At 41.3% G+C, this 57671-nt stretch carries 47 protein-coding genes, 1 other RNA gene and 1 CRISPR repeat array (1 of these 49 running past the window's edge); of the genes, 12 read left to right on the top strand and 36 right to left on the bottom strand.

Going from position 1 to position 57671, the window contains the following annotated elements:
* Positions 1 to 606: 606 nt before the first annotated feature.
* The 15 genes from L1D46_RS01330 to L1D46_RS01400 form a co-directional block, all read right to left on the bottom strand.
* Positions 607 to 792: a hypothetical protein gene (locus tag L1D46_RS01330; RefSeq protein WP_239976600.1), complete on the bottom strand. Its 186-nt coding sequence runs from the start codon at positions 790 to 792 to the stop codon at positions 607 to 609.
* Between the two features lie 186 nt (positions 793 to 978).
* Positions 979 to 1123: direct repeats of the CRISPR family, unit length 23 nt; unit sequence CAGCTGCCTATGCGGCAGGTCAC.
* Between the two features lie 122 nt (positions 1124 to 1245).
* On the bottom strand, positions 1246 to 1839 hold the full coding sequence (cas6f, locus tag L1D46_RS01335) for a type I-F CRISPR-associated endoribonuclease Cas6/Csy4 (RefSeq protein ID WP_239976601.1): 594 nt from the start codon (positions 1837 to 1839) through the stop codon (positions 1246 to 1248).
* Positions 1836 to 2858, bottom strand: coding sequence for a type I-F CRISPR-associated protein Csy3 (gene csy3, locus L1D46_RS01340; RefSeq protein ID WP_239976602.1), 1023 nt, complete (start codon positions 2856 to 2858; stop codon positions 1836 to 1838). The genes cas6f and csy3 overlap by 4 nt, the downstream gene beginning before the upstream one ends.
* Positions 2858 to 4909, bottom strand: a complete 2052-nt coding sequence (locus tag L1D46_RS01345; RefSeq protein ID WP_239976603.1) for a type I-F CRISPR-associated protein Csy2 — start codon at positions 4907 to 4909, stop codon at positions 2858 to 2860. Before L1D46_RS01345 ends, csy3 begins: the two co-directional genes overlap by 1 nt.
* Before the next feature lie 3 nt (positions 4910 to 4912).
* Positions 4913 to 6091, bottom strand: a complete 1179-nt coding sequence (locus tag L1D46_RS01350) for a TniQ family protein (RefSeq protein WP_239976604.1) — start codon at positions 6089 to 6091, stop codon at positions 4913 to 4915.
* Between the two features lie 99 nt (positions 6092 to 6190).
* Positions 6191 to 7963: an ATP-binding protein gene (locus L1D46_RS01355; RefSeq protein ID WP_239976605.1), complete on the bottom strand. Its 1773-nt coding sequence runs from the start codon at positions 7961 to 7963 to the stop codon at positions 6191 to 6193.
* Positions 7960 to 9186: an SIR2 family protein gene (locus L1D46_RS01360; RefSeq protein WP_239976606.1), complete on the bottom strand. Its 1227-nt coding sequence runs from the start codon at positions 9184 to 9186 to the stop codon at positions 7960 to 7962. The genes L1D46_RS01355 and L1D46_RS01360 overlap by 4 nt, the downstream gene beginning before the upstream one ends.
* 101 nt (positions 9187 to 9287) lie before the next feature.
* Positions 9288 to 9593, bottom strand: coding sequence for a helix-turn-helix transcriptional regulator (locus tag L1D46_RS01365; RefSeq protein ID WP_010606796.1), 306 nt, complete (start codon positions 9591 to 9593; stop codon positions 9288 to 9290).
* Between the two features lie 202 nt (positions 9594 to 9795).
* Positions 9796 to 11646, bottom strand: coding sequence for a UvrD-helicase domain-containing protein (locus tag L1D46_RS01370; RefSeq protein WP_239976608.1), 1851 nt, complete (start codon positions 11644 to 11646; stop codon positions 9796 to 9798).
* Complete coding sequence (locus L1D46_RS01375; RefSeq protein WP_239976609.1) at positions 11636 to 13930, bottom strand: AAA family ATPase; 2295 nt, start codon at positions 13928 to 13930, stop codon at positions 11636 to 11638. Before L1D46_RS01375 ends, L1D46_RS01370 begins: the two co-directional genes overlap by 11 nt.
* A 91-nt stretch (positions 13931 to 14021) precedes the next feature.
* Positions 14022 to 15035, bottom strand: coding sequence for a TniB family NTP-binding protein (locus tag L1D46_RS01380; protein WP_239976611.1), 1014 nt, complete (start codon positions 15033 to 15035; stop codon positions 14022 to 14024).
* Between the two features lie 2 nt (positions 15036 to 15037).
* Positions 15038 to 16876, bottom strand: coding sequence for a Mu transposase C-terminal domain-containing protein (locus tag L1D46_RS01385; protein ID WP_239976612.1), 1839 nt, complete (start codon positions 16874 to 16876; stop codon positions 15038 to 15040).
* Positions 16869 to 17423: a TnsA endonuclease N-terminal domain-containing protein gene (locus L1D46_RS01390; RefSeq protein WP_275668387.1), complete on the bottom strand. Its 555-nt coding sequence runs from the start codon at positions 17421 to 17423 to the stop codon at positions 16869 to 16871. Before L1D46_RS01390 ends, L1D46_RS01385 begins: the two co-directional genes overlap by 8 nt.
* 203 nt (positions 17424 to 17626) lie before the next feature.
* Positions 17627 to 17723: signal recognition particle sRNA small type (gene ffs, locus L1D46_RS01395), an RNA gene on the bottom strand.
* Between the two features lie 136 nt (positions 17724 to 17859).
* Positions 17860 to 18729: a DUF3014 domain-containing protein gene (locus L1D46_RS01400; RefSeq protein WP_178927203.1), complete on the bottom strand. Its 870-nt coding sequence runs from the start codon at positions 18727 to 18729 to the stop codon at positions 17860 to 17862.
* Positions 18730 to 18863: 134 nt separating this feature from the next.
* Here L1D46_RS01400 and L1D46_RS01405 point away from each other — a divergent pair, with 134 nt between their 5' ends.
* On the top strand, positions 18864 to 20009 hold the full coding sequence (locus L1D46_RS01405; protein ID WP_130051036.1) for a patatin-like phospholipase family protein: 1146 nt from the start codon (positions 18864 to 18866) through the stop codon (positions 20007 to 20009).
* Here L1D46_RS01405 and L1D46_RS01410 read toward each other — a convergent pair whose 3' ends face one another.
* Positions 20010 to 21983: a monovalent cation:proton antiporter family protein gene (locus tag L1D46_RS01410; protein WP_167658367.1), complete on the bottom strand. Its 1974-nt coding sequence runs from the start codon at positions 21981 to 21983 to the stop codon at positions 20010 to 20012.
* Between the two features lie 139 nt (positions 21984 to 22122).
* Here L1D46_RS01410 and L1D46_RS01415 point away from each other — a divergent pair, with 139 nt between their 5' ends.
* Entirely contained in the window at positions 22123 to 23019 is an 897-nt protein-coding gene (locus tag L1D46_RS01415) for a GGDEF domain-containing protein (protein WP_167658368.1), read from the top strand.
* Positions 23020 to 23044: 25 nt separating this feature from the next.
* On the opposite strand, the gene L1D46_RS01420 is transcribed toward L1D46_RS01415, so the two are convergent.
* From L1D46_RS01420 to lpxB, 6 genes are all read right to left on the bottom strand, one after another.
* Complete coding sequence (locus tag L1D46_RS01420) at positions 23045 to 23389, bottom strand: hypothetical protein (RefSeq protein ID WP_130051033.1); 345 nt, start codon at positions 23387 to 23389, stop codon at positions 23045 to 23047.
* A complete protein-coding gene (gene tilS, locus L1D46_RS01425; protein WP_239976614.1) occupies positions 23382 to 24692 on the bottom strand; it encodes a tRNA lysidine(34) synthetase TilS in 1311 nt (436 codons plus the stop codon). Before tilS ends, L1D46_RS01420 begins: the two co-directional genes overlap by 8 nt.
* Before the next feature lie 90 nt (positions 24693 to 24782).
* On the bottom strand, positions 24783 to 25739 hold the full coding sequence (accA, locus tag L1D46_RS01430; protein ID WP_130051031.1) for an acetyl-CoA carboxylase carboxyl transferase subunit alpha: 957 nt from the start codon (positions 25737 to 25739) through the stop codon (positions 24783 to 24785).
* Between the two features lie 16 nt (positions 25740 to 25755).
* On the bottom strand, positions 25756 to 29247 hold the full coding sequence (gene dnaE / locus L1D46_RS01435; RefSeq protein WP_130051030.1) for a DNA polymerase III subunit alpha: 3492 nt from the start codon (positions 29245 to 29247) through the stop codon (positions 25756 to 25758).
* Entirely contained in the window at positions 29247 to 29852 is a 606-nt protein-coding gene (rnhB, locus tag L1D46_RS01440; protein ID WP_130051029.1) for a ribonuclease HII, read from the bottom strand. Before rnhB ends, dnaE begins: the two co-directional genes overlap by 1 nt.
* Positions 29842 to 30999 (bottom strand): lipid-A-disaccharide synthase, encoded by a 1158-nt coding sequence (gene lpxB / locus L1D46_RS01445; protein ID WP_178927204.1) that lies wholly within the window; start codon positions 30997 to 30999, stop codon positions 29842 to 29844. The genes rnhB and lpxB overlap by 11 nt, the downstream gene beginning before the upstream one ends.
* Positions 31000 to 31426: 427 nt before the next feature.
* On the opposite strand from lpxB, the gene L1D46_RS01450 reads away from it, so the two are divergent.
* Genes L1D46_RS01450 through cydC form a run of 5 tightly spaced genes read left to right on the top strand, consistent with a single transcriptional unit; the run spans position 31427 to position 37796 of the window.
* Positions 31427 to 33013: a cytochrome ubiquinol oxidase subunit I gene (locus L1D46_RS01450; protein WP_130051027.1), complete on the top strand. Its 1587-nt coding sequence runs from the start codon at positions 31427 to 31429 to the stop codon at positions 33011 to 33013.
* The gene (gene cydB / locus L1D46_RS01455) at positions 33010 to 34149 is read left to right on the top strand and encodes a cytochrome d ubiquinol oxidase subunit II (RefSeq protein ID WP_130051026.1); all 1140 of its coding nucleotides are present in this window, start codon (positions 33010 to 33012) and stop codon (positions 34147 to 34149) included. The genes L1D46_RS01450 and cydB overlap by 4 nt, the downstream gene beginning before the upstream one ends.
* Before the next feature lie 12 nt (positions 34150 to 34161).
* A complete protein-coding gene (gene cydX / locus L1D46_RS01460; protein WP_036969707.1) occupies positions 34162 to 34314 on the top strand; it encodes a cytochrome bd-I oxidase subunit CydX in 153 nt (50 codons plus the stop codon).
* A complete protein-coding gene (cydD, locus tag L1D46_RS01465) occupies positions 34304 to 36064 on the top strand; it encodes a thiol reductant ABC exporter subunit CydD (protein WP_239976615.1) in 1761 nt (586 codons plus the stop codon). Before cydX ends, cydD begins: the two co-directional genes overlap by 11 nt.
* Entirely contained in the window at positions 36057 to 37796 is a 1740-nt protein-coding gene (cydC, locus tag L1D46_RS01470; RefSeq protein ID WP_239976616.1) for a thiol reductant ABC exporter subunit CydC, read from the top strand. The genes cydD and cydC overlap by 8 nt, the downstream gene beginning before the upstream one ends.
* Here cydC and L1D46_RS01475 read toward each other — a convergent pair.
* The 14 genes from L1D46_RS01475 to rpsB all read right to left on the bottom strand — a co-directional run bounded on the left by L1D46_RS01475 (position 37793) and on the right by rpsB (position 51304).
* Positions 37793 to 38161 (bottom strand): septal ring lytic transglycosylase RlpA family protein, encoded by a 369-nt coding sequence (locus L1D46_RS01475; protein ID WP_167658374.1) that lies wholly within the window; start codon positions 38159 to 38161, stop codon positions 37793 to 37795. The two genes, cydC and L1D46_RS01475, sit on opposite strands and share 4 nt — an antisense overlap.
* Before the next feature lie 268 nt (positions 38162 to 38429).
* Complete coding sequence (gene lpxA, locus L1D46_RS01480) at positions 38430 to 39200, bottom strand: acyl-ACP--UDP-N-acetylglucosamine O-acyltransferase (protein ID WP_054553112.1); 771 nt, start codon at positions 39198 to 39200, stop codon at positions 38430 to 38432.
* Positions 39201 to 39202: 2 nt separating this feature from the next.
* Positions 39203 to 39655: a 3-hydroxyacyl-ACP dehydratase FabZ gene (gene fabZ / locus L1D46_RS01485; RefSeq protein ID WP_188727312.1), complete on the bottom strand. Its 453-nt coding sequence runs from the start codon at positions 39653 to 39655 to the stop codon at positions 39203 to 39205.
* A 10-nt stretch (positions 39656 to 39665) separates the two neighbouring features.
* Positions 39666 to 40706 carry a UDP-3-O-(3-hydroxymyristoyl)glucosamine N-acyltransferase gene (gene lpxD / locus L1D46_RS01490; protein ID WP_130051022.1) on the bottom strand — a complete coding sequence of 347 codons (1041 nt, stop codon included), beginning with the start codon at positions 40704 to 40706 and terminating at the stop codon, positions 39666 to 39668.
* Between the two features lie 9 nt (positions 40707 to 40715).
* The gene (locus L1D46_RS01495; protein ID WP_130051021.1) at positions 40716 to 41234 is read right to left on the bottom strand and encodes an OmpH family outer membrane protein; all 519 of its coding nucleotides are present in this window, start codon (positions 41232 to 41234) and stop codon (positions 40716 to 40718) included.
* Positions 41235 to 41246: 12 nt separating this feature from the next.
* On the bottom strand, positions 41247 to 43718 hold the full coding sequence (gene bamA / locus L1D46_RS01500; protein WP_130051020.1) for an outer membrane protein assembly factor BamA: 2472 nt from the start codon (positions 43716 to 43718) through the stop codon (positions 41247 to 41249).
* Between the two features lie 106 nt (positions 43719 to 43824).
* The gene (rseP, locus tag L1D46_RS01505; protein WP_239976617.1) at positions 43825 to 45177 is read right to left on the bottom strand and encodes a sigma E protease regulator RseP; all 1353 of its coding nucleotides are present in this window, start codon (positions 45175 to 45177) and stop codon (positions 43825 to 43827) included.
* Position 45178: 1 nt separating this feature from the next.
* The gene (gene ispC, locus L1D46_RS01510; protein ID WP_239976618.1) at positions 45179 to 46378 is read right to left on the bottom strand and encodes a 1-deoxy-D-xylulose-5-phosphate reductoisomerase; all 1200 of its coding nucleotides are present in this window, start codon (positions 46376 to 46378) and stop codon (positions 45179 to 45181) included.
* Positions 46375 to 47241, bottom strand: a complete 867-nt coding sequence (locus tag L1D46_RS01515) for a phosphatidate cytidylyltransferase (RefSeq protein WP_130051017.1) — start codon at positions 47239 to 47241, stop codon at positions 46375 to 46377. The genes ispC and L1D46_RS01515 overlap by 4 nt, the downstream gene beginning before the upstream one ends.
* 22 nt (positions 47242 to 47263) lie before the next feature.
* Positions 47264 to 48043, bottom strand: coding sequence for an isoprenyl transferase (locus tag L1D46_RS01520; protein ID WP_239976620.1), 780 nt, complete (start codon positions 48041 to 48043; stop codon positions 47264 to 47266).
* Between the two features lie 104 nt (positions 48044 to 48147).
* Positions 48148 to 48705, bottom strand: a complete 558-nt coding sequence (gene frr / locus L1D46_RS01525; protein WP_054553121.1) for a ribosome recycling factor — start codon at positions 48703 to 48705, stop codon at positions 48148 to 48150.
* 14 nt (positions 48706 to 48719) lie between these two features.
* Entirely contained in the window at positions 48720 to 49469 is a 750-nt protein-coding gene (pyrH, locus tag L1D46_RS01530) for a UMP kinase (protein WP_130051015.1), read from the bottom strand.
* A gap of 151 nt (positions 49470 to 49620) precedes the next feature.
* The gene (gene tsf, locus L1D46_RS01535) at positions 49621 to 50472 is read right to left on the bottom strand and encodes a translation elongation factor Ts (RefSeq protein ID WP_130051014.1); all 852 of its coding nucleotides are present in this window, start codon (positions 50470 to 50472) and stop codon (positions 49621 to 49623) included.
* Between the two features lie 103 nt (positions 50473 to 50575).
* Positions 50576 to 51304: a 30S ribosomal protein S2 gene (rpsB, locus tag L1D46_RS01540; RefSeq protein ID WP_054562046.1), complete on the bottom strand. Its 729-nt coding sequence runs from the start codon at positions 51302 to 51304 to the stop codon at positions 50576 to 50578.
* Between the two features lie 247 nt (positions 51305 to 51551).
* Between rpsB and map the strand changes: the two genes are divergently transcribed.
* The 5 genes from map to L1D46_RS01565 form a co-directional block, all read left to right on the top strand.
* A complete protein-coding gene (gene map / locus L1D46_RS01545; RefSeq protein WP_256854704.1) occupies positions 51552 to 52361 on the top strand; it encodes a type I methionyl aminopeptidase in 810 nt (269 codons plus the stop codon).
* A 12-nt stretch (positions 52362 to 52373) separates the two neighbouring features.
* Positions 52374 to 54992, top strand: coding sequence for a [protein-PII] uridylyltransferase (glnD, locus tag L1D46_RS01550; RefSeq protein WP_130051012.1), 2619 nt, complete (start codon positions 52374 to 52376; stop codon positions 54990 to 54992).
* Between the two features lie 9 nt (positions 54993 to 55001).
* Positions 55002 to 55829, top strand: a complete 828-nt coding sequence (gene dapD / locus L1D46_RS01555; protein ID WP_167658377.1) for a 2,3,4,5-tetrahydropyridine-2,6-dicarboxylate N-succinyltransferase — start codon at positions 55002 to 55004, stop codon at positions 55827 to 55829.
* 153 nt (positions 55830 to 55982) lie between these two features.
* Positions 55983 to 56381, top strand: a complete 399-nt coding sequence (locus tag L1D46_RS01560; protein WP_130051010.1) for a hypothetical protein — start codon at positions 55983 to 55985, stop codon at positions 56379 to 56381.
* A 199-nt stretch (positions 56382 to 56580) separates the two neighbouring features.
* Positions 56581 to 57671, top strand: the 5' portion of a protein-coding gene (locus L1D46_RS01565; RefSeq protein ID WP_239976622.1) for an efflux RND transporter permease subunit. The gene runs 2020 nt beyond the window's last position; the window shows 1091 of its 3111 coding nt (coding positions 1-1091); the start codon lies at positions 56581 to 56583; its stop codon lies off the right edge, out of view.

Genomic DNA, 57671 nt, shown 5'->3' on the forward strand with positions numbered 1-57671 from the left:
GCATTAATGAACTTGTATAGTCATATATAAATTTATACATATCTAATAACCCCAAATACCCCGTTTTAGTTTTCCAGCTCCGAGTATCTTTAAGCTCATTTTAATAGTCTCAATTGGCCTTCTAAAGTTAAATAACCTTTTTGCTTCTTCAAGGAGAGTTTTTTAACCTCGTTCCACTCATTAGCTATACTTTTTTACCTATCATTATGTTGCATTAGATAGAAATCCATAATTGTTCTATGGAAGCTAGCGCCGGTATATTCTGTCATATTAAGAACAGTTAATGTATTGCTTACTCACATAGCCAATCAAATATTCAAATAAAACGCTTTTGAAAAATACTTTTGGAAGTGTATTTTGGAACCAGCTAACAGTGAATATGAAATAAACTGAGATATTGAATCACTGTTTTCTATTGAATACTCGAAACTTTTGATATTTCTTATTTCATCTTTTGCGCAGAACCCCATGAAAGATTCAAATATACTAGAAGAAGCTCAATTACTTGCACTCAACTCATTCAAGTAACTGATAACTTAGATGACTTCAACTTCAATCTGGGGGAGAAATTTGGAGAATAGATAGATCAAGAAAAGCATATTTGTCTTAAATATCGATAATATTGCTAGAAGAAAACATTTTAAACACATCAAGTTGCGAACTTTGGTGTAATTGTGTCAGTACTTCTACAACAGGTTCGGTATCTAAACCACGCTCAGTGAGTTCTAAGGTTTTTTCAATAAAGCTACCTTGAGCAGCAGAATCTAAAACAATTGCTTTTAAGTTGACCACTTGTATATACCGTCCTTTGTTCGTTTTATATTCATACAAAATACTGTTGAGGAACTATGTTAAAAATCATACACTTTTTTTTGTCTATATGAACCAAAAAGCCCCAGTAAATTCTGGGGCTTTTGAATTGGCCTCTGCCTTTTCGGCAGTAATATGTCATATGATGTGGTTGTTTACTTCCTGGCCTAATTTCAGCTGCCTATGCGGCAGGTCACCAAATTCTCCCTCACGAAGACGAGTTGTATTTCCAGCTGCCTATGCGGCAGGTCACGCACATCTTCTCTATGAAGTCTTTTATTAACCATTTCCAGCTGCCTATGCGGCAGGTCACTATTAAAGTTAGCTTAAAAACTTATAAATTCCATGCAATTAAACCTACTTTTAGCAAATAACCTTTGTTTTACCAGCAGCTCTTAACTCTTTGATATACAGCATTCCAAAAGCGATCGATATTTAAAAGGCAAGTAAGGGAACACTACCTTTGTGCTCTTCGTTTGTTGCAAAGCCATAGCTGTTGTATGTGTTTTTTATTGAGTCTGTTGATTCTAATCTCAGGTGCAACACAAAGTCATTGTGATTGCTCTTGCTGGCGATAGGAATTTTGTGAAATGCGCTAATTTCTGTATCGTTCGGCACGTACTGCGGAGTATATTCTTCACCGCGAGCTTCGGCTCTGCGTTTTGCGCGTGCCATTCGACGACGTTTTCCTCCCATAGATAACTTATCCAGACTGTGGTCACGGATAATCTGTACTTCAGGAATATCAACTGGTACTGACTTTATGGCAGATATTTCAAACAGCTTATCGTGGGTCATCATTTCAAAGTAGTTTTGATGACTTAGGTTTTTAAGTGCGACTTTATCTTCACTTACAAAAGCTATCTGATTGCCTAAGTGTTTGTCGGTCCATTTGGGGAAGCTTACGCCAATGTGGTTGCAGCTTCGTTCGTTCATAAAACCATGCAAAATGCCAATGCAGCGGCCTGCTAATAGGGTTACATCACAATTTGTTGGTAGGTAAGTAATGGTGAAATATGCTCGGCTCATTCTTTGGTCCTTTGGAATAACCCGCCTTTGATTAAAACGGCTGCTATATAGTGAATATGGCTGGCTTGCTCTTGGTTTTTTAAGCCGTTTTGCTCCATTCCTTTTACGTATAGCGCCACTTTTTGTAGCAGTGAATAAAAGTCTAATCGGTTACTCGGCGCGCGTCTGGCAATCACGTTTTTGTAGTCGGCTCCGTATTCGTGAATTCTTAACCGCTTGTTTGCGTCTTCATTGTACCAATCATCAATCATTTGAATGGCAGCCCCTATCTTTTGAGAATGAAAGCAGGCTGCGTCTTTACCCGTTACTTGGGTATAAGCGTAAGCTCTTGCTACATCATCGTTTTCTGCGAATGATTGGCTTGGATAAATCTCTTGCCCAAAGTAGGTGTCGAGCTTGGCGGTTACTTCTAAAAAGCAAAAACTGTAAGGGTCTTCTAACCCTGTTTGGATCACTTCTGTGAGGGTATGCAGTGCATCTTCAGCTTCGCGCCATTTGCCATCCCAGCGTAAACGGTTTGCTTTGGTAATACTGATAGGGTCAAATCCTTCGCCAATTATCTCTAAATCTACATTGGGTGATGTTTTGTTTCGCCATAGCCACTCGCACATGAGAATATTTTTGGAGTAGCGCTTTGCCAACTCCCCAAAGCCACCATGCTGCTTATAGGTGTTCATAAACCGCGCTAGCCAGTAACTTACTTTTGGCTCACCACATACATTTGGTTCTAGGCTGTTTGCTTCTACTCTGAGTGAAAACCGGCAATAGAGTTTTTGCACTGTGGGTGGCACATAGCAAAGCTCTATGGTGTGCGGATTACCAAAGGCTAAGTCTTGCGGAGCAAGCTCTTTAGGAGTGGCTTCATTTTTGTAGGCTTCGGCGAACCCTGACTTTTGACCACGGATCTTTTGTCGTTCAATTTGTAATGGTTCAAAATCGCTTTCGGGTGTTTTATAAAAGAACACCGCCTTACCTGGCGAGAGTGAGCGGGTGTATGAGAGCTGGCGCGGGAGTTTCATTAGTCGTACTCAAACTTGGCTTTTTTCATAAGCATAGATGCTTTTTTGCAATGCATAGCCCAAAATCCATGATTAAAAAAATGCCGAGCGCCAGATAGCCGGACCGTGACTGCATCTACACATTCAAGCAACCCAATAACAGGCTCAACATAGCAATGTAACTGGGTGATTGAGCCTTGCCTTGGCTTTGGTTCTTCAAGGGCTAAGTAACCCAATGCAGCAGGCCGCATAGTAGGTCGCAGTGTTAACTGCTCAGCCAGTTCTTCAAAACAGCTCACTTCAACCGAGGTTGGATATAACCACGAACCACCTTTTGGCAAAGAGCGAATACGCTCAAATAATGCCAGTGGTTTTGCATAAACTTGGCACCAATCAACTTGATCATATAACGAGGGCGGATGAAGCGCACCACCCGCATAGCCCGATGGAAATGCTGCTTTTAGCAGGTTTTCAGACAAGTCGTTAGCAACAGCTTGATTATCAGTTTGCACTCTAAATACCAAATCAAAACATATATCGCACTTGGGTATTTGCATAATTGCCGAACGCAGAGGAACAAGCTTTTGACCGTCTTTTTTGAGTTTGTTGGGCTCAGGCAACTGCTTATTGTTGTGCAATTGATACGAGCGAACATACGCAGCAACACCAATCACATGTACGCCACCGCCTAACAACTTTTGCAGCTTGCGTTGAAATTGATGCCCCAAACCTTCAAGCGCGGTGATTGACGGCATACCCATTAGGTAAGGGTTCGGCATTGCCTCGGCGTTGTAGACTCGCAAATTCTGGCAATGCACGTACTGAATATGCTCCGCCTCAAATTCATCTTCTTGGTTATTTTGATGCGATAGCACATAGCTAAGTTGCGCTTTTAAGATAGACATTAGCTCTGGGTGATAAGCGTAACGCTTTAAGTATTTAAGCCCACTCATTTGCTTATTTAGATCTTGGCTTAAAACAAGCTCTAATTGCTTGTATTCCTGCATGACTAAAAGCTTTACTGGCTCAAAGTTTGAGTCATTTACCGCTTCGTTTTGCGCTAGTTTGATAAGCTTTTCTAACCATCCATAAAGTGCTGTTCGTAACGCCTTCGTTGCCGCAATACGTGCCAAACGCTTTTGCCTAAGCGTATTAAATGGCTTTGACTTTGATAGCACCAGTAATGCCTCACTCACTGTTTTGCTATTTAATGCCGCCACATTAAAAAGCCGTTGCTCGTCTTGGCTGAAGTAGTCGTTAACGGTTGTCGCACTGTAAGTTTTGGCGAAATACTTAAGCACGTTCACTCTGCCGCCCAGTGCGCTAGGCAATTCTCCCACATTTGCAGGGCGATTGTGCTCAATGATCCCGCGTTTAAGCAAACCGCTGCGCGTTGCCATTTGCAGCGCAGCTAAAACGGCATGGCTCACAACGGGCGATACACTCAAATAGTCTTGCTCTATTGGAATAAGTAACTGAGGGGTGTAATTACTAATTTGCTCGGGCAAGTCTTCACTGGGGAGCTGTGCAGCTATTTGCTCACACACAGCAATCACATCTCTTTTTAGTAACCCTAGCGCTCTAAACTGCGATACCCAAAAATCCTCTTGCTTTGCAAGCAGCTGTGCCAAGCACACGTATTCACCACGCCACACAAAGCCTGTTAAAAACAACTTAGCATGATTGATTTTAGCGCTGTCGTGCGACCAGCCAAATTGCGTTGGGTAACTGCTACTACTGACTACCCTAAGCCCATCATCAATCACTTGAGCCAATAACCTTTGGTGGCTAACTCGAATATCAGGGTACTTTAAATTATGGGTGTGATACCACTTCACTTCATCAATACAGGTTTTAAGGTGTTGCTCATCACACAACGCGACTTTGGCAGCACTCACGCTTGTTAAACCTTTTATGTCTTTTCGCTTGTAAGTGAGGTTAATTAAAATCACCAACGCTTGAGGCTCACTCCCTGTTATATCCACATGTTCAGAGTATAGTGCAAATGCGGCTCGTAGCGTTTGGGTAAGCTCTTTGCTTGGCGTATTTTGTAGTAGTGTGTGCAGTTCCATTGATCACCATGGTGGTACAAATTGTTGTTGGTTATTAGGCATGTTCGGTGCAAAAGACTGCTGTAGTTCAATAACCTGCCTGAGATAAAACACGCTATCGCTCGGCTTTAAAAACGTATTCTTTTTAGGTGGTTGAGCTGCTGCTAAAAAGCCCTCTTCATACAACCTAAATACTTGCTCGGTACTTGTGCCAAGAATGACTGCGGCATCAAGCATAGAGAGTAGTAGATCACCTAGGTTTGGGTGTTTTTTCTTTGGGTTTTGCTCAACGAGCTTGGTTAAAAATGTAATGATGGCCAACTGCACCGTGTTGTAGCCTTGCGAGCCAGCGCAGGCCAGTTTGCTGTCTTTAAGTAAGCTGCCGAATACATCATTAAATGGTGTGTGGTTAAACGGCCTAAGCTGTTTTACTTTAGCAAGTTCAGCGGTGTTACTTAGTTCATCTTCAAACCCACTGGGCCAGTTAGAAAAGTAGCTCACAAACAGCTCGCTAAACTCATCGTCATCATAGCTGATAGCTCGCCACTGACTAAACCAAGCCAGAAGCCCGACAAGTTTTGCAACGGCGTTGCTTGCAAGGACATTAGCCAATTTTAAGTCGGCTTGGTTTGCTTTTGGCCCTTGCTTGATTACAGCACCACACTCGCACTCTAGAAACGCCTCAGACGCTCTGTAATCAATTTCAGCATCACATTGCCCACATATTCTAGTTAACTGCTGATTATGCTTATGACAAGCTTTATAGGCTCTTAAATGCCAAAGGTAAGGTATGTGCGCATCTTGATTTAAACATTCCGTGCAAACAGGAATCCCAGACTTACGAAGCAACTGGCGAGGCACCAATAACCCACCACGAGAAACCGCCGTAATAGCACCAAACTGTGTATTACTTCGGAGCCAACATAAGTTAAGCAGCTCAGACGCTTCAACCCCTGCTAACTGAGCAACCAAACGCAGCGCCCGAACTCGAAAATTACTCGATTGCGATGCCTTATACACATCAACCGGTTGCAACTCGTTTGGAAAAGCTCCCTCAAGCTCGTGATCTTGCGTTACCAGCCAATCCCACAAAATATCGGCCATATCAGCAAAACCAAGATAACCATTATCTTGAGACAAGCGAAGCAAATAGCTTTCAATGGTTTCATCTGGGTAAGGAGTTGTTTGAGAAAGGAATTGCATTTAAAACCTAAACTAAGGAAAACTTAGTTTAGGTTTAGATTAGCTTTTGCTGCCAGTCAAACTTTACTTAGCCAAATTTATACAATTAACCTAAGTAGCTCAACTCCATAACTCTCCAATATTAACATCATCACTGTCGGGCCTATGGCCATCGGCAACCTCATTAAATTGAACAACCATAGGAATGTCGAACGAGGTACCCGTTAAAACAGCACAACCTTTGGCTAGGTTAGGGATCATCTGCCGCGACAGTTCATCTAAAGAGCTAATTGTGTTTTCAAGTAACTTAAGATCTCTATCGTTGACTAGTCTATGAATAAAGAAATTATGTAATTGAGACATTATTGTTGGCGAAATATCAGCGGGTCTTTGACTAGATAAAGTCAAAAAAAAGCCAAACTTACGCCCTTCCTTTATTATTTCTTCGAATAGCTCCAGCCTGTAGTCTTTCCAACTTTCGCTTTCTCTGGTTGACTGCATAGATAATATATTATGAGCTTCATCAATTATCATATGTAAGGTTTGCTGAGGAGGACTCTGATTGATCACTTGCTGCTTGTGAAAACCGTAGTAAAACTTTGCCAGCAAAAGGGGAAGGACTTTTTTAACTTCTTGATTTGATTTACGAAGAGATATAACAGAGAGCAGCTTTTCACTGGGCAATACTTCGTCAATATTAAAAACCCTATCTAACGCAACCAATGAAGCCTCTACTCTTTTGAGTAATGGCTGAATATGTTCAAATTGCACGTAACCACTAACTAGGTCTGCTAATAGTTGAACGTTAATCCTTAATCTCAATTCGTTAAATGGTGATAGTTCAGTAAGGCTAATAGCATCAACATGGGGCCTACAACGAGTGTTGTATGCCACATCTTGATCTCCTCCACTTAAGTAGTCAGAAGTCCCAGGAAAATAAAGCTTCTGTTGTACACTATGCCAACCAATTTGAGACACTACGAGCATTAAACCTTGAGATTCAGTAATTTTTGAGATTTCGCTTATTAGATCTACAAACTCTTTTTTCTGGGCTGTACTTGTCAGTGCGAAGTGAAGAGTTGACTTTACATAGTTCTCTAAACTATTTGGTTGACCAATATACTTTTTCCGGCCTGATACTAACCGCTTGAGAAATGGTTTTTGAGTATTCTCAGTCGCTTTAAACAAAATGCCAAATAGCTCTTCATCCCAAAATGCATCGCTAGTCAATGGAAATTTATCTCCATCATCGCTACGAGTATCAAGCTGATATACCTGTTTATATTTGCGGTCAGATACCAACTGGTTATTGGTATATTCACCATTAAAGTCAATCACTACGAAATGACTTTTACCTATAATTTGGCCTAGCTTGTTGTTAAAAAGAGTTGTGTAAAGATTTGTGAGTGTATTTGACTTGCCACTTCCAGTGTTCCCAAAAATACCTAAGTGCGTGTTAAATAGTTTTTCCCATGGTAATGACACCGGAAGTTCTTCAGTGAGCGTTTCTCCGACTATGAAATTATCATCAGGTTTACCAAAAATCTCTTTTACTTGAGTATCACTCATCAAATAAGCAATATCTCGAATCATGGGTAGGTGCTTAATTCCTTCAAAAAAGGTATCCGATTGAAAATACCCTATCGGAATTAGCTCAACTTTTCGGATATATTGATTGCTTTCTTCATCTTTGTACCTCTCATCCAAATATTCACCTTGAACGCGAGCAACAATATCTTTAAACCCTCTTCGAATTAGCAAAAACTCTTGAATTGAAACACCATTAAACTTAACTCCATTGTAGAAAAGAGTTTCTTTATTCGACTCTTCGTATAACTCAATAACAATGTTCGTTCCTTTTATGGAGATGACTTCTCCAATTGCTATGCTCATTGTTCACCACCATATGGGGCGACTTCTGAAGAAAGAAACGAAGGAGGTGTAGGCTCTATTGAATCTTGTCTAACTGACTTACGGTCATAATTATCAAGTGTGAACTTGGCGTCATTAAAATGCTTAAAATCAAGGTCACCTTCTTCAGAGCAGATGTAACCCACATTCGAGTAATCCTTGAACTTATCTTGCATACTTATTAATTCATCATTGTTGAAACATGATACATACATTGTTAAAGATGGGTTGGACAATGCTCGTCGAATTAAGCTCAGAAGATGTTCGTCGGCAAATGAAAAACCAAATGTAATCAAGACTGAGTTGGGCCGCTCTAACTCGTAGCTTAGATGTCTAAGAATTTGATAATATGCCTCTTCAAATAAGGTTTCGTGAAACTTCCATTTTGTTGGATTAACTATAGGGATGCTGGTGTATTTATCCCAAAAATAGTCAAGCCTTAAGTTAGAAAAATCGCATGACCTCAAAAAGTCTTCTATGTCAGATAAAGACTTAGTTGAATCATATAATAGGCCTTTAAATGCTCTAATAATATCAAGCTCGTTTTGCTCAAAAATAATAATGTAACTGCTTTGACCATAGTTAAGGTTTATTTCGTTATCACTTTGCCCTTGCTCCCAATGAACAGAACCGTGTGCGTGAAGTAAATTAACTTGCGGCAATAGTGTATCGTGACGGTCAAAAGCCCCTTTGTTAACAACTCGATGGTTAAAGTTGCTCGTATGAAAAGTGCGCTTTTGAAAACCAACGCTACCATCGTTAACAATAAATTTGGCTGCACGTTCCGATAACAACTCTTCAGTTGCAGTTTCAAAACAATTGTCATAGTTAGTCGTGAATATATTCGCTCTTCTCTCAGAGGGTTTCTGTCTATTTAGGACATTGATTAAGTTCGATAAAAAACGTTTATACTCGTGAACTACACTTTCTTGTTCAGGTGTTCTATTCGGATTTGGAGGGATACTTGAAAATACCTTTGGCAGCCCATCTCTAATACACTCTTGATAATAAAGCATAAAAAGCAACTTTGTGGCTTGTTCGTTCGACTCGTACTTTTTAGCCAAAGTTTCAAAGGTATATTTATTACCGATCTCATCTTTCGCTTCAAGAGCTAAAGTTGGAAGAAAACCATAAGACGCCCCAGCGCCAATGAGAAAGTTAAGGTTTTGCTCATATATATCGAGTAGCTTAAACTCACTTGCCATATTCAATTCCCTCTTGTGACTTTAATTCGAATAGCTAAATTAGATTATTTGAAATATACATTGCAAAAGCAGGCGAATTATCAAGCTAAAACAAAGCTTCTTTATTTCTCATTTTCAGTTAGCTGAATTAGAAGCTCTTTTTGTTTGTCTTTATCCAGTTTACCAAGAGCACGTATAAGCTCTGCTAAAGTATTGTCTTCACAATAGAAATAAGCAACTGGTACACCCAACTCATCAGCAATACGCTTCATCGTGGTAAAATCTGGTGCATGCTTTCCTTTTTCATACTGGTTCATTCGTGCGCTGGCCGTGTTGGGTTCCATACCTAAAGCAATACCTAACTGCTGTTGCGTGTAACCAGCTGCTTTGCGGGCTTCTTTTAGGCGTAAGGGCGTTGGTGATTCCATGAGTACCTTAGCTACTAACTTCAATAGCTAAGATTCTCTTAGTATAGCGCCCACTTTGGTACTAAGGAATACTTAGTTCATCTGAATCCACAACTCTAGACATATATGAAAAGGCTCCAAGGTGCCCACTTGTAAGCCTTCTTAATAATTGGAGCTTCCAACTCTAGGATATAATTGTGAAAAAGCGATTGTCACAATTAAACTATATGAGAACAACTTCGTCCTTTTTAAACCATGATTGCAATGCGGTCGCTTCTACTGCCTTGGGGTTTTTAGTATATGCAACTATTGCCAAGCTCTTTTCCGCGCGACTACAAATCACGTAAAATAATCGTCTAGTTCTCAAAGGGGCTGAGTCTTTCCCATCCGCTTCATTTTTTAAGTCATTCGCACTTAGCGGCTCTGCACCCAATAACTTTTCATAGTTAAAGAGAAAACCACCTGCACTTTCATCGTCTAAAATAGCCATTACTCTCTCAAATTCTAGGCCCTTTACACCTTGATGAGTAGCAAAGCTCGACTCTTCACTAATGTAGTTTGAATAACTCTTAACCGCCCTCATTTTTGCTTGAAGAGCATTTCCCCATGCAACATAGGATTTCTCCAAATCTTCTTGCTCTTTTTCAGTAAAATTGCGTATGTCTGCTTCAAGATAGACTTTTAGCTTGTCGGGGGTATCTAATAGCTCACTTTTGTCAAAAACATCAATTACATCACGCAAGCTTAAGTCTTCATGTTTCAATCTCAATTTAAACTCTTCAATCCGTTCATCGGCACTAATTATAAAATCCATTAAATTCTGATTTGATCCACAAAACATTTTAGAACCTAACTTTACAAATCTAGCTATTTCGAAATGGTCATCTTTTATAATCGCTTCAAATAATGGTAAGACTAGATTAACTATGAATTGTAACTCTTGGCTGGTTCCGTTTAGCACTGAATCCTTTAAGTCTGCATTTTTAGCCAAAGGGACAAAAAACTCAGCAAAGCCATCTCTATCTGCAGCCATTGCATGCTCAAGAGTCAGACACTTCACATTATGAATGTTTCCCCAATCATCATCGCCAGTAACCTTTCGCATAGATTCTCTAATGCTTGATTCAATATCGAACTTATCTTTTCGTTCAGCATCCACGATAAACAGCCTTACCAATCCATCTGTGGCATTATCTTTTGGTTCTTGCTGCACCTTATCCACATCAAACCTTATAGCATTAATAAGTGTTACAATTCTTTTAGGGCACCTATAGTTTATTAACTTTGCAGGCTGCTCCCAGTCATCTGGTAAACTTGAATCTAGATCCTCTTTCCCCCCGCCATAAATGCGCTGCATCATGTCACCAAACAAACCCAGAGCAAACTTCCTCTTGTAATTTTTCTGAACAATGATAAGTGCATTCATTAAGTGTTTATCTGTATCCTGACTCTCGTCAATCAACAAAACTGGGAATCGATTCGTTAGTAGCTTGTGCATTAACGGGCTATTTGCAATGAACTCGGATGCTATTGCAATAACCTCAGTATGGTTTAATGCGTCTCTTTCAGGTTTTCCCGATGTGGGGCTGTATGTGAATTCAGTAATACTATCTAGTACTTTTAAACGGTTTATCTTGCTGTCTCTGCTTTTAGCATTTTGAACTGCCGTTTTGCCATTAGGATCACGTGCTTTTCCAATTTTCTCATCGAGCTCTCTAATTTGAACCGTTAATCTATTTTTAAGGAACTCTCTAATATCCTGAGTAAACGGCTTGATCAAATCCCAAGCAAAACTGTGTATGGTTGATACTTTAAAGGCAGGGTCGAATTGAAGTCGATGTTTAATTTCATCACATGCGGCATTCGTATAAGTTATAACCGCAATTTTCGCACCTATGTCGATATAACGGTGTAAATCATTTTGTTTAACATGCTCTAGAACATTCACCAAAGTTCTCGTTTTTCCCGACCCTGCACCAGCAAACAGCAAAAAACTTGTGGGTGAATCTAAGTTAAGATAACGATATATTTCCTTGTCGACGTCTTCAAAGTGCAGAGGGAAGTTATTGTCCACTGAGCGTTTCCTCGATTACTAGCTGTTCAGTTACGAAATCTCTACTCGCCTTATGTAGTTCATTTTGAAGCCACTCCAGCCCCTCTAAAACATATTGAGGTATTAATAACTCGCTAGGATCAATATCATAAATAATATCCAGAGCCATTTGAGCTTTCCCTTTATTGTCTAGAGCTTTATACATAGCTTCTGCACATTTCTCTAAAGTATCCATCTCACAGGCATCTTTCATTTTCTTCATCATACCCGTAGGCTTTGTTAGCTTCTTTAGTAACTCTATATTAGTAAGGGCAAGCGAATCTTCAAATGTATAAGGAATCGCTTTTCCTTCTTGCTTATGGTTATATTTGACTTCAATATCATATTGATATGCAGCTCTTGCATTCCCTAGTACTTTGCTTTCGGAGCCTAGATCAAGAATTTCGTCCAAAGATTCCGTATTGAGATTGAACCACTGCTTCAGCGTACTACTTCCTGAGCGTTGACCTTTTCCTCGTTGTGGCTGAGTAGAGCTATTATTTGACTCTGGATCCGTTGCATCTGTATCAGTTATCACCAGTGTCGGCAGGCCTAGAGCATCAATCAAAGGCTTTAACCTTTGAGCATGTGCACCACCGACTTCAAGAATGGAGATATAACTTCTGTTTAAGCCAAACTGTCCATCAAATTTATGACGAATAAAATGTGGTAGTAACATCCTTTCAGCTGCACCTTCGACCAAAATAACTCCATTAGCAAAAAACAAATCACAATGTGTTGTTTTAAGGTAACGAGTTACAAATTTTGCAGTTAGTTCACTATCATTATCTCGTTTCCTTGGATTGCCAAATACATTTGAAAACCCTATCACTTCAGCCCTTGGTGACCTGTTAAGCTCAGTCGAAGGGTGACGCTTGAAATATCTAAGTTTTTCAAAGCCAACTTCATGTGCAATGTAACTGGAGTGGCTGCTGACAACTAACTGGGTATTAAATGGTGCTAAAACTCCTTTTTGTAGTACCTCAAAAGCTTTGCGAATAAACACTTGTTGGACCTGTGCATGCAAATGTGCTTCTGGCTCCTCTATGAGTACTAAGTGTAGTGGTTCTTTGGCAATATCATCCTCAGTTCTGCGCTTTTCCGCTTTTCCTTTTCTCATCCAATTATCTCTGAACCCAATAAGTTTAAAGATCATATAAATGAGATTTTTATAACCAAGTCCATTGTAGCTTTCTGGCAGAGCTAGCTCTCTAATTTGATCTTTGTCCGATTTCTGGATATCAAATATAACGGTTGCATTGTGAGCAAGGTGCTCAACTGGACCAGTGTTACTAGAAAGAAATATATCAGGGTCATTAAAACCAGGGTAACCAAGTCCTTTAAGCTCACCTAGAGCATCATTGAATGCCTCATTTAATTTACTATCAAAGATAGTCTTTGCATTGTCTATAGCTTCTAAGGCTTCGATATCTTCTTTCTCAGGATAATCTGATGGATTTAGATGTCTGCTGTAATACTGGTTTAGTTGAGATGATAGGCTGCTAGGCCCCTTTAAATTGTTACTAGCATGAGGATCTGAAAACCCCCGCTGAGCTTCAATCACATTAACATTGAATAAGCCATGAAATGGATACGCATTCAAAGGTACTTGATCCTCCGAAAGCTTTTGAGGAATTAGATTTTCTTCTGCAACTGTTGGGTCCAACAGATAAGCTTTAACGTCAAAATAAGAGTTCATCTTCTTATCAAGGTATTCCCTCATATCCCTAGGCCAAAGTTCTAACTTCTTAACTCCCTCTTTTGGCTTTAACTCCTCAGTTACTAATAATGCAGCATTATATTCTTGCAAGAAATCATGCATTAAGCTTTCTATTGATTTTGGTTGATAAATCAACCTTACTCCCAAGAGTCCTCCCCTCCACTTCAAAGTAGGCACCAAGTGGCTTACTCTGTGAATTTCATCAACATCCACTTTCAGCCATATATCTAGGCTTGGGCAAAATGGCTGCCACTCATGTAGAGAATTGCCAGAAACGTTATCAGGATCAGACCAAGATTTTGCATATCCGTTCAGAGTCGACCAATTACACAAAGTAAAGTCCGTCGTTGCAAATCGCCTTTGACTACCTATTTCACTACTTTCCTTGCTTTTTACTCTTTGGTCCAGAAAACCAATTAAGGCATCAATAGCAGATGTCTTGCCGCTGTTATTCGCCCCTACAAATATAGTTTCATCATTACCAAGATAAATACGAGTAGACTTTAACTTTCGGTAATTCTGAATATCTATGAATTCAATTTTCATCTTTAATTCCCTGATAACAATTTGCAGACTGCTGCCACTATCAAGCTATAATGCCTTAAAAGAAACCTTTTATAAACATGACATTTACAAGTCACTTCTTCAACAACTGCACCAACGGCACTTTCATACAAAACTGGGTATCAATAAATGGGTCTTCATCTTGAGGCCCATCGGGTTTAAACGTGGAATACTGTTCCACCTCACATCCTTCAATTTCATTAACATTCATCTCAAATACATTGTCGAGTTCTGGCCGCCATGCCTTAAACGCAGAACTTAAACATTGCTTGTTTAGTGTTACAGCATCGCTTATTAGCGCTTCAGTAAGTGCTGAGTCTAAGAAGTTTTTCAGCTTTCGAAGGCAGCCATTTGAAATGGCAAAAAGTGATAATGCAATTTCCAAATCCTCAAAGCGGGGTTTGTCTGAAAATGGCAATCGATTTGCAAACCCCTTAAGAACACGAATAAATAGTTGAAGCTCTTTTTTTTCTGATATTTTAAAGTAAGGAATAAAGCGGCGAATAAAAATACGTGATGACCACTGAGGCTCATCGGCTATTTGATCTATCCAAGGCATACCGACTAATACAATGGAGATCCCCGCTTTTTCATTAATGTATTTAAACTGATTTGCAATGTCTCGGCGCTTTTTACCTAGGTTGTTTTCAACAAGCTCTTGAAACTCATCAATAATAATTAGCTCCGTACCTGAGCGTTTTAGTTGCTCAACTAAACTTTCAGCCAACGCGATTTCATTGCCATGTTTAAGTCGTTTGCTAGATTTAGCTCCAAACTGTCCTAGGTCGTGCAGCAACTGCTTTAAGGTGGATTCAATTGATGGGTTACTCGGTATTCGGCTTAGCAGTACGGGGACTTTGCGCCGGCCATCAGCAAAGTGTGGTGGGTTGTTTTCGTAATAATGTTTAATCAATGCAGATTTACCACAGCCAGTATCACCACTTAACATCATGCATGGCTTTTCACCCGCAAGGTCGTGATGCAAACGCAGTTTGTCGAAATCATTTATGATGGTCTTTGGTATGGTGTATTCAATAAACACCGCTTTGAATTGATTGAGTTTTGCCTTTTTAGCCTCGGTCAGCATAACTAAAACGCCTCAAGATCTGAGACAAAATCATCCCAGTTATCGTCGTCTTTTGGCTGATCCGTTTTTATCTCTTCTTTGTTTTTAGGGGGTATGGCTGGAGCTGCAATTGAGGTAAGGTTTTCATTGTTAATATTTTTAGCTCTTGCAATTGCTTTCACCCCTTTAACTTTCGCTTTCCTGAGGGCTTGAGAGACTTCTTTTACTTCCTCTTCAATGCGCTCGTTAATGTAGAGCCTAGCCTTAGCTAAACTTACTTCATCAACTTTTTCATAAGTATTTTCTCTCAAAAGGCGAACATTTATCTTATGCATATCAAGTGAAAGACCTTTAATTTGTTCTTGCTTAGGACTCACACTTGGCACAGTAATATAGCCATCTTCACCTTTTATAAATACATAAATTTCAGAGAGATCGTTTGGATTTATTTTGATAGTTACTTTTCTTGATTCATTTCGTGCCATTAGCTTTCGCAGGCTAGAAAGCTCATCACTATCATACCTAATGTGTTCATATGTAATACCACCCTTGCGTATGGTGCGCTCAGTGGTAATACCTAGAACGACGTCTAAATCTTCTATTTCTTGAGCATCCAACGTATACACTGGCGTTTTCTCATTCCCTTCTTGCCACAATTCATATGGTATATAGCGGTAACGTGAATCTGGTTCCTTATGATAAACGTCTATAACCCACTTATGAAACTGATGAACATATGTACTAAATCTTACATGAGCATATTTCTTTGGATCATAATCATGTTTTTCGGCTATGTTTGAGAAGGTTTTTCCTGGGATATCACCATTGTACTTATTGTTGATCGTCTTAAATGCACCTTCTACAAAAGGTTTATGCCAAGGACGTTCTATTTTGTTAAATTGGATATTTGTAACTACCTGACGGCAAGCAGAGTCTAACGATTCACACCAAAACTCGCAGGCGTTATCAACCACTAAAGTACCTATCTTTCCATGACACGGCCAATCACCTGTTATATCAGAATACCTACTTACGATAGACTCCTTTGGTATCATTGCTTGCCGTATAGCCTGCATTACAGCGATATAGCCTGGACTTTTAAAACCAGTATGAAATCCAATAATGCACCGGCTATATACATCCATCAGTAATGTTAGATTGGCCCGACCCAAAGGCACGAGTGTTTCATCATCAAGCAAAATTACATCCAATGGAGTGTGATCAATTTCCACTCTTTCTAAAGGTCTTAGAGGTAAGGTGTGGCTATCAACTTTGGCAAACTCAATATCAGCAAGTCGTTTGCCATATCTATCCACCATCAGATCATATTGAGGTAAGCTGTCTATTCGGTTTTTGAATGCTTTGTAAGACAAAGCTTTTAAAGGCGTGGAGATAACCGAATCGTTCTCCAATGTTATGAGGTCTTTGTAATACCTATACACCGCCGCAACAGATAGGCGCTCTTTTGTGCGATAGCGATTCAGAGCCATCTCAAAAAATTTGTCTGTCTCTGTAAGTGTATTTCTATTGCCCTTGCGGTCGTGCCTCGGGACGAGCGAAAGTATGTTTCCGCCTGATTCTACATATAGCTTGTGCCACCTTGCTAACGTTCGCCATGAAGGAACCTTTTCCCCTTCAAAGCTTGGGATATCTTTTAACAAAGAAGTTAAGTTTTTCTCCGTCCATCCTCCAATCAATCGTTTTGAAATCCATTGCAAATATTTAGTTCGAGCAACTGCGGTTTGTTGGATGTTTTTAGGATATGTAGCTAAATCTCGATTAATTGACTTCGGCTCAATGGGCTTAAATAGTGCAGGCTCATTAGTAAACTCATCTTCAAAACCAAAGTCATCTTTATTCATCACGCCATACCAGTGAATCTAAGCTGAGCTTAGAAGAAAGATCTGAGCTAATTTTACCAAGAGTTAACAGCCTACAAATTGAAGAAAAGATATCACCCACGGTTACTTTGATAAGTTGGGTAAGTTCACCAACACGAAGTTTTTTATAACGAGTAAGTAGATTAAGAATAGTAAGTTGTAACTCTGTAAGTGCTTGATACCCTGCATACTGATGTAATAGCTTAAGATTATCCAGCATGGGTTCAATACAAATCTGTGCATCTGTCACTAAGACAAGATCAATTCCGAGATCTTCTCTAGCTGTTTTGCGTTTTTGAGTGAATCGAGCAATAAAGTCTGAGCTTTCCGTTTTATATTTAGGTTTAATTTCAATCAGCTGCTGTTTATTTGATGTATTGGTGAGCAGAAAGTCGGGGGTATACCTGTTGCTTTTCCCTTCAAATTCATACATGAAACCCAGGGGCTGCGCTTCAAAACATTTTATTTTAGGGGAATATTCAAAATGAAAGCATGCATCATACTCGAGTGAGCTTTCGACTAAACACATACAATTGTTCTTTGCGCTGGCAAATTTGTATAAGTTTTTTACTCTGGAATGTTTGAGCTTCCGCCTAATCATTATTAGATCCAACGAGTTGTGCTCATTAATAATTAGACTATGACAGGTTATTATGCAAATTTTGACAGGTTTGAAGGGCTAATATGACAACTTACACTTCAAACAACACCAAGTAGGATTTTGGGTGGCAGTCTTACCAGCCGCATCTCGGCACACACGTCACACGCTGTGGCTGCTCCCTTCCGGGCCTGACCAGGTTCACCTGCTAGTGTTGCGAGAGGACCAATAAGACTACCATTGAGGGCCTTGTTTGGCGCGGGAGGGATTATCTCTACTTTTAGCCTGTTATTCAAGGGGTATTCGAAAAAGAAAGTGCGATTGCATACTTGGTATACAATCGCACTGTATTTAGGGGGGTAATTACTTACTTTTCAAGTTCAGCTTTTATGTTGCGTAAAGCTGCTTTCACTTTTTTCATATTTTCTGGCCCCATGCGCAGCAATTGTTTTTGCGCATCAGGAAGATTTTCCCATTCAGAGTATGCGTATTGATAAGTGACTGAGTTACGAACTAGTGGCATATCACCTTTTGGTTCTGGCGTATCTAGAAGCACATCAATAGCTTCTTCTAAAGTCCCAGTAAATGCATCACCTTCGTAGCCAATTTCTGCATAAGCTTCGTTGATAAGAGGTTTATATTCATCATACATACGAATCACTTGCGCAGCACTTAAGCTTGTAAAGAGTTTCACATAAGGCGTATAGCGCTCATAGCTATTTGGATCAATTGTTAAAATATCACCTTCTATGACTTTGAACGACTCCTTAGGGCGCTCAACAGGAGCATGACTTAATGCTACTTTACCTTTTGCAATGTTATCAACATACACAACACCACGACGAATAAGATCATCAGTCACCATTAAACTCATCACTTGGTCACTTAGTAATTCATCCATGCGAGCAACAACAACTTCATCACTTTCATTTAAGGTTGGTAATGGCTTAACTTCAGGAACTGGCTCAGGAGTGCGCTCTGGAGCTGTATCTACTACAACAGGCTCTGGTTCAGGGTTTGTAACTTCAGGTTCTGACTCTGCTTCTGGTTCTTGATATTCCACAACAGGTACTTCTTCAGTAACAATGTCTTCAACAACTTGAACTGGTTTATCTTCAGGCTTTAATAAAATAAACGCTGCTACACCAGCGATAAGGATAAGAATAACAACCGCAAAAATGAGGTTATTATTTGATGAACCTTTTTGTACTTCAGGTTCTGACGAATGCTCCGACATAGACACTCCCTTAAAAATAAAACAGATAAAAATACGAAAAAACCATTTAGCCTTGAGCTAATCTTTGCTTCTTCTAGCTTAAAGACTTACAGTTGATAAATAAAGTAAAGACGCACAACTATTTAAATGCAACCATGAGCAGTAAGTTAAAAAAAACACAACACTCTAAAATCGCTTTATTACTAACAGGTGGTGGCGCACGAGCGGCTTATCAAGTCGGTGTACTTAAAGCGATAACGCAAAGCATGCCTCGAACAGCACCGCTGCCCTTTACTATTATTAATGGGACATCAGCTGGCGCAATTAATTCCGCAGCATTAGCTTGTTATGCATCTTGTGCTCACTTAGCATGTAAAAAACTTGAATGGGTTTGGAAGAACTTTTCTACTTCTCAAGTATATAAAAGTGACTTTTTAAGTGTGTTTTTGCATATTACTCGCAACATGCTGACAAGCTTTCAATCTGAACATATAAACCACCCACCAGCGAGCTTATTAAACAATAAGCCACTTAGAAAACTACTGCACGAAATACTCGATTTATCGCGTATTGAACGAAACCTACATAAAAACTATTTAGATGCAGTTTCAATTACGGCTTCAAGTTATACCACTGGCGACTCTGTAGCGTTTTTTCAGTCACTGACACAAAATCCTTGGCGCAGAGCAAAGCGTGAAGGCCAAGCAACCCGCATTAATGTTGAGCACTTAATGGCATCAAGTGCCATTCCTATGGTGTTCCCAAGTGTAAATGTTTATAACCACTATTTTGGTGACGGCTCTATTCACCAACTCTCGCCGCTTAGCCCGTCAATACATTTAGGTGCTGAGAAAATCTTTATTATTGGTGTTGATGAGCCAAAAGAGTTGCACCCACCGGGTTATCAACCCCATTACCCAGGTCTTTCTAATATTGCTGGTCACTTACTCGACAGTGTGTTCACAGACACGTTACAGTCTGATTTAGAGCGCTTACAACGTATCAATCGCACTTTGAGCCTATTGCCTGCCCGCGACAAGCACCAGGAACTAAAACAAATCGAAACATGCGTCATCAATCCATCGCAAAACTTCAATGCGATTGCTGCTCAGTTTTATGATGATATGCCCATGGCAATCAAATTACTACTGCGCATGATAGGTGTGAAAAAGCGTTCTCAATCAAGTTTAACCAGCTACTTGCTCTTTGAGAAACGCTATACCCAAAAGCTAATTGAAATTGGCTACCAAGATGGTCTCAATAAACTACCAGAAATTCGCAAATTCTTAGAGTTGGAGTAGCTACTCCATACCATCGAGTAAAAAGCGCTCTACCCGCTCTACTCGCCGAGGTTTACCTTGGAGCACTAAAATATCGCCGGCCAGTAAAATAGTTTGTGGTGAAGGAGCGTCAATTTCGCGGTCTTGTCGGCGCAGTGCTCTAACCGACACGCGGCGCTGCTCAAGCTTTAGCTCGCTAATTTTCTGATTTACCGCATAAGCATGCTCAGGCAACGCAATAACATGCAGATACTCAAGTCTGTCTGAGCTCGCCTCTTCACCATCAAGTTTATCACCAGTGAAAAAACCATGTAGAAACTTATAGCGATTACGCCTTTCTTTACTAACACGGCGAATAATTCGCGTCATCGGCACGCCAGACATATAAAGCACATGTGACACCAACATTAAGCTTGCTTCCAGCGTCTCTGGCACAACTTCAGTAACACCAAGCTCTTTAAGGGTTTCAAGTTCTGTATCATCACGCATCCTTACAAGTATTTTAACATCAGGCGCAATTTGTTTAATGGCATCTACAACTATTTGAGTTTGCTCAAAATCTGTAAAAGTAATGATCACTAGTCTTGCACGCTCTACACCCGCTGATTTTAAAATATCTTTTTGATTTACATGGCCAAATATAACAGGCTCGCCAGCTGCTTTAGCTTCTTGCAGCAAGATAGGGTTACTTTCTACCGCTACATACTCAATAGCTTCAGGTTTTAAAAAACGTGCAACAGTTTGGCCTACGCGAGAAAAGCCACAGATCACCACATGATTTTGATACAAAGGACTGCTGGTCGCAGGCTGTTGCCAGTACTGACCTGTGTGGCTCAAAAGACCCAGTTTTTTAAGAATAAGGGGTGTTTTATCAATGAGGTAAGGCGTTAACGCCATTGAAAGCACGCCAACTGCAATTAAAAATGAAGCTTGCTCTGAGCTTATTAATAAATGCTGCGAAGCAAGCGCTATTAATACAAAACCGAACTCCCCCATTTGCCAAAGCATTATACCTGCCGATACAGCATCTTGCTTACGTTCACCCATCACTTGAGCAGAAATCGCGAGCACTGCAATTTTAAACAGTAACAAGCCAATTAATACGGTGATGATCCAGTACCAGCTATTTAGCACATAAAGCACATCTAACTGCATACCTACAGTAACAAAAAATAGCCCCATTAAAATATCGCGAAAAGGCCTAATATCGGCTTCTAATTGGTGTCGATAATGACTTTCACCCAACATCATACCAGCTAAGAAAGCCCCTAACGCCATTGATAAGCCAAATAAGTAAGTTAGACCTGCGGCAAATAAGGCAACCAGTAAGGTCGTTAGCATAAATAGCTCATCGGTTCTTACTAGCGCTATTTCGCTAAACACTTTAGGTAAAATCCACTTACCTATACCAAACAACAAAATACACACCAAGGCACCTTTGGTGAGAGCAAAAGCAAGTGCGCCAACAATTTCTTCAGAGCCACTTTGAGCTAGTAAAGGATAAACAATGAGCAGAGGAACAACAGCAATATCTTGAAATAGCAACACCCCGATTGCCAGCTGACCGCGGCGCTGATTTAAATCTCCTGATTCTTTAAGCAACTTAACCACCACCGCCGTTGAAGACAGTGCCATCAAACTGGCAATAGTAAAACTATTTAAAAGGCTGTGCTCCAACAATAGTAAAACCAGCATAAACACAATACTGGTTACCACCACCTGCAAGGATCCAAGGCCAAATACAATGTTGCGCATCGCCATTAAACGCGGCAATGAAAACTCAAGCCCTAAACTAAACAATAAGAACACAATGCCTAGCTCAGCAACAAAATGCATTTCATGGCTTTGCGCCATCCAGCCTATACCATGACTACCCGCCAACAAGCCTGTAGCAAGATAAGCAAGAATAGGTGGTAAACCAATTCGTTTGAAGAACCAAACAAATAATACGGCAGCGACGAGCAAGCCAAACACTTGAATCAGCACATTTTGCAAGCAATAAACTCCTTTCTACTTGATGATAAAGCTGTACCCTCCTTTAAATATAGCAACCATCTGTTTTTCAGCCAGTTTAAAAATGTGGCACAAATCTCGCTAAGTATGAGTATCTAAACACTCCGGGGGGAGAATTATCATGGAAAATGTCCATATTTTGACGCAGCGGGTGTCTGCGCGAGGCGAGTTTCTGCCGTTTTCGGCAGAGCATTACCGAATAAATGAAACGAATAATCCACAAGACTTGGTCGCGAGGTTACAAACCACGTTATCAATCGAAGAAATTTTGACTATTTTTGCCGAGCACGCAAAACAATTAATCAATTTATCTGGGTTACAGTTTCAATCTGCGCTCGGAGTGTCACAAAGTGCTGGAAGCGATACCAGTCAAACACCCTACTCTTTTGATTTAGATATCGAAAGTGAACGATTAGGGCAATTAATTTACTTTAGCCAATTTCCTATGGGCAAGGCAATTGAAGCTAAACTAAAAATGCTTCATGCAGTCCTTGTTTATCCGTTACGTAACGCACTTATGTACACCCGCGTATTACGCTTGGCTACTAAAGATGCACTTACTGGCTTAAACAACCGTAGTCAATTTAATGACAGCTTGGCACAAAAATTAGAGCGTTGCCGCCGACAACATCGTCCGTTTAGTTTAATGCTGCTTGATTTAGATAACTTTAAACAAGTTAACGATACCTATGGTCATAAAATTGGCGACGATGTTTTACAAGAATTTGCTGAAGTTTTGCGTTGCAGCGTGCGTGGAACAGACTCAATTTTTCGCTTTGGCGGAGACGAATTCGCGTTATTAATTGATGACCCCGAATTTACAACCAATAAAGTGGTTGCAGAACGCATTATGAAACTAGTAGAAGATTCCAGCTTAATGAAAAAATATAGTGTTTCTTCTAGTATTGGTTATACACTCGCCAATAACCAAGACTGCGAAAATGAAGTATTCGCACGTGCTGATAAAGGCCTTTATAAGGCAAAAGCAGCAGGCAGAAATTGCGCACGAGCTTACTAATCAAGTAAAAGCCTAGCATCCCCCGCTAGGCTTTTTTGTTTATAAATTTATAACCAAGTAGTACTAACCAAAAACCAGCAAAGAAGCCAGTTAATAAGTAAAGCAAGGCAGCCATGTTGGTAAGGGGCGATACCATCACTAAAGCCAATGGCGTAAGCACGCCTAAAATAAAGAAAATACCGCCTTTACCTGACCAATAGCCTAGCAGCAATATTGAACAAACTATGCCGCCAGCTAGCGCATAAAAAAGTGTGTTTAAAGTCAGTTCTGTATAGGCAAAACCAGCAATAACAGCCACTAACACAGATAACACAAAGCCTAGTGGTGCTTTATTAACTAGCGATAAACCTACATGTGGTTGTTCACTCATAGGGTGTCTCCCAGATAATTCCATCTTCAACACTGTGCTGCTCACTAACAAAGTAGCCAACAACTTGCACAAGTTGATCATTATAAAAAATAAGTGGTGTCTGCGCACGAAGCCAAGGGGCAACTTTGGCATCTTTAAACCAATGTTTTAAGGTATTTGAGCCAGGTTTATGCAAAGGCTTTATGCGCGCTTGTGGTTTATTAAATTCAACCCTTACTCGCTCATCTTTTTGAGGTTTCCTAGCACCTTTGCCCGCTTTGACAATTAATTTGCGGCCATCTGTAAGTTCAACGCTCTGCAAAGCAATATCCATTGCCTGTGGTATTGCTTGCTCCGTCACAAAGTACAAATATTGCTGATGACGACGAACATCGCCGCTTTGCAAACAGATTTTCAACTGCGCATCGGCTTTTGCCGTTAAGCCTTGCTCGATAATTTGCTGCAGTTGATTTTCAGAAGGTAACTGATACGTAAACTGATTAAGCCACACACGCACTAGGTTAGCTTGTCTGGGCTTACTAAAATCAGCAATTGCCGCACAACTTAAGCCTTTATTCTTATTTTGACATTTTGCAAGATCGTTTTGGGTATACTCATCAAGTAACGATTGCTGTTGCTGTAACAGTCGAATACTACGCGCTGCACTTTTTTCAAAGCCTTGAAAGCGTTCAGTTAAAGTAGGCATTACCTGATGACGTAAAAAATTACGGTCAAAGCGTTCATCAACATTTGAGTCATCGGTGATGTGGGTAATGGCAAACTCATCGGCAAACTGCTCTATTTGCTCACGAGTAATATCTATCAGTGGCCTAAAGCAAACTCGCCCAGAAGCTAATAATCGCTTTTGTTGCATCGATGCCAAGCCCTGTAAGCCAGAGCCGCGTTTAAGCCGTAATAAGAAAGTTTCAAGTTGGTCATTTAAGTGCTGACCAAGCAGAATTACACTACCAACCAAACAGTGCTCATCGAGAGCTTGGTATCTTGCCTCTCGCGCTTGTGCTTCGAGTGAAGTGCGCGAGCGTTCAATAATTTCAACCTGCAACGCTTTAAATGTCACACCTAGCTCTTCGCATAGCGATTTACAAAATACTTGCCACTCATAAGCATGTTCACTCAAACCATGATTAACATACACGGCTTCAAGTTCAAGTTCAGGATGCTGTTTTCGAGCTAAGCTCATTAGATGTAATAACACGACAGAGTCAACACCACCTGATAAGGCGACACTAAAGTAGCGTTGCTGAGCGTTCAGCAAAGGCTGTAATTGTGCTAAAAAATGGTGATATAAACCTGATGTTTGCATTAATAACCAATGAGTATATAAGCGCCTGAGTTATCGGCATTATAAAACAAAAAAAGCCGCAAAAGCGGCTTTTTTCATTTATTTGCTGTGTTAGCAATAACCAAACGACATTAAACGCTTGTAACGCTGATCAAGCATTTCATCAAGTGAAAGGCCCTGTAACTCAGCAAGATCACGCTTAAGTTGGTTTTTAAGGTTACGAGCCATGGCATCATAATTGCGATGTGCGCCACCTAGCGGCTCATCAATTACGTTGTTGATTAAATCAAGCTCTTTAACACGTGCAGCAGTTACACCCATTGCTTCTGCAGCTAACGGTGCCTTGTCTGCGCTTTTCCATAAGATTGATGCACAACCTTCTGGTGAAATAACTGAGTAAGTGCTGTATTGCAACATGTTAACGCGGTCACCCACACCAATTGCTAATGCACCACCAGAACCACCTTCACCGATCACAGTACAGATGGTTGGTACTTTTAATGCAGCCATTACTTTAAGGTTACGAGCAATAGCTTCACTTTGACCACGCTCTTCTGCACCAACACCTGGGTATGCACCTGGCGTGTCGATGAATGTCATGATTGGCATTTTGAAACGCTCAGCCATTTCCATTAAGCGTAGTGCTTTACGGTAACCTTCTGGCTTTGGCATACCAAAGTTGCGTTTAATTTTTTCTGCAGTATCACGACCTTTTTGTTGGCCAATAACCATCACTGGTTGACCATCAAAACGTGCAACACCGCCTAAAATAGCTGGGTCGTTAGCAAAAGTACGGTCGCCTGCTAGTTCGTCAAATTCCGTGAAAATACGCTCGATGTAATCACGAGTATAAGGACGCAACGGATGACGGGCTAACTGAGAAACCTGCCAAGCACCTAATTCAGAGAAAATTTTCTCTTTCATTTCAGCACTTTTCTCTTTTAATCGACTGACTTCCTCTTCTAATCCAAGGTCTAATTCGCCAGCGCGGCTTACATTTTGTAATTCTTCAATTTTTGCTTCTAATTCTGCAATTGGAAGCTCAAAATCAAGATAATTGAGGCTCATGCTCTAAACTACCTAATTAATTAAATTCTAGTTCTACATCTTGCGCCGCCATAAGCGATAACTTGTGAATTAAGTCATCGCTCGGCGTAACACACCATTCGGTTCCTAAAGTAATCTCAGCCAACGCATCCGGACGTTGATAGAATACTTTAATAGGACAAGTACCAAACTTATAAGGTTCCAGTACTTTTTGTAAATTATCGAAGAAGTTCGCCTCGATCTGCACCATATTTAAGGTCATTTTAATCGCTTTTATACGTTTTTCTCGCGCCTCAGCGATGGTGCATATGTCTCTAGCGGTCATTGTAATGCCACCGGAGAAGTTATCAAAGCTGACCTGTCCTGATATTACCAAGATATTGTTTACTTGCAGCAAATCTTGGTACATTTCAAACTGTTCTGGGAATAAGCGTACATCAATACGGGCACTCTTGTCATCTAAAGTTACAAGACCCCAACGATTTCCCTTTTTGTTTATCAGGGTTCGGGCAGAAATCACTAAGCCTGCAGCTGTGGACTGCACATCGCGATTAGTTGGCTGTAAATCGACTAGTCTTCCCGTTGTATAGTGTTTTAACTCTTTACGATACTGATTAATTGGGTGGCCAGTTAAATACAGGCCTAAGGTTTCTTTCTCACCATCAAGCCACTCATTGTCGGTTAAATCAGTTGCTTTAATGAATGCTTGTTCAACTTCATCTGGCTCTGTCGCAAGTAAACCAAATAAATCTGCCTGCCCTAGTGACTCAGCCTTATGATGCTGATCGGCTGCTCGCATTGCATCTTTTAAACTAGCCAATAAGGTAGCACGACCAGGCTGTGTTTTATCTGGGCCGAGTTGATCGAGTGCTCCGGCATAAATAAGCTTTTCAACAACACGCTTATTTAAACGCTTTAAGTCAACACGGGCACAAAAATCAAATAAGTCTTTAAACGGACCACCTTCGCTACGAGCTTCTAAAATAGCTTCAACAGGCGCCTCACCGACCCCTTTAATCGCACCGATACCGTAGACAATTTCACCTTGTAGATTAACCGTAAACTTGTACTCACCGGCATTTACATCTGGTGGAAGCAAGGTCAGTTTCATGTTTTCACATTCATCTACCAAGGTAACAATTTTATCGGTGTTATCCATATCCGCCGACATTACCGCAGCCATAAACTCTGCTGGGTAGTGGGTTTTCATCCACAGTGTTTGGTACGATACTAAGGCATAAGCAGCTGAGTGAGATTTGTTAAAACCATAACCTGCGAACTTCTCTACCAAGTCGAAGATTTTCATTGCAAGTTCGCCGTCAACTCCGTTATTAACAGCTCCTTCTTCGAAGGTTGAACGTTGCTTTGCCATCTCCTCTGGCTTTTTCTTACCCATAGCACGACGCAACATATCAGCGCCACCTAGCGTATAACCTGCTAGAACCTGCGCAATCTGCATTACTTGTTCTTGGTATAGAATGATACCGTAGGTTGGCTCTAATATTGGCTGCAGACTTTCATGTTGCCATTGAACATCTGGGTAGGATATTTCTTCTCGACCATGCTTACGGTCGATAAAGTTATCTACCATGCCTGATTGCAATGGACCTGGGCGGAATAGTGCTACCAGTGCGATCATATCTTCGAAACAGTCGGGTTTCAGACGGCGAATCAAATCTTTCATACCACGAGATTCTAGCTGGAATACCGCGGTGGTTTCGGCGCGTAGCAGTAACTCAATACTTGGCTTATCATCAAGAGGAATAGCGTTGATATCAACCGGCTCTTTCCCCTCTCGGGCTAAGCGCTCATTAGTCATATCAAGCGCCCACTGCAAGATAGTTAACGTTCTTAGACCTAAGAAGTCGAACTTAACTAAACCTGCCGTCTCAACATCGTTTTTATCAAATTGCGTTACTGGGAATTTACCTTCATCATCACAATAAAGGGCCGCAAAGTCAGTGATAGTAGTTGGAGATATTACAACACCACCAGCGTGTTTACCGGCATTACGTGTACACCCTTCAAGGATGCGACACATATCGATAAGTTCTTTTACCTCTTCATCACCGTCGTAGGCTTCTTGTAAACGTGGCTCAACATCAAAGGCTTTAGCTAAGGTCATACCCGGATCGCCCGGTACTAATTTCGAAATACGATCAACAAAGCCGTAAGGGTGACCTAATACACGGCCTACGTCCCGAATAACCGCTTTTGCGGCCATGGTACCAAAAGTGATGATCTGAGATACCGCGTCACGACCATAAAGCGCCGCTACGTGATCGATTACCTCATCGCGTCGGTCCATACAGAAGTCGACGTCAAAGTCGGGCATTGAGATACGCTCAGGGTTCAAGAAACGTTCGAATAGTAAGTCAAATTCTAACGGATCAAGGTCGGTAATCTTTAGTGCATAAGCAACTAGCGAACCCGCACCAGAACCACGCCCTGGTCCTACCGGAATATTGTTATCTTTACTCCACTGGATGAACTCCATTACGATCAAGAAGTAACCAGGGAACCCCATTTGGTTGATTACCTCGAGCTCTATTTTTAGACGCTCATCATACTCAACACGTTTTTCTTTACGCTCTTGCTCATCGGGGAATAAAAACTGTAAACGCTCTTCAAGACCATCTTCAGAAACCTTTACCAAGAAGTCGTCAATTTTCAGCGATCCAGTTGGATAATCTGGTAAGAAGTAAGTCCCTAGCTGCACGGTCACATTACAGCGCTTGGCAATTTCAACGGTGTTTTCTAACGCTTCTGGAATATCGCTAAATAGCTCAGCCATTTGCTCCGCTGTTTTAAGATATTGCTGCTCAGAAAAGCGTTTTGGTCTACGTTTATCTTCTAATGTGTAACCGTCATGGATTGCAACTCGGATTTCGTGGGCTTCAAAGTTTTCTGGTTTTAAAAACACTACTTCGTTAGTTGCCACCACGGGTAACTGCTCTTTTGCGGCAAGCTCAACAGCTAGGTGTAAATAGTCTTCTTCTAAAGCACGCTCAGTACGAATAAGCTCAATGTAATAATGATCGCTAAAATGCTGCTTATAAAAGCTAACTACCGATTCAATGAGCCCAGGGTTACCTTTTAATAGGGCTTTACCTAAGTCACCATCTTTCGCACCAGATAATAAGATTAGGCCATTTTTGTGCTCCACCAGCCATTCACGGTCAACCACAGGGCGATGAAATAAATGTCCGCGCTGATATGCTTTAGAGATCAATAAAGTAAGGTTTTTATAGCCTTCGTTATCTTTCGCTAAGATGGTAATACGACTAGGTTCGTCTTCAAATTCAGGGCTTCTTAACCAAAAATCAGCGCCGACAATTGGCTTAATACCGGCACCATGGGCAGCACCATAAAAACGCACCAAACCACATAAGTTCATCTGATCGGTAATAGCCAATGCAGGCATTTGCAGCTCTTCTGCTTTAGCTACAATCGGCTTAGTTTTAGCTAGACCATCCACCATTGAGAAATCTGAGTGAACACGTAAGTGAACAAATTGCGGCGCTGGCATTACAGTTGCTCTCCTTTTAACGCCAAAATGCGCTGAACAGGTTTAAAGCTTTTACGATGTTCTGCAATTGCACCGTATTGTTCGAGTGCCGCAAAGTGCGCTTTAGTCGGATAGCCTTTGTGGCCTGCAAAGCCATAATCAGGATAACGCTTATCAAGCTCAATCATTTCATCATCACGGGCAACTTTAGCTAAAATAGAAGCAGCTGAAATCTCTTCGACCAAGCTATCGCCTTTTACTACCGCCTGTGCTGGAACTGTCAGTTGGCTTGGCACACGGTTGCCATCAATAAAAACAAACTCAGGTTTAACACTTAAGCCTTCAACTGCGCGACTCATTGCTAGCATAGTGGCGTGCAATATATTTAATTCGTCAATTTCACTTGGGCTACAGCGACCAATGGCATAACACAGCGCTTTTTCTTTTATTTCTGCAGCCAATAATTGACGTTTTTTGTCTGATAACTTTTTAGAATCGGTTAAACCTGCAATAGGCTTATTTGGGTCGAGTATCACCGCAGCGGTAACAACATCACCGACCAATGGACCACGGCCAACTTCATCTACACCAGCAATATAATTAACATTCGGTCGTTCAATTTGCATTTAGTAACTCCGCGACTGCTGCTGCAGCTTGTTCATTGGCATTTAATCTTATGTCTTTATGGATGGCTAAAAAGCGCGCTTTTAGTTCACTGTTATCCGTATTCAACATAGGTGTTAGCGCAGCTGATAAGTTATCAACATTACACTCTGCTTGTAGGTATTCTGGTACTAGTTCTTCATTGGCTAATAAGTTAGGCAACGAGAAATATTTAATGTTAAAAGTGAATAATGTTTTGAATATCCAATAACTCATAGGCTTAATTTTGTAGCCCACGACCATCGGCTTTTTATACAACATGCCTTCAAGTGTTGCGGTTCCTGAGGCAAGTAAAATGGCATCCGCTGCTTGCATTGCAAGGTTTGACTGACCATCCAATAATTGCAGTTTTAGCTCAGGAGCTGTTTTTTCTAAAATTTCACAAAACTGTGCTTTTCGTTTCTCATTAACTAATGGCACCACAATTTTAAGATCAGGATTTTGTGCTTGTAGTTTAGATGCCGTTTCGATGTAGGTTTCGCTTAAAAGCCCCACTTCAGAACCACGGCTACCCGGTAATAACGCTAGCACTTTATCTGTTTGTGCTAAACCAAGTTTGTTACGAGCCTCGGTTTGGTCATGCTCAAGTGCAATATCATCGGCAAGCGTGTGCCCAACAAAAGTACATGGTACACCGTGTTTATCGTAAAAGGCTTTTTCAAACGGTAATAATGCCAACACTAAATTTGTGGCTGCACTGATTTTATGAATACGTTTTTCACGCCACGCCCACACTGATGGACTAACATATTGTACTGTTTTAATGCCTGCTTCTTTTAGCGGTTTTTCAACACGTAAATTAAAGTCAGGCGCATCAATACCAATAAATACATCCGGTGGATTGTCGATAAAATGTTGCACCAATTGTTTGCGTATTTTAAGTAAGCGAGGTAACCGGCCAAGTACCTCAACTAAACCCATTACCGATAATTCATCCATATCGAATAATGTTTTACAGCCAGCCGCTTGCATACGCGGGCCCGCAATCCCTTCAAATATGGCATCCGGAAAACGGCGTTTAAGTGCTTTTATTAGCCCTTCACCTAAAATATCACCAGATAACTCACCTGCCACCAAGGCAATACGTAACGGCTTTGTATGTTCTTTCATTCGTTGATAATTCGCAACTTTTGGCACTAATAAAAATGAGTTTACCGTGTTTTAGCAGTCGGATAAATGTCACAGAGTTAATAAATACTAGAAATCGAAATTAGCATGCTTACTTGCTCAATGATTGAGCTTCTTAAGCGTTAAGCGCGAATCGCGCAAGTTTATTGCCGCTTGCTAAAAAAATATATGAAAAAGAATAAAATAAGCCATAGCTAACAGGCTTTTTATAACGATTAAATATTTGAAATTTTAGAGTTTTATCTCTAATCTGTAGAAAAGATGAACATAATTAATTCATCTTTATTTCATATTTTCCTATTGACTAAAATGAATACAGGTTTACTATTTGCAAAGTTTCAATAATTACTGAAACTTTATAACCGATAATTTGTCGTGTCTACCGCACCCGCTAACAAGGAGCTTAACAATGATAGATGAAACATTTGTGGATCTATCGCGATTGCAATTTGCAATCACTGCCCTATTTCACTTCCTATTTGTCCCACTTACCTTAGGTATGACGTGGATTTTGGTGATCATGGAATCCGTTTACGTGATGACTGGTCGAGAAATTTATCGTGATATGACTAAGTTCTGGGGTAAGTTATTTGGTATTAACTTTGCGATTGGTGTTGCCACAGGCCTTACCATGGAGTTTGAGTTCGGTACCAATTGGTCTTATTACTCTCACTATGTGGGCGATATTTTTGGTGCACCACTGGCGATTGAAGGCTTAATGGCTTTCTTCTTAGAATCAACTTTTGTGGGTATGTTCTTTTTAGGCTGGGAACGACTGACACGACGCCAGCATCTTGCTGCAACCTTCTTGATGGCATTAGGTACTAACTTATCTGCGCTATGGATTTTAGTAGCAAATGGTTGGATGCAGAACCCGGTAGGTGCTGAATTTAATTACCAAACCATGCGTATGGAAATGACCAGCTTTGCTGAATTGGTATTTAACCCAGTCGCACAAGTTAAGTTTATTCATACCGTATCAGCAGGCTATGTTGCAGCATCTATGTTCGTACTTGGTATTAGTAGCTGGTACATCTTAAAAGGTCGCGACCTTGCTTTTGCAAAACGCTCGTTCTCGGTCGCTTCAGGTTTTGGTTTAGCGTCTATTCTTTGTGTTATTTTACTTGGTGATGAATCTGGCTACGAAGTTGGCGAGGTGCAAAAAGTAAAACTCGCTACCATTGAAGCTGAGTGGCACACCGAAGAAGCCCCTGCTGCATTCACACTGGTAGGTATTCCTGACTCTGAAGAGCAAGTAACCCACGCTGCTGTTAAAATTCCATATGCGCTAGGTATCATTGCAACGCGCTCAATTGATGAGCAAGTAACAGGCATTAAAGACCTCGAAGCACAGCATGAAGAGCGTATTCGTAATGGCATGATTGCATACGAATACCTAGAGAAGCTTCGTGGTGGTGAAGACACCCCTGAAAACATTGCTAAATTCGATACTTTAAAAGCTGATCTTGGCTATGGTTTGTTACTTAAGCGCTACACACCTAACGTGGTAGATGCAACAGAAGAACATATTCAAAAAGCAGTGAAAGACTCAATCCCTCAAGTTGGCCCTATGTTCTGGTCATTTAGAATCATGGTTGGCTGTGGTGTCATTATGCTTGGCGTATTTGTTCTGGCGTTTTATTACAATGCACACCGTATTATTGAGCAAAAGCGTTGGTTACTCTGGGCTGCAGTATGGAGTATTCCACTTCCTTGGATTGCCATTGAGTTTGGCTGGATTGTTGCAGAATACGGTCGCCAACCTTGGGCAATTTCAGAAATTCTACCGACCTTCTTGGCAACCTCGTCGCTGACGGTGAATGACTTATTGATTAGTATTACTGGTTTCTTAGTATTCTATACAGGTCTAGCTGCAGTTGAAGGCTGGTTGATGCTGCGCTTTGTTAAACAAGGTCCAAGCTCGCTTCATACCGGTAAATATCACCATGAACTTGCCAAAGCGGATTCACTTGTAAGCGAAGGAGCTCAGTCATGATTTTTGATTACGAAACACTAAAACTAATTTGGTGGCTGTTAATTGGTGTATTACTGATTGGCTTTGCAGTGACCGATGGTATGGATATGGGCGTGGCAATTTTGCTTCGTCTGGTTGGTAAAACTGATGTTGAACGCCGTACAGTAATTAACACCATTGGTGCTCACTGGGATGGAAACCAAGTATGGTTCATCACCGCAGGTGGTGCCCTCTTTGCTGCTTGGCCTATGGTGTATGCAGCCGCATTCTCTGGCTTTTACTTTGCAATGATGCTGGTGTTATTTGCGCTATTTTTCAGACCGCTTGGTTTTGATTACCGCTCAAAAATAGATTCACCACGCTGGCGTAATAACTGGGATTGGGGCCTGTTTGCAGGTAGCTTTATTCCAGCACTCGTATTTGGGGTTGCCTTTGGTAACCTATTACAAGGTGTGCCTTATCATATCGATGATCTACTACGTGTTAGCTACCAAGGTTCATTCTTTGCGTTATTGAACCCGTTTGCCATCGTCGTTGGTCTCGTTAGTGTACTTATGCTAGTTGGTCATGCGGGTATGTGGTTGCAACTTCGAACTGATGCAGAAGTAGCAAAACGTTCAGCACAATATGGCCAATATGCACTTATGGCGTTTATTGTATTATTTGCCTTAGCAGGTGTGTGGGTATCTCAAATTGACGGTTATAAAATCGTTAGCATGGGCGATACACAAGGCTTTGCAAATCCATTGGCTAAAACAGTAACTCAGGCACCTGGTGCATGGCTTGATAACTATACAAAAATGCCATTAACAATGCTGTTCCCTGCTCTTGCTTTTATCATGGCTGCACTGGCAATTGTGTTATCTAAATTACAAAAACCAGCGATGGCACTTATCGCTTCAAGCTTAATGCTAGCAGGTGTGATATTGACTGCGGGTATGTCAATGTTCCCGTTCGTTATGCCTTCGAGCAATAACCCAAATATTAGTCTAACTATGTGGGATGCAGTTTCGAGCCATATGACATTAAACGTGATGTTTTTCGCTGCCGTTATTTTTGTACCACTTATTCTTATTTACACGACATGGTGTTATGTGAAAATGTGGCGCAAAGTAACCATCAATGAAATTGAAAACAACACCCACGGTAGCTATTAAGGAGATTTAAATATGTGGTATTTTGCCTGGATATTAGGTGTTCTATTAGCCTGTACTCTTGGGGTGATTAACGTAATGTGGTACGAATTTCACCAACATAAAGATTCTATCGCTGATGATGAGCTAGAGCTGTACGCGAGACTCAAAAACAACGATGACAACTAAACCCCGACCAAATCGCGCGCAGCAGCAAACGCTGCGCGCTTTTTTAAAGCAGTATAGTCAGTCCGCTTCAGGACTTCTTAAATTAAGCATTAGTCTGGGTACACTCAATGCCCTATTAATGATTGCCTCTTGTTATCTTCTTGCAAACGCTGTTCATCAAGTCATGTTTGAGCAAGCAGACTTGCAAGCTGTAACCCCCTTGTTATGGCCTCTTGCTGGACTTATCTTACTACGCGCTGTGCTTGTTGCTCTTAGTGAGCGAGTAAGTAACCTTGCCGCATTAAAAATAAAAAACGTGATGCGCAATACATTACTTGAAAAGTTAACCAAACTTGGTCCGGCCTATAGTGAACAAAAAGGACATGGCGCAACGCTTAATACATTACATAATGGTGTTGAAGCGCTGCATCAATACTACGCAAACTACATTCCCAGCGTGGCATACAGCGCACTGATCCCTTTGGCTATATTAGTAGTGATTTTTCCAACCGATTACAAAGCTGGGCTCATTTTTCTTTTAACAGCCCCGCTTATCCCATTTTTTATGATTTTAGTGGGCCATAAAGCTGAGCAGCTCAACCAAGAACGTTGGCAGCAACTTGCTGTACTCGGCAATTACTTTTTCGACCGCCTACAAGGGCTTACTCAATTAAAACTATTTAATGCAACCAAGCGTGAGCTAAATAGTATCAGTCAGATTTCTGATGATTACCGTGGTGCAACCATGGGAGTATTGAAAGTTGCCTTTTTATCTTCTTTCGCACTTGAGTTTTTAGCCACTATTAGTGTTGCACTTGTTGCAGTGATCATTGGCTTTAGACTGTTTTTTGGTACACTCGATTTTGCCACCGGATTTGTAGTGCTATTACTGGCTCCTGAGTTTTACTTACCACTTCGACAAATGGGCACTCATTACCATGCAAAGCTCGAGGGTATTAGCGCCGCTGCTGATATGGTCGACATAATTAATCAGAGCGACGCCGATGAACATTTAGGTTCCTCTAAACTTGAGTTACCGCTAAAAGACATACAACTGAGTGCGCTTAGCTACCACTACCCCGAAACAAATGAAGGGGTGACTGATATAAACTTAACCCTACCTAAAAAAGGCCTAATTGCATTTGTGGGTGAAAGTGGCTCTGGTAAAAGTACCTTATTTGATTGCCTATTGGGTTTTCATCATCAAGCCAGCAGTGCCATTATCATTAACGGACAGCAACTAAGCACTATTGCTTTACATGATTGGCAAGCACAACTTGCGTGGATCCCACAACAAGCCACGTTATTTTATCGAACTGTTGCAGACAATCTGAGATTAGCTAAACCAGATGCAAGTCAAACAGAACTCGACGAGGCCGCAATGAGAGCAGGTGCGCTAGAGTTTATAAACGCCTTACCTGATGGATTTAATACCTTATTAGGTGAGCAAGGAGAAGGCCTCTCTGGGGGGCAAAAGCAGCGCATAGCCCTTGCCCGTGCGTTTTTAAAGAATGCCCCTGTGCTAATGCTTGATGAGCCTACAGCGCACTTAGACAGCCAAACAGAGCGCCTAATCAATCACGCAATTCAAGATTATGCAAAAAACCATCTCGTGTTGGTTATTGCTCACAGGCTTAATACGGTAAAACAGGCGGCTAATATTTACGTAATGCAACAAGGTCAAATTGTTGAATCTGGTCATTATCAGCAACTCATTGAACAAGCAGGCCTCTTTGCTAAACTCGTGAGCCAAGGTGAAGCCCATGCATAACTTTATACGCTTATTAAAGCTATGCAAGCCTCATGCTGGCATGCTGTTACTGGGTGCTTTTTTAGCAAGCTTAACGGTACTTGCTAACGTTGGCTTACTCGCTATTTCGGGCTGGTTTTTAGCAGCCATGGCAGCCGCTGGTATTGCCGGAGTGCAGATGAATTACTTTACTCCAGCTGGGGTGATCCGCTTTTTAGCGATAGTACGCACAGCTTCACGTTACGGTGAGCGGATGATAACTCATAATGCCACCTTTTTATTACTGAGCGAATTTCGCGTAAAAATGTTCAGGACCCTCAGCCAGCTAAACAACGTTGACTTAGCAATGAGTCGTAGTAGCGATTTGTTTAACCGCCTGCAAAACGATGTTGATGCGCTAGATAAGTTTTACCTAAATGTGCTGCTTCCCATTATCGTCGCGATTATCAGCATCCCTATCGTAATGGCATTTATGGCTATGTATAGCGCTGAGGTTGCATTAGTCTGCTTTATTTCACTGATGATTATTGGCGTACTGCTACCAGCAATATTAAGCCGTAAACTTCACCGACAAGCAGATACAGAAACACAAATTTCAGCAGAGTTAAGGTCTGAACTTGCCGATACTCTAAAAGGTGCAAGAGAGCTTGCTGTTTATCAAGCACAAGAAGCGCAATTAACCCATTGTGACTTACTGAGTAAGCAATACAACAGCCAGCTCTATAACCGCCACAAAGCCGTTGCAAACAGCAATGGCTTAAGCACTTTGGTGATACAGCTTACCATGCTAGCCAGTGTATTTATGATAATTCCGCTGGTTGCAATGGGAACCATGAAAAACGTTGAACTGGCGATGCTCGCGTTATTTGTATTAGCAAGTTTTGAAACAGTGCTCACCTTGCCCACTGCATTTATCGAGTTGCCACTCACCCTAAGTGCTGCAAAGCGACTGTTTGCACTTGAAGATAAGCACAGCAGCCATCTAAGTAAACAGCAAAACAGCTTAGCTCACCAATCTGCAATTGGTCTTGAACTGGCTGCGGTGAATTACCAATACGCAGGAGCGAAAAACAAAGCTCTTAATAATATCAATTTTGTGATTACACCAGGGAGTAAGGTTGCGCTAGTGGGTGCCAGTGGCAGTGGCAAAACTACCCTTGTTAACTTACTCACAGGCCTTTGGCCAAAGCAATCAGGCTCATTAAAATTCATTACAGATCAAGGTACCTTTGAACTAGAAAGCATGACGGCTGCAACACGCTTTAAGCAGCTGACAATTGTTGCTCAGCAACATCATATTTTTGATGGTACGCTTCGTGAGAATCTTCGCTATGCAGCGCCAGAGGCGACTGATGAAATGCTTATTGAAGCCTGTGAACAAGCTGAACTTGGCTCTTGGCTAAACAACTTAAAGACCGGCCTTAATACCCGTTTAGGCACCGCGGGAAGAAAACTTTCACATGGTCAGTCACGTCGAATCGCCATTGCCCAAGCCCTATTAAGGGAAGGTAATTTAATTGTTCTTGATGAACCAACAGAGAGCCTAGATAACCATACCAAGCAGAAATTGCTCACTACGCTTGAAAAAATATGGGCCGATAAAACTATGCTGACCATTACTCACGATCCAGAAATGCTAAGTCGTGTTGATAAGGTTATTTGGTTAGAACAAGGACAAGTAAGAGCGCTTGCAAGTCATGCTGAATTAGTGGCGAATGAAGCTGATTACGTGGAGCTCATCACCCGTTTTTAATCGAGTCGCTCAACTGTGACGTCAATCACACCTTGCTTTACAGAGGCAATTTGTGAGAACGCCTTTTTTGATAAATCGATAATACGACCGCGGATAAATGGGCCGCGGTCATTAATGGTAACAATCACACTTTTATTGTTACTAATATTGGTGACCTTTACTCTGCTGCCAAAGCCAAGCGTCTGATGAGCCGCGCTCAATGCCTGTTGATTAAACACCTCTCCACTTGCTGTAGTTCGGCCATGGTATTTATCAGCGTAATAACTGGCTTTGCCTTTTTCAATCACTCCTTTAGATACCGAAGGCGCACTACTACAACCAGTTATAATTAAGCTTAATAATGCAAAGAGGATGAGTTTGTTCATATTATAGAGTCCTTTTTTTGCCATAAATGTAGCAAGCGCTTATACCAATCCGCTTAATTAAATGGTCTATTTTGAGGCAATAAAACCTCGTTGATAACAAGGCAAAAATTTCGTTATTTAGTTGTTCTAAATCAGAAATTTTTAACGCAGGTAGCGACAGGTTTGATCCCTCAAAATGATTAAGTATTTTTGCGGATTGGTATTTGCAAAACCTGAACTATAAAACAAAAAAGCCACCTTACGGTGGCTTTTAGTCTATCGCTTATAATTAGCGAATAATTCCACGCTCAGAGCTTTTCACAAAGTCTATCATCAGCTGAACAGCTGGGTACTTCGCAGCATCTTCGCTTAGCTCAGCGATTGCTTCTTCAACACCTAAGCTCTTACGGTAAAGTGTTTTATATGCACGACGTGTGGCCATGATTTCATCGCTTTCAAAACCTCGGCGCTTCATGCCTTCAGTATTGATTGCTACAGGGCCTGCTGGCGTGCCAATAGTTGTTACAAATGGCGGTACATCTTTATTAACACCTGAGTACATACCAACAAAGGCATGAGAACCGATTTTACAGAACTGATGAACACCAGAATTACCTGCAAGGATCACCCAATCGCCTACATGAACGTGGCCAGCAACAGAGGCATTGTTAGCAAAAATTACGTTATCGCCCACGACTGCATCATGTGCAACGTGTGTGTAAGCCATGAATAGGTTATTGCTACCAATTTTTGTCACACCTTGATCTTGAATTGTACCTCGGTGAATAGTTGCACACTCACGGATCACGTTGTTGTCACCAATAATCAAGGTTGTTGGCTCATTAGCGTACTTTTTATCTTGGCAAGCTTCACCAACCGAAGCAAATTGGAAAATATGGTTACCAGAACCAATCGTCGATGGGCCTTTTACAACCACATGAGATTCGATGATACAGTTATCACCAATAGTTACATCGTTACCGATATAGCTATAAGGGCCAACTGATACGTTATTTCCAAGTTTTGCACCTGGTTCGATTATTGCCGTAGGATGGATCACTATTAAAACTCTCTTCTCGCACACATGATTTCGGCAGTACACACTACTTTGCCTTCAACTTTTGCTTCTGCTGCAAATTTCCATATATTGCGGCGCTCTTTTACAAACTCTACATGCAAATGCATGGTATCACCAGGTAATACCGGCTGTTTGAATCGCGCATTGTCGATCGCTGCGAATAAATATAGTTCGTTATCACTGCGATTTTCAACTGTCTTAAAACCAAGTAAGCCAGTTGCTTGTGCCATTGCTTCTAAAATCAACACACCTGGAAAGATAGGTTGATTAGGAAAATGACCCGTAAAAATAGGTTCGTTCACTGTTACGTTTTTTATAGCATGTAACGACTCGCCTGGCGTGTAATCAAGTACACGGTCAACAAGTAGCATCGGGTAACGATGCGGAAGTAAACTCAAGATATCTTGGATATCAAGACTATTTAATTCATTTGCCAAAATAGCATCCTTATTTGTCTTCAATATTGAGTGACTTTGTCAGTAACTCAAGTGCTTTAATGCGGTCTTTCATATCGCCAAGGTTACGGATATGGGCAATACTACGTCGCCATTCTTTATTGGTTAAATGTGGCAAGCCTGAAGAATAAATTCCAGGTTCTGTGATTGCCTTAGTCACCATACTCATGCCAGTGATTATAGCACCATCACATACGCTAATGTGACCATTAATTGCAACCATGCCGCCAATCTGACAATTCCTACCGATCACTGTGCTGCCAGCAAATACCGTGCAACCAGCAACCGCTGTACCTGAACCGATCTCGACATTATGCGCTATTTGACATTGATTATCGATAATTACATTGCTGTGGATGATAGTATCGTCTAGTGCGCCACGGTCAATCGTGGTAGACGCACCTACCTCAACCTTATCACCGATTATAACTCGACCAAGTTGCGGTATTTTCACCCATTCACCACGCTCGTTAGCGTAACCAAATCCATCACTGCCCACGACCGTATTCGCTTGGAATAAACAGTCACTGCCAATTTCAACTTCATGGTAAACGCTAACATTTGCCCAAAGCTTTGTGCCTTGACCTATTTTTGCTTGCTCACCGATAAAACAGCCTGGGCCAATCTGCACATTGTCAGCAATAACAGCACCCGCTTCAATTACCACATTGGCTGCGATCGCGACATTATGGCCAATAGAGGCTGAATCGTGAATGACTGCACTTGGGTGAATACCCGACACTGCAGAGCGCGGTGTGGTGTCCATCAATTGAGCGAGCTTTGCGTAACAAACATAAGGGTTTGCAACAACAAGTTTATTACCTGAAAAGTACTCAGCGTCTGCTGGTGACAAAATCACTGCACTTGCTTGAGTATCATCTAATTGCGAGCGATATTTCTTGTTCGCTAAAAATGCAATATGCCCATGTTGGGCATTTGCAAGTGTAGATATTTTTTTAATCTCTGTGGCGCCGTCACCTTGAAGGTCAGCGCCCAGAAGATCCGCTATCTGCGAAAGCGTGTAGTTTTGCATATATGATTTCTATTGCTTACTTACTTTTTCAACAACTTTACTTGATAAGTCATCGACAGTTTTAGGGTTAACATAAATCGTTGTTTCTTTAACTTTAACTTCATCGAATTTGCCAGCTTTCGCTACTTCTTCGATTGCATCCAAGATTAGCTTTTGAACTTTAGCTAGTTCTTGGTTTTGACGCATTTTGATTTCTTGCTCTAAAGGACGACCTTTTTCTGCAAGCTGCTGTTGCATACCTTGAATCTTAGTACGTAATTCATCTTTTTGCTTATCGCTCATTGTTGTCGCTTCACGCTTGAACTTTTCAGCTTCAAAACGAATATCACCTTGAAGCTTTTCAAGCTCTTGACGACGCTCAGAGAATTCAGCTTCTAGCGTTTGCTCTACTTTTGCCATTTGTGGGATTTGCTTGTAGATTTCTTGCATATCAACAATACCTACTTTGTGCGCAAATGCGTTAGTAGATAGACCCATAGATAAGGTGGCAAGTAGTGCAAAAGCTGTTGATTTAATTGATTTATTCACGAAAAAACTCCTTTAGAATGTATTACTAATGTTAAAGCTGATGGTCTTCGTATCGTCATCTTCTTCTTTTTGCAATGGATACGCAAAACTGATCAGCATTGGACCCATTGGAGAGATCCATTGTAGAGAAAGACCGGTTGAAACCCTAAAGCGCATTGGATCTGAATAATCATCCAATTTTGCACGCTGATCTGTTGACAGGTTTTGATAACGGTCAATATTAAACTCTGTATCCCATACGTTAGCTGCATCTACGAAGAAGCTGGTACGTACAGAGCTGGTGTTTTCTTCATCTAAGAAAGGTGTTGGAACAATTAGCTCCATCCCTGCTACCGCTTTGGCGTTACCACCAATTCGGCCTGCTGTGTAAAGTTGATCAAATTCTGATGCACCACCAATGCTACCAGTCGTAGTGCCATCAGGTAATGGTGTACCAGGAATATTTTGCGGAACACGCGATACAGCCCGTGGCAAAATCGTATTTCGATCGAAGCCACGTAATTCCATCTCAGTGATTCTGAAGAACTCTTGGAACGGTAGTGTTTGGTCATAACCATTCGTTGTTCCATAACCATTACCATAGCCAAGTGCTGCACGAGTTGAAAATACCCAACGATGGTCATTACTGATTGGCCAGTAGAAACGCGAGTCGTAGTTTAACTTAAAGTACTGTAAATCAGAGTTCGGGGTTGTTGCTGTTAAGTTAAGTGATTGGCGCGAACCTGCTGTTGGGAATAAACCACGGTTAACAGTAACACGTGACCAACCTGCGCTTAACTCGTACTTGGTAAAATCAAAGCCAGCATCTGGATTTTCAGGATCTAAGAAAGTTTCACGAATAACACGTGTTTGCTCATATTCAGCAATATCAGATAACTCTTCTTGCACCCAACGGACACCAAAGTTAATACGGTTTACAGCATCAATTGGGAAGCCAATATTAGTACCAATACCATAACTCTTTGACTTATAGTCGATTAGGCTGAACTTGCTCGCATCATAGTTGCTGTAGAATATACTACTACCTTGCGATACACCGTCTGGAGTAAAGTAAGGGTCTGTGTAAGAAACGCTGACACGCTCAGAACCACGTGAAGTATTAATGTTAAAACCAATTTGGTTACCAGTACCTAAAAAGTTTGACTCACTCACACCAATGTTAAATTGCAGACCCAAATAAGAACCATAAGCAAGACCAGCATTGAAGCTACCTGCAGATTGTTCTTTAACAGTAAAGTCAACATCAACTTGGTCATCAACACCAGGGACTGGAACAACATTGAAATCAACGCTTTCCATATAAGGTAAGCGCTGGATTTGTAGCTTAGAGCGCTCAAGGCTTTGGTTTGATAGCCACGCACCTTCAAGCTGTGTCATTTCACGACGTACAACTTCATCAGAGGTATTTTGGTTACCACCCACAATAATACGACGAACATAAACACGCTTGCCTGGGTTTACTGATAACGTTAGCTGAACTTCTTTATTTTCGTCATCAATCTCTGGGATTGTTCGTACTTCAGCATTAGCATAACCAAAACGTGCTAAGTAGCTTTTAATAAACTCTTCAGAAGAAGTAACCACAGAGCCATTATAAAGCTCGCCAGTTTTCAGCGGAATAACACTTTTAATTAGTTCTTCACGACCTAGCAAGTCACCAATAAAGTCAAAGCCTTTAACTTTGTATTTAACACCTTCAGTAATATTCGCTGTAACATAAACAGAATCACGCTCAGGGCTTACTGATACTTGTGTTGAATCGATATTAAAGCGTAAGTAACCACGGTCAAGGTAGTAGCTGCGAATTTTTTCTAAATCGCCTTCAATGGTTTGCTTTTGATAACGGTCGCTAGACATGAATTGCCACCACGGCAGATCTTGCTGAGACTCTGCTAACTTAAGCAATTCTTCATCAGAGAATAATTCGTTACCAACTAGGTTAATCTGACGAATTGAAGCTGCATCACCTTCATCAAATTCAAACATTAGTTTTACACGGTTACGCGGTAACTTAATGATGCTTACATCCACTTTTGCATTGTATTTACCAATACTATGGAAAAATTCAACTAAGCCTTTTTCAATGTTATCAAGGACTGTTTTATCAAGCGGCTCACCAGTACGGATATCTTGCTGGTCTAGCGACTCATTTAGCTGCTCATCTTTGATGTCTTTATTGCCATCAAATTCGATCATGCTGATCGTTGGGCGCTCAGTCACTCGGAAGATAACACTGTTGCCATCACGTAACGCTTTAATATTGTCAAAGTGACCTGAACGATAGAGAGCCTTTATGGTTCTTGAAATTGTGTACTCATCAATATTATCGCCCACGTTGATAGGAATATGTGTTAACGCAGCACCGAGTGCAACACGTTGTAAGCCTTCAACTTTTAAATCATCTACAATAAAGGAGTTTTGGCCTAGGGCTGCAAAGCTAGCACCTAATAAACTTGAAACTGCCAAATGTTTTTTTATAGCCATTTTGTTATCTTTATCCTTTACAACTGTATTACCGCTCAACACCTTATAAATTTAACTTTTGCGGTGTTTTACAATCGTGTTCAAATTGGAATTTTTCGCTTATTTGTTATAAACGCGATACATCATTGAACAATGCGAAACATGTTAAAAACAGAAGCAGCAAGGCCCCCACTTTAAAACCAAATTCTTGCGTCTTTTCAGAGACCGGTTTTTTGCGAAAAAGTTCAATTATGTAATACATTAAGTGCCCACCATCTAGCACTGGCAGCGGTAATAAGTTAAATACGCCAAGGTTTACACTGATTAATGCTAAAAAGCTTAAAAATGCAACCAAGCCATAGCTTACGCTAGTTCCCGCACCAACTGCAATGCCCACCGGACCACTTAAATTTTTAACCGATACCTGACCGGTAATTAAATTACCAATCATATCAAAACTAAGAGTAATTAAACGCCATGTTTCGTGTATGCCCAGCACAATACTATCGACAGGGCCATAATGTCTAGTTTCAATATAGTTTTCTGGCCATGGCTCAACCACCGGAGACACACCTAGAAAGCCCTGTGAAACACCAGCATCATTAGTTCTGCTTTGTGGCGTCACTGTTAGCTCTTTTATACTATCTTGCCTTTGTACACTAAATTGTAAGGATTTGTTAGGTGATTGCTGAATTAGTGAAACTAACTTGGTCCAACTGCTGATATTTTCACCATTTACGGCAATGATTTTGTCATCAACTTGTAAGCCAGCAGCCTCAGCCGCCGAACCTTTACTGATCATGGCCACTTGTAAAAGTGCTTTAGGGCGAAATGGTACAATACCAATTGAGGTTAATGGCGGAACATCTTGTTGATCTAATTTCCAGCCATCTAGGTTGAGTGTACGTACATGTTTTTGATAATTCTGGTCACGAAGCGTTACCACAACACTTTGTTCACCTAAACGGCTCATTAGCGAGAATGTTGCATCTTGCCAAGTGTTGATATCGTCTTCACCGATTTTGATAATTTGCTGGTTTGGTTCAATATTGGCAGCAGCTGCACGGCTACCTTGCGAGACCTCGCCAACGACAGGTTTTAACGACTGTACGCCCACCATATACATCACTGCAAGAGCAAAAATAGCAAATAAAAAGTTCGCCATCGGACCTGCAGCAACAATAGCAATACGTGCTTTAACTGATTTGGCATTAAATGATAAATGACGCTGCTCTGGCGGAACTTCGTCAACTCGCTCATCAAGCATTTTGACATAACCACCTAATGGAATCGCCGCAATCACATATTCTGTTTTGTGTTTGTCATACCATTTTATCAATGGCTTACCAAAGCCAATCGAGAAACGTAGTACTTTAACACCTGCTTTACGAGCGACCCAGAAGTGACCATATTCATGTACAGTTACTAAAATACCAAGCGCAAGGATAAATGAACCAAGGTTCCAGAAAAAATCAAACATGCTAGTCGAAGCCTCTTTTTACAAACTCAGTAGCCTTTAGGCGTGCCGCTTGGTCACAAGCTAAAATCTCTTCAAGTGTTTGCACGTTAATGTCTTGTGTAGCATTGAGTGTTTCTGCGTTGATTCGGTAAATATCAGTAAAGCCTATTTGACCATTTAAAAATGCAGCAACAGCTATTTCATTAGCTGCATTTACTGTAGTAGTTGCACCTTGCCCCATTTCACACGCATCAATTGCGAGTTTTAAATTAGGGTATCTCGCATAATCAGGCTTGGTGAAAGTAAAGTCTGCCATTTGTGAAAAATCGAGAGGTTTTACACCTGCATCAACGCGATCAGGAAATGCTAAAGCATGCGCTATAGGAGTGCGCATATCAGGATTACCCATTTGCGCAAGCACAGAGCCATCTTGATATTGCACCATAGAGTGAATAATGCTTTGTGGGTGAATTACCACTTCAATATCACTAGCATGGCAGTTAAACAACCACTTAGCTTCAATAAACTCGAGGCCTTTGTTCATCATGGTTGCTGAATCAACGGAAATCTTTTGTCCCATTGACCAGTTAGGATGAGCCACCGCTTGTGCAACAGTTACTGATGATAACGTAGCTATGTCGCGCTTTAAGAAAGGACCGCCAGAGCCAGTTAATAAAATTTTACTCACGCCATTGTCAGCCAGTAAGCCAGACGCATTTTGTAGTGATGCTGGCATACATTGGAAAATAGCATTATGTTCACTGTCGATAGGCAGCAAAGTTGCACCATGCTGTTTAACTTTATCGATAAACAACTGACCCGACATGACTAGAGATTCTTTATTTGCTAACAGCACTTTTTTGCCAGCTTCAACCGCACTTAAAGTCGGGAGCAGACCTGCAGCACCAACTATAGCTGACATCACAGTATCAACATCTGCATGAGCAGCTAGTTCACTCATAGCCTCAACACCCGCTAGCACTTGTGTGTTACATGAACTGTTAGCGAGTAAGTTCGAAAGTGCTGAAGCGGCTTGTTGGTCAGCCATGACAGCAAATTTAGGTTGATGCGCGATACACAGCTCAGCCATTTGATCGGCATTTTTACCGGCTGCTAATGCAAAAACCGCAAAACGCTCTGGGTTTCTAGAAACAACATCTAAGGTGCTTAAACCGATTGAACCAGTTGCGCCCAATACGACAAGTTGCTCTATTTTGCTCATAAACTCAGTGTCCATGCGTAGCAAAGTACAAAAATAGGCGCAGCTGCGGTAAGGCTATCGATACGGTCTAAAATACCGCCATGACCTGGTAAACATGAGCCACTGTCTTTTAAACCAACTTCTCGTTTGAACATGCTTTCGAGTAAATCACCTACCGCTGAGAATAATGCGATAAATGCAGTCATCACCGCATAGATGGGCCAAACACTCATATCAACATTAGTGAAGTGACAAAATATTAAGACAAAAATAACTGAGGCCACGACCCCACCTAATAAACCTTCTATCGTTTTATTAGGACTTACTTTTGGCATTAACTTGCGTTTACCAAAATTTTTGCCGGTAAAGTAAGCACCAATATCAGCGCTCCATACAATTCCTAGCACAACTAAAATCAGCATTGAACCAAAATGTGTTGACTCGTTGTAACCTGCGCTACGCAGTGTATTTAGTGCAAGCCAAAGCGGTACTAAAGTTAAAAACCCTGCTATGGCGCGCATCACAATACCTTCATTCCATGCTTTTGCCATTGCTGGATAGCGCCAAACTAAGTAAGTTGCCACAATCCACCAAGCAAATGACAGGGTAAATAAATAATTTGCATCACCCACTAATTGACCATTTTGCCAAAGTGATTCTATTGGCCAATGCCAGTTAAGTAATGCCAAAAATGCCGCTGTTGCTGCAACAAATCCAAAACGTTTAACTTTATCGCACAGGCCCATAAATGCAGACCATTCCCATGCACCGAGTAAAACAATACCGGCGGCGATATAACTAAATAGTGTTAATGGGGTATAAAAAACCAAAATAAGTGCAAGTGGTGCCAACACGAGCGAGGTTAAAATTCGTTGTTTTAGCAATGTGTGTACCTTCAACTAGTAATTAGGTCTCGGCGAGTAATTGTTTTATTTGTTCGCCTGTACAACCGAATCGTCGCTCTCTGGCAACGTAACATGCGATAGCGTCAGCAAATGCAGCTTCATTGAAGTCTGGCCAAAGCGTATCAGTAAAGTAAAGCTCAGCATAAGCCGCTTGCCATAAAAGGAAGTTACTGATGCGTAAATCTCCACCGGTGCGGATCATTAAATCAAGTTCACCTTGATCGGCCATACTCATTTGTTCGGCCATGAGCTCTTCAGTAATATCTTCTGCGGCCATTTCACCGGCTGCGACTTTTTTCGCAAGCATTGTTGCGGCGTTAGTGATATCCCAACGTCCGCCATAATTAGCTGCCACGTTTAACCGTAGACCCGTATTATTACGAGTTAATTCATGGGCTGCATCAACTTTCTCGCGCAGACCTTCTGAAAAGCGTGATAAATCACCAATTATGTTTAGCTTTACATTATTTTTATGAAGCTTTTTAACTTCTTTGCCCAGTACGAATAAAAACAGCTCCATAAGCGTATTTACTTCGTCCTCTGGACGTCGCCAATTTTCGCTACTAAATGCGAATAGTGTTAACGACTGTATACCTAAGCGAGTACAAAATTGCACTGATTGACGAACTGCATCAACGCCCTTTTTGTGTCCGTAAACACGCGGGCGATTTTTCGCTTGTGCCCAACGTCCGTTGCCATCCATGATTATAGCGACATGCTTAGGCAAACTTTGCTGGGAAATTTTATCAGCGTTAAGAACCATAAATATCGAGTATTCCATAAAAAAACGCCGTCTAGTATACCCTAGACGGCGTTTCAAAACTAATAAATTTAGTTGCGCCTGTTTACTTACAGAATCAGTGTCTGAAAGATAAACAGCAGCAATTAGATTTCCATTAGCTCAGCTTCTTTTGCAGCTAATTGTGCATCCATCTCTTTGATGAACTTATCTGTAAGCTTTTGGATCTCGTCTTCTGCTTGACGTGCTTCATCTTCAGAAATATCTTTTTCTTTCAATAAGCTCTTAATGTCGCCATTTGCGTCACGACGGATGTTACGTACAGCAACACGGCCGCTTTCAACTTCGCCACGTACGATTTTGATTAGGTCTTTACGACGCTCTTCTGTAAGTGGAGGAAGTGGAACACGGATAACTGTACCTGCAGACATCGGGTTTAAACCTAAATCTGAAGCCATGATCGCTTTTTCTACTGCTTGCGCTAATGACTTGTCGAACACGCTAATTGCAAGTGTACGTGAGTCTTCAATTGTTACGTTAGCAACTTGGTTTAATGGTGTGTCAGCACCGTAGTAAGACACTTGAATACCATCAAGTAATGCTGGGTGCGCACGGCCTGTGCGAATTTTAGATAATTGACTGCCTAGTGCCGCAACACTTTTTTGCATACGTTCTGACGCATCTTTTTTGATATCGTTAATCACGGTTCAATCCTAATCTATTTGCTAGTTTCATCTGAGGCTTGTGAAGAGATAAGCGTTCCTTCATCTTCGCCCATAATAACACGCTTAAGCGCGCCTGATTTATTCATGTTAAATACGCTTAATGGCATTTTGTGGTCACGCGCCAGCGTAAATGCAGCTAAATCCATAACCTTAAGCTCTTTATCAATGATTTCATTGTAGCTTAAGTGGCGATATAGTGTAGCTTCTGGGTTTTTCACTGGATCATCAGAGTAAACACCATCAACTTTAGTCGCTTTGATTACAGTATCTGCTTCAATTTCAATACCACGTAGACACGCTGCTGAGTCAGTCGTGAAGAATGGATTACCTGTACCCGCTGAGAAAATTACAACGCGGCCAGATTTTAATAGGCTAATAGCTTCTGCCCAGTTGTAAGCATCACATACACCGTTAAGTGGAATAGCTGACATTAAACGACAATTTACAAATGCACGATGAAGTGCATCACGCATTGCCAAACCATTCATTACAGTAGCAAGCATACCCATGTGATCGCCTACTACGCGGTTCATGCCCGCTTCTGCTAATGAACCACCACGCAAGAAGTTACCGCCACCGATAACTAAACCTACTTCTACGTCGAGCTCTACAAGTTCTTTAATTTCTTGAGCCATACGGTCAAGTACTTTTGGGTCGATGCCGAAGCCTTCGTCTCCCATTAATGCTTCACCGCTAAGTTTAAGAAGAACACGTCTAAAAATAGGTTTACGATTGATAGTCATAATATTTGGGCCAGCCTTAGTAATGAGATAAAAAATAACCGCGCTATGGTTACACATAAAACGCGGTTATTTTAAAGAATTTTCATCAGTGACGCAAAAGCTAATAACAGATTAATTTCATCTAATTGGCCTACGTCACTAAGTTAGAAAATTACTCGCCTTTTGCAGCAGCGATTTGAGCAGCTACTTCAGCAGCGAAGTCTTCTTCTTTACGCTCGATACCTTCACCAACTTCTAAACGGATGAAGTTAGAAACAGTTGCGCCTTTCTCTTTAAGAATTTCGCCAACTGATTTTTTAGGTTCCATGATGAAAGCTTGACCAGTAAGAGAGATCTCACCAGTGAATTTCTTCATACGACCGATAACCATTTTCTCAGCGATTTCAGCAGGCTTGCCTTCGTTCATCGCGATATCGATTTGAACTGCTTTTTCTTTTTCTACAACGTCAGCTGGAACGTCTTCTGGGTTTACGAACTCAGGCTTAGACGCAGCTACGTGCATAGCAACTTGCTTAAGTGTTTCTTCGTCAGCTTCACCAACTACAACAACACCGATACGGTCGCCGTGGCGGTAAGAAGAAAGTTTGTCACCGTCGATGTACTCAACGCGACGAACATTGATGTTTTCACCGATTTTAGCAACTAGAGCAACACGAGTTTCTTCGAACTGTGCTTTAAGTGCGTCGATGTCTGCTTTAGATTCTGCAGCAGCGTCAAGAACTTGGTTAGCGAAACCAAGGAAGTTAGCGTCTTTAGCAACGAAGTCAGTTTGACAGTTAACTTCAAGAAGTGCAGCGAAACCGTTACCTTCTTTGATTAAGATTGTACCTTCAGCAGCGATGTTACCTGCTTTTTTAGCAGCCTTTGCAGCACCGCTCTTACGCATGTTTTCGATCGCTAACTCGATGTCACCGTTAGTTTCAGTTAACGCTTTTTTACAATCCATCATGCCAGCGCCAGTACGCTCGCGTAATTCTTTAACTAGGGCAGCAGTTACAGCCATTAGAATATCCTCAATTGAATTCTGTTATAGGGAAGCGGTATAGGCCGCTTAACAAGAATAACAAGTCTTCACCTTAATTAGATGAAGACTTGATGACAGCTAATTACTCAGCTTCTACGAAGTCGTCTTTCTCAGCTTGAGCAACGATGTTGTTCTCACGACCTTCAGTGATCGCAGCTGATACAGCGCCTGTGTAAAGTTGGATAGCACGGATCGCATCGTCGTTACCAGGAACGATGTAATCAACACCGTCTGGGTTAGAGTTAGTATCAACGATAGCAACAACTGGAATACCTAGGTTGTTAGCTTCACGGATAGCGATGTGCTCGTGGTCTGCATCGATAACGAAAAGCGCGTCAGGAAGACCGCCCATGTCTTTGATACCACCAAGGCTCTTTTCAAGCTTTTCCATTTCACGAGTAAGCATTAACGCTTCTTTCTTAGTTAACTTCTCGAAAGTGCCGTCTTGGCTTTGCGCTTCAAGATCTTTAAGACGCTTGATTGATTGACGAACTGTTTTCCAGTTAGTCAACATACCACCTAACCAACGGTGGTTCACGTAGAACTGCTCGCTTTGGATCGCTGCTTCTTTAACTGCTTCGCTTGCTGCGCGCTTAGTACCAACGAAAAGTACTTTACCTTTGTTAGAAGCTGCGTTCGATAAGAACTTAAGTGCTTCGTTGAACATTGGTACAGTTTGCTCTAGGTTGATGATATGAACACGGTTACGAGCGCCGAAGATGAAAGGCTTCATCTTAGGATTCCAGTAACGTGCTTGGTGACCAAAGTGAACACCAGCTTGAAGCATATCGCGCATTGAAACGTTTGCCATTTGTATAATCCTCTATAATTTAGGGTTAGGCCTCCACATATCCCATAGCACCAACACCGCAGTTAATTTGTAACTTAAGTGCACCCAAGTGTATGTGACGATACGTGTGTGTGTTAAAATAAAATTGTGTTTGCCTTAAATACAAAAAATCAGTTAAGAATTTATTTGTAAAAAGACGGCGCGCTTTATACCATATTAAAATTGAAAACTCAACGTCTAGTGCAAAATTTGTGCACTAAAAACTGACCTGAAAAACAACTTTGGAGCCTCAATGAGTGCTGTGATCAAGACCCCTGAAGAAATCGAAAAAATGCGTGTTGCCGGGCGCTTAGCCGCCGAGGTACTAGAAATGATAGAACCGCATGTGGTGCCAGGTGTAACCACAGATGAGCTAAATACAATTTGTCATGATTATATTGTCAATGTTCAAGATGCTATTCCAGCACCGCTTAATTATCACGGTTTCCCAAAATCAATTTGCACCTCAGTGAACCATGTAATTTGCCACGGTATTCCAAATGACAAACCGCTTAAAGAAGGCGATAGCGTGAATATCGACGTGACTGTGATCAAAGATGGCTATCACGGTGATACATCTAAGATGTTCCACGTTGGTACACCTAATATTCAAGGTAAACGCCTTGCTGAAATTACCCAAGAAAGCCTATACCTTGCAATTAAAATGGTTAAACCAGGCGTGCGCTTAGGTGATATCGGTGCTGCAATTCAAAAATACGCTGAAGGCTTTAACTACTCAATCGTTCGTGAATACTGTGGTCACGGCATTGGCGCTGAATTCCACGAAGAGCCGCAAGTGATGCACTATGGCAAAGCAGGTACTGGCGAAGTATTAAAAGCAGGCATGTGTTTAACAATCGAGCCTATGGTTAATGCCGGTAAACGCCAATGTAAGCTACTAAAAGATAACTGGACTGTAGTAACAAAAGACCGTTCATTGTCTGCACAGTGGGAACATACACTGTTAGTGACTGAAAATGGTGTTGAAATTTTAACGCTCCGATCAGATGATACTATCGACAGGATCATCGAACACTAGGAGCCAGCCCCTGTGGCATTACCCAATAAAGTAAAAAAGTTGCTCAGCCAAGCTGAGCAACTTAGCGATTATCGCGACTGTTCTAGTTATTTTTATAAATGGCTACAGAACGAATTCTCAAAACAACCCGTTAGCAACTTAATTAATGCCCGTGCTGAGTTTATCGACCGCTTATTAATTAAACTGTTTCACGATTACAACCTTGCTCACGAAAGTGACCTAGCCCTCATTGCTGTGGGAGGTTATGGTCGAGGCGAACTGCACCCCTACTCCGATATCGACTTTATGCTGCTAGTTAGCGAGCAACCAAGTGAAGCTGTGTGTGAAAAAATTGGTCAGTTCGTTACCATGCTATGGGACCTTAATTTAGAGATTGGTCATAGTGTTCGTACGATAGAGCAAGCATTAGAACAAAAACGCGAAGATGTGACATTTGCCACCAGCTTACTCGAAAGCCGATTAATCTTCGGTAATCATATCGAATTCGAAAAACTAAAAAAACACCTGCTTGATACGCCTATTTGGCGCTCAGACGAATTCTTTTTGGCAAAAGTTCAAGAGCAAAGTTTACGCCATAAAAAATGCCATGGTACGGCTTATAACCTTGAACCCAATATCAAAGAAAACCCAGGTGGCCTGCGCGACCTACAGACCATTATTTGGGTTGCTAAAAAGCACTTTAGAGCCGAAACATTACAAGAACTTATAAATCACGGCTATCTTACTCACGAAGAATACCAAGAGCTGTCTGAATGTTTAGAAAACCTTTGGAACATTCGTTTTGCGCTGCACATCGCTGCGGGTCGCTCTGAAAACCGTTTGTTGTTCGATCATCAACCTCATGCCGCAGAAATTCTCGGCTTTGGTAGTGATGGTAAAGCCTCGGTCGAGCGCATGATGAAACGCTTATTTAGGATCATGAGCCGCGTACGTGAGCTTAACCAAATGCTGCTTTCATACTTTGAGCAAAGCATTTTACCGGGTGCAGGTGAGTTACCTGTGATTGAACTTGACCGTAACTTTGAGCGCATTGGCCATCAAATTCGTGTTAAAAATCCATCGGTATTCTTCCGCCGTGATCAGCTATTTGTGTTGTTCGAACACATTGCTGATAACCCAGAGATCACCCATATTTACCCAAGTACCATACGCACAATGCGTCAAGTTCGCCGTCGTTTACTAGGTGATTTACAAGATTACGCCGCTTGTCGTGAGGCATTTTTACGCCTAATAAAGCATCCTAACGGTATGGGTCGTGCATTTACCCTAATGCATAAACACGGCATTATTGCCGCCTACTTACCGCAGTGGCGTAATATCTTCGGGCAAATGCAATTTGATTTATTTCATGCCTACACAGTGGATGAGCACACCCATAAACTGATCAACAATATTTATAAGTATTTTGATAAATCAAAAGTCAGCGAATTTCCGTTATGCAGTGAAATTGTCACTCGTATGGATAAGCCTGAGTTACTTTATTTAGCTGGTATTTTCCATGATATTGCGAAAGGTCGTGGTGGCGATCACTCAGAACTGGGCTCGGTTGATGCAATCGCATTTGCTAAGCTACACCGCTTCCCAGCATCAGATGGCAAGCTAATTTCGTGGTTAGTGGCTAATCACTTACTTATGTCGGTTACAGCGCAACGTAAAGACATAAATGACCCAGATGTGATCAAAGACTTTGCGAGTAAAGTAAAAAATGAGCGCCAGCTTGATTACTTATATTGCTTAACTTTAGCTGATATTCGCGCAACCAATGATAATTTGTGGAACGATTGGAAAAACACCCTACTTCGTGAGCTTTATTTACACACCCAGCGCGCGCTTCGTTTAGGGCTTGAAAACCCGATGGACCAACGTGACCAGATACGTGATAAAAAGCAGCAAGCCAAACAGCGCTTATTGAATCATGGCTGTAACGAAGATCAAATCGACTTAATCTGGAGCCGCTTTAAAGCTAACTACTTTACAGCCTTTAGTGAACAGCAAATTTCATGGCATACAGAGCACTTATTGAGCTGTGATGATTTAAGCCAACCAAGCGTTGCAGTTTCAAACACTGCAATGCATGGCGGTACGCAAGTCTTTGCCTACAGCCCTTACTCAGGCGGTTTATTCTCTCGTTTAGTCAGTGTAATTGGTTCGAAAAAAGCGCAAATTCAACATGCACAAGTTTTGACTACGAAAGACGGCTACGTGCTATTTAGCTTTGTTATTTTAGAGGTCAATGGTGACCCTATTGCGAGTAATCGAGCACAAGGCATTAAACGTGCATTAGATCTTGCTATTAGCGACCCGAAAAAGAAAATTCGCTTTAAGAAGAATCGCTCACAGCGCTTCAAAGACTTTAATATCAAACCAAAAATTGTGCTTAGACCACATGCTCGTAAAGATCGCAGTTTAATTGAAATTCAAGCGGTGGATATTCCGGGTCTGTTGACGAAAATAGCTGAAGTTTTTCAAGCACACTTATTACATATTCATGCCGCACGGATCACCACTGTTGGTGAGCGTGCAGAAGATTTCTTCGTGGTATCAAATAACGAATACCAAGCATTAACAGACGAAGAACAAGCTAAAATTCATCAAGCATTGCGTAAAAAACTCAACGCAGAAACCGAATAAGAGGATCTTATGTCAGATTTAAAAACCATGATCGAAAACGCCTGGGACAACCGCGATAGCATCAGCCCGAGTACGGTATCAAGTGAAGTAAAACAAGCTATTATCGATGCGCTTGAATTACTTGATAGCGGCGCTGCTCGTGTTGCTGAAAAAATCAGCGGTGAGTGGGTTGTACACCAATGGTTGAAAAAAGCAGTGCTACTGTCTTTCCGTATTCGTGACAACCAACCAATGAACGATGGTGTTAATCAGTTTTACGACAAAGTACCACTTAAATTTAGCGACTATACACCAGAACAATTTCAACAAGGCGGTATGCGTGTTGTGCCTAATGCTGTTGCACGTAAAGGCAGTTTTGTAGGTAAAAACGTGGTGCTTATGCCGTCTTATGTCAATATTGGTGCCTACGTTGATGAAGGCACCATGGTTGATACATGGGCAACGGTTGGCTCATGTGCTCAAATTGGTAAAAATGTTCACTTATCGGGCGGTGTAGGTATTGGTGGCGTACTTGAGCCACTTCAAGCAAACCCAACTATCATCGAAGACAACTGCTTTATTGGCGCGCGTTCTGAGATTGTTGAAGGCGTTGTAGTTGAAGAAGGCGCGGTTATCTCAATGGGTGTTTACATCAGCCAAAGCACACGTATCTATGACCGTGAAACTGGCGAAATCCATTACGGCCGAGTACCAGCCGGTGCGGTTGTTGTTCCAGGTTCTTTGCCATCAAAAGATGGTTCACACAGCCTATACGCTGCCATCATAGTGAAAAAAGTTGATCAACAAACTCGTGAAAAAGTAGGTATTAATGCCCTACTTCGCTCGATTGATGAATAACAAGACTGAGCTTTAAGTTTTAGAGATAAGAAGCGCGATACTAACTAGTTTCGCGCTTTTTTATTATCTGTAATGCAGTGATTTTTAGCTAGTTTATTGAGATACGCTCAAAAATATGTTTTAGTATAAAAAACAAACAAAATAATAGTGAAAATGTTTAAATCTTTTCGGAGTTTTACCCACACAGAGTTATTTTATTACACAGGATTATTCTATCTTGTGGCAATCTTGCTGTTTGTATCACGTAGCTACCTATACGAGTTGTTTGTAACAGATACAAATTCACATCGCGTTGAGGTCAAAAAACTTGAAGTTGCTTTAACATCACACGTTCACAAAGAATATGTTTTTGATGCATTACAAACAACCCTAGATAGCCTTGCAACCCCAGATCGAGTTGCTGTTAAAATCCAGTGTTATACAACTTTCTGCGATGTTAGTTTCACTAATCCCTTTATCACCATTAACGACCACAATCACTACAGTGCAGAAGTAAAACGTGTGTTTGAGCAAAACGTTACCAACCTGCTTCGAGAAGATACTGCCGACTAGTTTCAGCCTTTTTAGTTAAAGCTTAGGGCTTAAAACTTAAAGCTCCCCTTGTTAAATTGTTACATCTTATTTCAAATACACATTTTATCGCGTAATTAAGGCCATTCAGCGTTACTTCTGACATACATTTCCTTTACCTCACTGGCACTTTTTTTACATCCCACTACAATGCACACAAACTGATTTTGGAACACACACAATGAATCTGACACGTAGTTCGCTGAAAAACCCTGCGAGTGTTATTGTCATCTTGGTGTTGATTATGTTGTTTGGCATGTTGAGCATTTTTAAGCTGCCAATTCAGCTCACACCAGATATTGAGCAACCGCAGATCACTATTTTTTCTGGCTGGCGCCAAGCTGCGCCTGAAGAGATTGAATCGGTGATCATTGAGCCGCTCGAGAACGCAGTAAAAAACACCCCGGGTGCGCTAGAGGTTAATACTTACATTAACCGTGGTAATGGCTCTATCACGTTGACTTTTGCTGTTGGGCAAAACATGCAGCAGGCAATGCTTGATGTGTTAACTAGCCTTAACCAAGCGCCCCCCCTGCCATTAGATGCATTTGATCCTGTGGTATTTGCTGGCGGTAATAATGGTGAAGCCGCAGCAACGTTACTGGTCACACCGAAAGACTTTAATAGCGACAGCCTTGATTTAGACATGGCGCAGTTCCAAAAACAAATCGATGAATTTGTTGAGCCCCGTTTGGCACGTATACCTGGAGTTGCCCGTGTTGATTTAGCCAGTGAACGACCAAAAGAATTACGTATTACCTTTGACCCTCACAAAGCCGCCGCACTGGGCGTCAGCCTTGACCAAATCAGTAATGTATTAGCCAGCTCACGCGATACTTCCGGTGGCCTAGCTAATGTTGGCCGTCGTCAATATACGGTACGCTTTACGGGGCAATATGATTTATCGAGCATGGCACAAATGCGCGTTGGCTATTCAGGCGACAGACCCATTTACCTTGGCGATATCGCAAGTGTAGAGCGTACTTTCTCTGACCGTTTAGGGATGAGTGGTCGAAATGGTAAACCCGCATATTACATTCGTATTTCGCGCGCTAACGAAGCCAATACCGTTGCCCTGCTCGACGACATTAACCTTGCTATTAAAGAGCTCAACGAAGGGCCGCTGGCTGAAAATGGCTTATCGATTGAATTAAGTTTTGATGCCTCTGTGCATATTCGTAATGCCTTGTCGTTGGTTAAAAGTAACTTAGGCCTAGGCGTTTTGCTGTCGTGTTTAATCTTGTGGCTGTTCTTTAGGGGCTTAAAGGCCAC

Origin of the sequence: Pseudoalteromonas sp. Isolate3, from assembly GCF_022398505.1 — a bacterium.
Taxonomy (GTDB): domain Bacteria; phylum Pseudomonadota; class Gammaproteobacteria; order Enterobacterales; family Alteromonadaceae; genus Pseudoalteromonas; species Pseudoalteromonas apostichopi.

Coding starts and splice junctions, on each gene's coding strand:
- L1D46_RS01365 (WP_010606796.1), bottom strand. CDS start 9,593: ATGGAATCACCAACGCCCTTACGCCTAAAAGAAGCCCGCAAAGCAGCT.
- L1D46_RS01405 (WP_130051036.1), top strand. CDS start 18,864: ATGAGCAGTAAGTTAAAAAAAACACAACACTCTAAAATCGCTTTATTA.
- L1D46_RS01450 (WP_130051027.1), top strand. CDS start 31,427: ATGATAGATGAAACATTTGTGGATCTATCGCGATTGCAATTTGCAATC.
- dapD (WP_167658377.1), top strand. CDS start 55,002: ATGTCAGATTTAAAAACCATGATCGAAAACGCCTGGGACAACCGCGAT.
- L1D46_RS01390 (WP_275668387.1), bottom strand. CDS start 17,423: ATGTGTTTAGTCGAAAGCTCACTCGAGTATGATGCATGCTTTCATTTT.
- accA (WP_130051031.1), bottom strand. CDS start 25,739: ATGAGCCTCAATTATCTTGATTTTGAGCTTCCAATTGCAGAATTAGAA.
- cydX (WP_036969707.1), top strand. CDS start 34,162: ATGTGGTATTTTGCCTGGATATTAGGTGTTCTATTAGCCTGTACTCTT.
- L1D46_RS01375 (WP_239976609.1), bottom strand. CDS start 13,930: ATGAAAATTGAATTCATAGATATTCAGAATTACCGAAAGTTAAAGTCT.
- cas6f (WP_239976601.1), bottom strand. CDS start 1,839: ATGAGCCGAGCATATTTCACCATTACTTACCTACCAACAAATTGTGAT.
- L1D46_RS01360 (WP_239976606.1), bottom strand. CDS start 9,186: ATGGCAAGTGAGTTTAAGCTACTCGATATATATGAGCAAAACCTTAAC.
- L1D46_RS01380 (WP_239976611.1), bottom strand. CDS start 15,035: ATGCTGACCGAGGCTAAAAAGGCAAAACTCAATCAATTCAAAGCGGTG.
- csy3 (WP_239976602.1), bottom strand. CDS start 2,858: ATGAAACTCCCGCGCCAGCTCTCATACACCCGCTCACTCTCGCCAGGT.
- tsf (WP_130051014.1), bottom strand. CDS start 50,472: ATGGCTGTAACTGCTGCCCTAGTTAAAGAATTACGCGAGCGTACTGGC.
- pyrH (WP_130051015.1), bottom strand. CDS start 49,469: ATGACTATCAATCGTAAACCTATTTTTAGACGTGTTCTTCTTAAACTT.
- L1D46_RS01385 (WP_239976612.1), bottom strand. CDS start 16,876: ATGAATAAAGATGACTTTGGTTTTGAAGATGAGTTTACTAATGAGCCT.
- L1D46_RS01350 (WP_239976604.1), bottom strand. CDS start 6,091: ATGCAATTCCTTTCTCAAACAACTCCTTACCCAGATGAAACCATTGAA.
- rseP (WP_239976617.1), bottom strand. CDS start 45,177: ATGTTTGATTTTTTCTGGAACCTTGGTTCATTTATCCTTGCGCTTGGT.
- ispC (WP_239976618.1), bottom strand. CDS start 46,378: ATGAGCAAAATAGAGCAACTTGTCGTATTGGGCGCAACTGGTTCAATC.
- dnaE (WP_130051030.1), bottom strand. CDS start 29,247: ATGCCAGCGCCGCAATTTGTTCACTTACGTGTTCACTCAGATTTCTCA.
- cydC (WP_239976616.1), top strand. CDS start 36,057: ATGCATAACTTTATACGCTTATTAAAGCTATGCAAGCCTCATGCTGGC.
- L1D46_RS01560 (WP_130051010.1), top strand. CDS start 55,983: ATGTTTAAATCTTTTCGGAGTTTTACCCACACAGAGTTATTTTATTAC.
- L1D46_RS01415 (WP_167658368.1), top strand. CDS start 22,123: ATGGAAAATGTCCATATTTTGACGCAGCGGGTGTCTGCGCGAGGCGAG.
- rpsB (WP_054562046.1), bottom strand. CDS start 51,304: ATGGCAAACGTTTCAATGCGCGATATGCTTCAAGCTGGTGTTCACTTT.
- lpxD (WP_130051022.1), bottom strand. CDS start 40,706: ATGCAAAACTACACGCTTTCGCAGATAGCGGATCTTCTGGGCGCTGAC.
- cydB (WP_130051026.1), top strand. CDS start 33,010: ATGATTTTTGATTACGAAACACTAAAACTAATTTGGTGGCTGTTAATT.
- L1D46_RS01355 (WP_239976605.1), bottom strand. CDS start 7,963: ATGAGCATAGCAATTGGAGAAGTCATCTCCATAAAAGGAACGAACATT.
- L1D46_RS01400 (WP_178927203.1), bottom strand. CDS start 18,729: ATGTCGGAGCATTCGTCAGAACCTGAAGTACAAAAAGGTTCATCAAAT.
- L1D46_RS01520 (WP_239976620.1), bottom strand. CDS start 48,043: ATGGAATACTCGATATTTATGGTTCTTAACGCTGATAAAATTTCCCAG.
- L1D46_RS01345 (WP_239976603.1), bottom strand. CDS start 4,909: ATGGAACTGCACACACTACTACAAAATACGCCAAGCAAAGAGCTTACC.
- L1D46_RS01475 (WP_167658374.1), bottom strand. CDS start 38,161: ATGAACAAACTCATCCTCTTTGCATTATTAAGCTTAATTATAACTGGT.
- bamA (WP_130051020.1), bottom strand. CDS start 43,718: ATGGCTATAAAAAAACATTTGGCAGTTTCAAGTTTATTAGGTGCTAGC.
- L1D46_RS01420 (WP_130051033.1), bottom strand. CDS start 23,389: ATGAGTGAACAACCACATGTAGGTTTATCGCTAGTTAATAAAGCACCA.
- tilS (WP_239976614.1), bottom strand. CDS start 24,692: ATGCAAACATCAGGTTTATATCACCATTTTTTAGCACAATTACAGCCT.
- lpxB (WP_178927204.1), bottom strand. CDS start 30,999: ATGAAAGAACATACAAAGCCGTTACGTATTGCCTTGGTGGCAGGTGAG.
- cydD (WP_239976615.1), top strand. CDS start 34,304: ATGACAACTAAACCCCGACCAAATCGCGCGCAGCAGCAAACGCTGCGC.
- rnhB (WP_130051029.1), bottom strand. CDS start 29,852: ATGCAAATTGAACGACCGAATGTTAATTATATTGCTGGTGTAGATGAA.